The following is a 57,671-nucleotide window of genomic DNA, read 5'->3' on the forward strand; positions in this document are numbered from 1 at the left end:
AAAGTTCGAGATCTTGCAAACACCTGGCTATCACATACCCAATTTGCTGAAGCGAGGCCAGTTGGCCACGACTCAGTACCCGAATTTCTTGACGACCATAGAGCATTGGAACCACCTGATCCCATCCCGAACTCAGCAGTGAAACGATGCATCGCCGATGGTAGTGTGGGGTTTCCCCATGTGAGAGTAGGTCATCGTCAAGATTAAATTCCAGAACCCCTGATTGCTAACGCAATCAGGGGTTTTGTTTTGGGCGGTCGGAAAACGGGGAGAGAGCTGTTGGCCGTAAAAAAGATCCAGCCTGGTTAAAAGCCTTGCTCCCTGATCAACTCAATCAGTGCCCTTAACCCGGCCGGCACATGGCGCCTACCTGGGTAATAGAGGCGCAAGCAGTCAAAAGACGGCGTCCATTCCTCCAGTACGCGCACTAACGTCCCGTTCGCTAAATCGGCAGCGGCATTCCATTCCGTAAGATAGGTCAAGCCTAGTCCCGCCCTGGCAGCCTCAAGCATCAGAGTCGGATTATCCAGGGTCAAAACCCCTTGCACCTCGACAGCAAGCGCTTCGCCATGTCGCTCAAACTCCCAATGATAGATCGCCCCGCTGGGCATCCGGCTGCGAATACACTGATGGGCCCGCAGATCCATGGGACTGACGGGAACTGGGTTGAGAGCAAAATAGTCCGGGCTGCCCAATACCGAAAAACGCTGGGCCGGACTGATATCGACTGCGATCATGTCTTGAGGAACCGTACCCCCGAGCCGAATCCCCGCATCAAACCCCTGCGCGACGATATCCACCAGCCGCCCCTCAGTGACGATATCCAATTTCATCCGTGGATAACGTCGCAGATACTCCAGCAGCAACGGCATCACCTGCTTTGCCGCCCCCGCCGAGGTATTCAGGCGCAAGGTACCGCTGGGTTCCGCGCTGCGATTTCCTGCCTGTTCCAAGGCCGTGCGAATGCTCAACAGTGCAGGGGTAATGGTTTCGACAAACTTCGCGCCCACTTCAGATAACGACACGCTGCGCGTGGTGCGATTGAACAGCCTCACCCCCATCCGCGCTTCAAGCCCCGCGATAGAGTGGCTCAACGCCGATGTCGACACATTCAACTCGGTCGCCGCTGCACGAAAACTGCGATGCCGAGCCACTGCCAGCACCGCTTCCAACTCATTCAGCCCGGATGTATTCATTGTCCTGAATCGCTCATCAACTCATGCCGATTTGTACGGCTTATCAGCTTAATCATAGTGACTTACCGTAGGACGCACTAGCTCAGCGTCCCGGAGGACCTATGCAATACATCAACCAGATTTACATCAACGGCGCCTTTGTGACGCCCCATGGCGAAGAGCTTTTTGACCTGTTCAACCCTGCAACAGGCCAGCGTATCGGCCAGGTTCGATTGGCAAATGAACAAGACGCCCTGGATGCCATCGCTGCCGCCAAGCGAGCTTTTACCGAGTTCTCCCATAGCTCTAAAGATGTGCGCATCGACTATCTCAAACGCCTTCACGCCGCAGTTGAATCCATTGAAGACGCACTTACCGACGCGATTATCGAGGAGTACGGCGCCCCAATATCCCGTGCGCGGTGGATGGCCAGGCATGCAGCCAGCGTCCTGCAAGATGCCGCTTCAGTACTGGAGAACTACAACTTCTCCCGACGCATTGGCATCGCCGAGGTGGTCATGCAGCCGCTGGGTGTGGCCGGCTTGATCACACCCTGGAACAGCAACGCCGGTTTTATCTGCGGCAAGCTCGCTGCGGCGTTGGCCGCCGGCTGTACCGCCGTGATCAAACCCAGTGAAATGAGCGCAATCCAGACCTCGCTAGTCACCCGCGCGCTTCATGAAGCTGGCTTGCCTCCCGGTGTATTCAACATCGTCACTGGCCGTGGCGAAACCGTAGGCGCCGTGTTGAGCGCCCATCCCGACATCGCAAAAGTGTCCTTCACCGGTTCAACCGCTGTCGGCAAAACAATCCTGCGGACCGGCGCCGAGACCCTGAAGCGCGTGACCCTAGAGCTGGGCGGCAAATCACCGGTGCTGATTCTCGATGATGCGGACCTCAAGACGGCCGTGCCCATGGCCCTTCAGGCCGGTTTCATGAACAGCGGCCAGGCCTGTATCGCCGGCACTCGAATCCTGGTACCCGAAAGTCGTTTGGAAGAAATCGAAGCGCTGATGATCGACGAGGTGGGCAACGTGCAAGCCGGCGACCCTCGTGACCCAGCCACTGCGGTCGGCCCCATGGTCAGCCAAAAACAGTGGGAGCGCGTACAGCGCTACATTCAGATCGGGATCGAGGAGGGCGCCCACCTATTGGCAGGAGGTCGCGGTTTGCCTGAGGGCATCAAAGCCGGGTGGTTCGTAAAACCAACCGTATTCAGCCGGGCGACCAACCAAATGGCCATCGCCCGCGAGGAGATTTTCGGCCCAGTGCTCTCGATCATTACCTACGCAACCGAGGAAGAGGCCCTGACCATCGCCAACGACACACCCTACGGCCTCCAGGCATACATCCTGTCTTCAAATCCCGAACGCGCCCGCAGGCTGGCCAGCCGTATAGACGCTGGCCGAGTGCTGATCAATACCCTGGCCCATGAACCTCTTGCGCCGTTTGGTGGCTTCAAGCAATCGGGTATCGGCCGCGAGTACGGCACATTCGGCCTCGAAGCCTTCCTGGAGCCCAAGTCGATCCTGAGCTGATCGTCAGCATAAAAACGCATGAATAAGGTCAACGGCTCAAACCAAAGTGCATGAACAGGCTCCATTAGCACACCGTTCAGGGAAATCGATGCAAAGTGTTTCTGCATTTTTGGTATGGTGCAGCACATTTTCACAAGGACTGATTTTTCCTCCGCAGGAAGCGGCGTCGACCTTATTCAACGAGATGCTGTAGAAATGCCTGAACCAATACCGATCAAGGATCACGAAAAAGAAAACCGCCTGGTCAACAAGCGGCTGCTGGCCTGCGCGCTGCTGGTAATCGGCATTACCTGCGCCCTGGTAGGTCGGATGTACTTCCTGCAGGTGGTGCAGTACGACTACCACTCCACCATTTCCGAAAACAATCGCGTCCACGTCCTGCCGATCACACCGACCCGCGGCCTGATCTATGACCGCAACGGCGTAGTACTTGCCGACAACCGTCCCAGCTACAACCTGACCATCACCCGCGAGCGCACCACCGATCTCAAAGGAGAGCTGGACGCTATCGTCAGCCTCCTGCATTTGCCCGCCGAGGACCGTGGCGTATTTGATAAGGCGCTCAAGCAAGCCCGTCATCCCTTCGTGCCCGTCACCCTGTTCTACGAGCTGACCGAAGAGCAGATCGCCGTGCTGGCCGTCAACGAATTCCGCCTGCCGGGCGTGGATGTCGAGCCGCAATTCGTCCGCCATTATCCGCTGGGTGCGCACTTTGCCCACTCCATTGGCTACGTAGGCCGGATCAACGAAAAAGAATCCAAAGCCCTCGACTCAGTGGAGTACCGGGGCACCCAGTCCATTGGTAAAACCGGGATCGAGCGTTTCTACGAGTCCGAGTTGCATGGCCACGTCGGCTATGAAGAGGTTGAAACCAACGCCCAGGGCCGCGTCCTGCGGGTGCTCAAGCACACCGACCCGATCCCCGGCAAAAACATCGTGCTGAGCCTGGACGTCAAACTCCAGGAAGCTGCCGAAGAAGCCCTCGGCGACCGCCGTGGTTCGGTAGTTGCTCTCGACCCGGCAACTGGCGAAGTGCTTGCGATGGTCAGCAAGCCAAGTTTCGACCCGAACCTGTTTGTCACCGGCATCAGCTTCAAGGAATACGCCGCGCTGCACGACTCCCTCGACCGTCCGCTGTTCAACCGCGTGCTGCGCGGGCTCTACGCGCCGGGTTCGACGATCAAGCCGGAAGTCGCCATCGCTGGCCTCGACAGCGGCGTGGTTACCGCCCAGACCCGGGTGTTCGACCCGGGCTATTACCAACTCCCGGATTTCGACCACAAATACCGCAACTGGAACCACAGCGGCGATGGTTGGGTGGACATGGACGCAGCGATCATGCGCTCCAACGACACCTACTTCTACGACCTGGCCCACAAGCTGGGTATCGACCGCCTGCACGACTACCTGGCCGAGTTCGGCCTTGGCCAGAAAGTCTCCCTCGACATGTTCGAAGAGTCAGCCGGCCTGATGCCGTCCCAAGCCTGGAAGCGCGCTACCCGGCGCCAGCCTTGGTTCCCGGGTGAAACCGTGATCCTCGGCATCGGCCAGGGTTACATGCAGGTCACCCCGTTGCAGCTGGCCCAGGCCACTGCGCTGATCGCCAACAAGGGCGTGTGGAACCGACCGCACCTGGCCAAGACCATCAATGGCGTGCCGCCGGTGGATGAAAACCCGATGCCCAACGTGGTGCTCAAAGACCCACGCGACTGGGAGCAGGTCAACCACGGCATGCAATTGGTAATGCACGATCCACGCGGTATCGCCCGGGCGGCTGCAGCCGGTGCGCAGTACCGGATTGCTGGCAAGTCTGGTACTGCGCAGGTAGTGGCGATCAAGCAGGGCGAGCGTTACAACCGTCTCAAGACCCTGGAGCGCAACCGCGACAACGCCTTGTTCGTCGGCTTTGCCCCGGCGGAGCACCCGCGGATCGTGATTTCGGTGATGATCGAAAACGGCGAGGCCGGTGGCCGAGTGGCGGGGCCGGTGGTGCGCCAGATCATGGACGCCTGGCTGCTCGATCAGGAAGGCCACTTGAAGCCGCAATACGCGACCCCCAGCAAGGCACCGGGTGATCCCCACGTTTGACGCCACAAGGGCATGACACCGTCATGCCCTATCCCTTTTCAAAGGTTGCGCATTGGTCGATGTCGCCTACTGTCAATACAGGAGGTGTCTCATGCACGAATCAAATGAAATCAAACGTAAAGTCCTGCTCAACGCTCCACGCCAACGGGTCTGGGAAGCACTGACCGACGCCGAGCAATTCGGCAGCTGGTTTGGCATCGCCCTCAAGGGCAAACAGTTTGCCCAGGGCCGGGCCATTGAAGCCCCGATCACCTATCCCGGTTACGAGCACGTGGTGTGGAAGGCAAGGATCGAGCGGCTTGAACCACAGACACGGTTCTCTTTCAGCTGGCATCCCTACGCCGTAGACAAGGATGTGGATTACGACGCGGAAACCCCAACGCTGGTGGAGTTCACCCTCGAGGATCACGCCGAAGGCATCTTGTTGCGCGTGATGGAGTCAGGTTTTGACGGGATCCCGGACGTTCGCCGCCAGAAGGCCTACAAGAAGAACTCCCGAGGCTGGGATGATCAGATGAACAACATCGAAGACTATCTGGCGAAATCCCATCAGCCGTGAGCTGATGGGGCGCCGCATTCATCACCCTTCGTGGGCGGTGCTGATTTCCAGGGTATCGGTGTAGGTCACCAACACGCTTTGGCCGACCTTGAGGTCTTTGAGGCCGGCGCGAATTTCCGGTTTCTCCACGGTCAGCACTTTGCTCTGGCCCGCCGGGTTTTCCAGGGTTACCTGGTTTTTCGCCAGGTCAATGTGGGTGATCTTCAACTGCACCTGTACCTGGCGGAAGGCCGCACCGCCCGGGTTCGGGTTATCCGCGGTGGCGCGCAAGACGCCAGTCTTCTCGGTGGCGTCCGGTGCGCTCTTGTCGATGTCGGTGTCCAGCACGGCGGCGACCGAATGGGTCACCAGCACCTTGACCTGATCACCTGCCTTGAGATTGCCCAGGTCCTTGGCCTGGTCGCTGAGCTGCACATGCACCTTGCGGCCTTCGGCACCTTCGAGCACCACCTGATGGTTGGCGGCATCCACCTCCAGCACCTTGGTGGTCACCTCATCGGCTTCCAGCGACTTGGACAACGGGATATCGGCAGCATGTGCCGTCAGGGCACCAGCAGACAGCAGGGTTGCCAGGGCAATTGCCTGGCGAAGAGGGCGCAATACATTCATTGAGTGGACTTCCATGTGAGAGGAGCCTTGAGTCTAGTGGCGCGTTCGCGATTCGCAAATTCGCCACTGAGACGGAACGGCTACTTGATCACCACCGGATTCACCGGTGCGCCACTGCCCCCGACAATCTTCAGCGGGGCGGCGGTGTAGAGGAATTTCCACTGGCCGTCGTCCGCACAATCGGCGGCCAGTTCCTCCAGCAACACGATTTCGGTGAAGGCGATCCCCAGGTTGCGCATCAGCGCGCAATGCAGCGGAATCTGCACCCCGGACACCGGGTCGGTGATCACTTCGTTGGCGATGGTGTCGGTCACCAGGTTGGGGATTTCCATCTCGTGGAACCACTCCACCAGCTCCCGGCTGTAGGTCAGCCCCGGCTCCATCAGGTCCTTGAAGAACTCGGTCTTGCCCAGCTCATAAAACGCCCCCATGGACCCGGTGCGGATGATCAGGATGTCACGTTTTTCAATGGTCACGCCCTGGGCTTTGGCGGCGTCGAGCAGGTCCAGGTGGTTGAAGGTTTCGCCCCGGCCCAGGCACTTCTTGCCGCGATGGCGGGCCATGTCGATCAGCACCGCACGGCCCACCACGCCGCGTTCGGCAATCGCCAGCACGCTGGCCTTGGCGATGCCGCCAACGGTGGTCTGGGCGTCGTAGCCGTTCCACAGTTGATTGTCGTACCAGGCGTGGCCGAGGGCGTCGTATTGGGTCGAGCCTTGCAGCTGCATGAAGATCACGTCGTCGGAATACGCCGCACCACCGGTCATGTGCGGTTGTTTGCCGAAGTGGTAATGGCTGTGGTCGAGGGTATTGAAGCGCATCGACGGGTTGCGCGCCGGCCACATCGGGTCGCCGTCGGGGTGGCCGATCTGCACTTGCAGGGTAAAGGTCTTGCCCTGGCGCACCGAGGCCACGCCCCGCAGTACTTCGGCTTCAGTCAGGTAATTGAGGGCGCCGACTTCGTCGTCCGGGCCCCATTTACCCCAGTTCTTTGGCAGGCCTTCAAGCAATTCGCGGGTGTTCGGCTCGTTCTTATTATGAAGATCACACATAGCAATTCCGGTCCCTGTGAAAGTGAGTTACACGCAGCGCCCGCCATCGACTTCAAGGCAAGTGCCGGTGATGAACGCCGCTTCGTCCGACGCCAGGTACAGGCAGGCGTTGGCCACATCTTGCGGGGTGGAAAAGCGCCCCAGGGGAATGGTCGCCATGAATTTCTGGCGGTTTTCCGGGGTGTCCGGCACGCCCATGAATTCGCTGAGCAACGCCGTGGCACCCACTACCGGGTTCACGCAGTTGACGCGGATATTGTCCGGCCCCAGCTCCGCCGCCATGGTCTTGCTCATGACCACCACTGCGCCCTTGCTGCCGTTATACCAGACCAGACCAGTCCCGGACGCGGGCGGATCGCCGCCGTCGAGGCAATATTGACGAACACGCCGCCGCCCTGGCCGCGAAAATGCGGCACAAAATGCTTGGCGCTCAAGAAGATGCTTTTGACGTTGACCGCAAACACCCGGTCGAATTCGGCTTCGTCGACTTCCAGCATCGGCCGGTTGCGGTGGGTGGTACCGGCGTTGTTGATGACGATATCCAGGCCGCCGAACTGCTCCAAAGTGCCACGCAGCAGGGCGCCCATGCTTTCATCGTTGGCCACGTTGACCTCGATGAAATGCGCATGGCCGCCGCTTTCGGCGATTTCATTGACCACCCGCTGACCGCCCACGGCGTTCATGTCCGCAACGATGACCTTGGCGCCCTGGCGGGCAAATGTCTTGGCGATGCCCTCGCCAAACCCCGAGCCGGCGCCGGTGACGATCGCGACTTTATTGGCTAAACGCATGGTGTGTTCTCCGTTCTTGTTGTTGTGAGGAATCAACCGTGTTTGATCGCAATGGTCTTCAAGGTGGTAAAGCCCAGCAGCGCCTCGAAGCCTTTTTCCCGTCCATACCCGCTGGCCTTCACGCCGCCGAATGGCAATTCAACTCCGCCACCGGCGCCGTAGTTATTGATGAACACCTGGCCACAACGCAGGGTGCGCGCCAGGCGCATTTGCCGTGCGCCATCGCGGGTCCACACGCCGGCCACCAGGCCGAACTCGGTGCCGTTGGCCAGGCGAATCGCTTCGGCTTCATCGTCGAAGGGCATCACGGCCAGCACCGGGCCGAACACTTCCTGTTGCGCCAGGCGACTGTCAGGCGGCACATCGCGAAACAGCACCGCCTCCTGGAAATACCCGCCGCTGCCGGCCTCGGCCACCACCGTTCCGCGCGCGGCGACGGTGATCCCTTCCTGTTCGGCTTGACGAATAAACTCGCGCACCAGGCGCAGCTGCTTCTGATTGATCAGCGGGCCCATGTCCAGGTCCAGCGCCGAAGGCCCGGCGCGCAGTTCGCTGAAACGTTGGCTGAGGCGTGCGAGCAGGGTTTCGTAAATGCTGCGTTCCACCAGCAAACGGCTGCCGGCGGAGCAGGTTTGCCCGCAGTTCTGAATGATGGCGTTGACCAGCACCGGCAACGCTTCATCCAGGTCGGCATCGGCGAACACCAGTTGCGGCGACTTGCCGCCCAACTCCAGGGTGACCGGGCAGTGGCGTTCGGCAGCGGCTTTCGACACGGCAGTACCGGTGGCGGTGGAGCCGGTGAACGAAATGTGATCGATGCCCGGGTGTGCACACAACGCCGCGCCGGCTTCGTAGCCGTAACCGGTGACTACGTTGATCGCGCCGGCTGGAAAACCAACCTCGGCAGCGATTTCCGCCAGGCGCAGCAACGACAGGCTGGCATCTTCCGCCGGCTTGACCACGCACGCATTGCCCGCCGCCAACGAGGCGCCGACGCTGCGCCCGAAAATCTGCATCGGGTAATTCCACGGGATGATATGCCCGGTCACCCCGTGGGGTTCGCGCACCGTCAACACCGTGTAGCCCGCCTGGTACGGTAGGGTTTCGCCGTGCAGTTTGTCGGCGGCACCCGCGTAGTATTCGAAATAGCGGGCAAGGGCGGTGGCATCGGCGCGGGCGACTTTCAGCGCCTTGCCGGTGTCCCGCGCCTCGATCTGCGCCAGCTCTTCATGATGTTCCAGCACCGCCACGCCGAGCTTGGCCAGCAAACGGCTGCGCTCCACGGCAGACAACCTGCCCCACGGGCCGTCGAAGGTTTCGCCGAGTGCCAGGCGCGCCGCGCTGATCGCCGCCTCGATATCGGCGGCCGTGCCACGGGCGATGCTCGAATAGGTATCGCCGGTGCTGGGGTCGATCACCGGAATGTCTTCCAGCGAGGTCGACGCCAGCCATTGGTTGGCGATGTAATGTGCGTTGGTCATGTTCAGCTCCTGTTCCCTGCGACGCATTCGGCGATGGCGCGACCCACTTCGACAGTGCTGGCGCTGCCGCCCATTTCCCGGGTGCGCGGGCCTTCGGCAAGCACCGTTTCGATGGCGGACACGATGGCTGCCGCCGCTTCCTGATAAAACGGATCACCGTCGCCCAGGTGCTCGATCATCAGCGCGGCCGACCAGATCTGCCCGATGGGATTGGCGACACCGAGCCCGGCAATATCCGGCGCGGAACCGTGCACCGGCTCGAACAGCGACGGGTAGCGCCGCTCGGGATTGAGGTTGGCCGACGGCGCGATGCCGATGGTGCCGGTGCACGCCGGGCCGAGGTCGGAAAGGATGTCGCCGAACAGGTTGGAGGCCACCACCACATCGAACCAGTCGGGATGCTGCACGAAGTGCGCGCACAGAATGTCGATGTGGAACTTGGCGGTCTTCACGTCCGGGTAGCGCCGGGCAATTTCGTTAACCCGCTCGTCCCAGAACGGCATGGTGATCGAGATACCATTGGATTTGGTCGCCGCCACCAGGTTTTTCCGCGGCCGCTGTTGCGCCAGTTTGAAGGCGTAGTCCACCACGCGGTCCACGCCTTCGCGGGAGAAGATCGACTCCTGCACTGCGATTTCCCGCGCCGTGCCTTCCCACATGCGGCCGCCAACGCTGGAGTATTCGCCCTCGGTATTTTCCCGCACCACGATAAAGTCGATGTCCCCCGGCACGCGGCCGGCCAGCGGGCAGGGCACGCCGGGCATCAGGCGCACCGGGCGGATATTCACGTATTGATCGAACTGGCGGCGGATCTTCAGCAGCGACTCCCACACCGCAGTGTGGTCGGCAATGATGTCGGGCGCACCCACCGCGCCGAAGAAGATCGCGTCATGGCTGCCGATCTGTTCGGCCCAGTCGTCGGGCATCATCGTGCCGTGGGCCAGGTAGTGTTCGCTGCACCAGGCAAAGTGGTCGAAGTGAAAGTGAATACCGAAGCGCCGGCTGACAGCGTCCAGTACCCGCAGGCCTTCGGGCACCACTTCGCGGCCGATGCCGTCGCCGGGAATCACGGCGATGCGGTGGGTGGGGCGGGTGTGGGATTGGGACACGCCGTGTCTCCTGTCTTGTTTTTATAGGAAGGTCTGGCGGGGGCATTCTTGGCACAGCTGTGACAACAGGGGAATTGCTAATTGTGGAATCGGCCTTCGCAAAATTCGAAGGCCAAAGGTTTACGCAGGGTTGGCGCTCAGGTAGTCGAACAGTGCCAGGCTCGTCAGTGACGGCTGTTCCTTGCGCATGCACAGGTACATCTGCCGGTCGGCCCAGCTGTCGTCGATTTCGATAAAGCGCAAGGCCATCTCCTTGCGGAAGATCTGCACCGCGCCCTGTGGCAACACGCCCACACCCTGGCCGGCGGCGATCAAGCGGCACACTGCTTCGAAACTGCGCACCTGCACCCGCAGCCGCAACGGCATGCCGATCGCCGCGGCGGCCTCGGTAATCAACGGGGTGATGGCGGCGTTGTCTTCCAGGCCGACGAAGTCGTAGCCGAGCAAATCCTCGAAGCGCGCATGGCGCATTTTCAGTGGGTGGTCATTGGGCACGAGCAGGCACAGGCGGTCCTGGCAGTAGGGCTCGAACCGCAGCTCTTCGCTGGGGCGGGTGGTGACGATACCGACATCCGCCACGCCCTCGCGCACGGCCTGGAGGATCTCCCGGCTGCGCTCCTCGCGAATATCCAGGCGGATGCCCGGGTGCAAGGTGTTCCACTGGGTCAGTTGGCGCGGCAGTTCCTGGCTCATTGCCGAACTGTTGGCGTACAGGCAAACCCGGCCGGTGGCGCCCTTGGCGTAATCGGCGAGATCGGCGTGCATGCCGTCCACGGCCCGCAGGATCGATTGTGCATGCTGGGCCAATACTTCCCCGGCTGCCGTCGGTGAAACGCCGGTGGAGGTGCGGGTCAGCAGGGCGACCTTGAAGTGCTGCTCCAGCAGCGACAGGCGTCGGCTGGCGGCAGAGAGGGAGAGATGGGATTGCTCGGCCGCCCGGGACAGGTTGCCCAGCTTGACCGCCTTGAGGAACAGCTCGATGGAAGTGAGGTCGGGGGACATGCCGGGGTCCTTGTGCGCAGTGGTTGGGAAACTACGCAGTTGGCGTTCGGCTGTCCAATGTCCGGCAAACAACCCGGGTGCAGGCAGATCTGCTTTCTGTAGGAGCTGGCTTGCCTGCGATAGCATCACCGGGATGCATCTGATACACCCCGGTGCTTCCATCGCAAGCAAGCCAGCTCCCCGATTTACTGGGTTAGAAGTCGATACTGGCCGACAGCTTGGCCACGCGCGGGTCACCTTGGGTCAGGTAGCCGCCGAGTGCCGATTCCCAGTACTTGGTATTGGCGACGTTCTCCACAGTGGCGCCGAGGGTGACGTCACGCTGTTCCACCTTGAAGGTGTAGCGGGCGCCCACGTCGAAGCGGTTCCAGGCGGGCAGGCTGAGGTTGTTGGCCGCGTCGGCATATTGGCCGCCGGTGCGCAGCATCCGGCCGTTGACTGTCACGCCTTGCAGGCCTGGTACATCCCAGTCCACGCCGGCATTCAGTTGGAAGGTCGGTACGCCGATGGCGCGGTTGCCGTCGTTGGCGCCGTTCTGGGTGCCGTGGACTTCGGTGTGGATGATGGTTGCGCCGCCCAGCAGGCGCAGGCCGGCGATCGGTTCACCGAACACGTTGAGCTCAACGCCTTTGTTGACTTGCTCGCCCTGGCGAACATAGGTGGCGCTCAAGCCGTCGGCGCTGAGTTGTGAGTAACCGTCGGTTGGTTGCTCGATGCGATACACACCCAGGGTTGCGCCATAGGTACCCATGTCGAGCTTGACCCCGGCTTCGGTCTGTTTCGAGCGCGCCGGGGCATAGGCCTGGCCGGCGTTAGTAATGGGTGCGGTGCCGGCGTTCTGAGGTGCGGTCGGGCCCTGGGCCAAGCCTTCGATATGGTTGGCATAGAACGACACGTGGTCCCACGGCTTGAACACCAGGCCGTACACCGGTGTGGTGATCGACTTGTCGTAATCGGCGTTACGTGGGCCCGACCCGTAGGCATACCCTTGGACCACCAGTTCCTGGCGGCGCAACCCGGCGGTCACCAGCAAGCGATCATCCATAAAGCCCAGGGTGTCCGAGACCGCTGCACTGCGGGCGAAGGTCTTGGCGGTGATGCCCGGATCGTTCAGGTCGCCGCCGACGAAACTGCCCTTGACCGGTTCGGCAACGTCCACCGGGTTATAGATATTGCTGGCGTGGCCGTTGAGGTCGAAGTCATAGGCGTTGCGCGTCTGGGCCCAGATTCCGGTCAACCCGAAGTTCAGTTTGTGGCTGACAGCGCCGGTCTGGAACTTGCCATTCAAGCCCGCCATCAGGCTGGTGTTGTCTTCCTGGTGGGCGATGCGCGAGCCGCTGACGGTGGCATTGCCCAGGGTGTCATTCAACGTGACCGAGGAGTAACGGCCAATCTCGTTGGTGTGCTTGGCGCCGCCCGCGATGTAGGCGGTCCAGTTGTCATTCAGATCGTACTCGGCGCGCAACATGCCGAAAGTGTCTTCCAGGCTGCTGGTGCCCCAGCTCGGCGCGTAGTTGGTGTCGGCCGAAGGCGCGTTGGGGATATGGGTCAGGTTCTGGCCGAGCAACACGGTGTTGCGCCCGCCATTGATCTGCTGTTTCGAGTAGACAAAGTCTCCCGACAAACGCAGCGCATCACCGCGATAGTCCAGACCAACCGCAAACAGCTTCGAACGCTGGCTTTCGTCATCGATCCCGGTGTCGCCTTCACGCTGGGAAATATTCACCCGTGCGCCAAAACGATTGTCCTCGCCAAAACGTTGCCCGATATCCAGGTGCTCGCCGACCCGGCCATCGCTGCTGATGTCGGTGCTGAAACGCCGCAACGGCACATCATCGGCGCGCTTGGGTTGCAGGTTCACACCGCCGCCAATCCCGGAGCCGCCGGGCGTCACGCCGTTGATAAAGGCGTTGGGGCCCTTGAACACTTCAACCCGCTCCAGGGCGTCGGTGGACATGATCTGGCGCGGCAGGATGCCGTACAGACCGTTGAACGAAATGTCATCGCCGTTCAGCGGCAGGCCACGGATCACAAAGGCCTGGGCCTGGTTCGCGTACCCCGACGCCTGGCGCACGGACGAATCGTTGAGCAGCACATCGCCGACGTTCTCGGCCTGCTGGTCACGGATCAATTTTTCGGTGTAGGAAGACATGCTGAAGGGCACGTCCATGATGTCCTGGTTGCCCAGTACCCCCAGTTGCCCGCCGCGGGCGACCTGGCCGCCGGCGTACACCGGGGGCAGGGCGTTGGGCGTGGCCGCGTCGGCGCTGATGGTGGTAGCACCCAGTTCCAGAGCCTTGCCGTCCTGACTGTTGTTCGCATCCTGCGGGGTTTCTGGAGTGGCGGCGTGAGCGGCGAGGCTCAGGGAGCAGCAAAGGGCGAGCAGGGTAGGGCGAAACGGCACAGCCAAACGGGTGGAAGTGGGCATGGTCGATCCTGACGGCGAACCGTCAATGTGAGGAAAAGGGCAACAACGTTGCGCGTCCTCGCTGCGCGGATACGACTCCGGTGCGAATGATAGTAATTGTCATTAATGTTCTGCAACAAGTTTGTGAGATTACTCTCTCCGTATACGTAGGCCATTTCGGTTAAATCGCCGCGCCGTGGCACAGGCCGAGTAGAATCACGCCCTGAAAGTGATTCTTGAGGTGTGGCAAGGTGGATTTACAGCAGGGGTTTGTCCTGACCCGGCATTGGCGCGACACCCCGGCGGGCACGGAGGTCAGCTTTTGGCTGGCTACCGATCAAGGCCCCAGGTTCGTGCGCTTGCCGGTGCAGACCTCCGTGATGTTCATCCCGCAAGCCCATCGCAAGCCCGCCGAGCTGCAGCTCAAGGGCGAGCGCGGTATCGAGTTGCGTGACCTGGCGCTCTGCGACTTCCACCATCGCCCGGTGCTGGGCCTCTACACCAAACAGCATCGCCAATTGATGGACCTGGAAAAGCGCCTGCGTCGAGCCGGCATCGACGTCTACGAAGGCGATGTGCGCCCGCCCGATCGCTACATGATGGAGCGCTTCATCACCGCGCCGGTGTTGTTCGGCGGCAAAGCGGGCGAGGGCGGCATGCTGGTGGAGGCGCAGATGAAACCCGCGCCGGATTACCGCCCGCCCCTCAAGCTGGTGTCGCTGGACATCGAGACCACCGCCCAGGGCGACCTGTATTCCATCGCTCTGGAAGGTTGCGGCGAGCGCCAGGTGTACATGCTCGGCCCGCCCAACAACACCGATGCGGTGGACTTCAAGCTCGACTACTGCGACACCCGCGCCGAACTCCTCGAACGCCTGAATGTGTGGCTCGCCACCCATGACCCCGACGCGATCATCGGCTGGAACCTGGTGCAGTTCGACCTGCGCGTGCTGCACGAACATGCGCAACGCCTGAACGTGCCGCTGCTGCTTGGCCGTGGCGGTGATGCCATGGGCTGGCGCGAGCACGGCAGCCGCAATCACTACTTCGCGGCAGCGGCCGGGCGGTTGATCATCGATGGCATCGAAGCCTTGCGCTCGGCCACCTGGAGTTTCGAATCCTTCAGCCTGGAAAACGTCGCCCAGACCTTGCTCGGTGAAGGTAAATCGATCTCCACGCCGTACCAGCGCATGGACGAAATCAACCGCATGTTCGCCGAGGACAAGCCCGCGCTGGCACGCTACAACCTCAAGGACTGCGAGCTGGTCACGCGGATTTTCGAGAAGACTGAGCTGCTGAAATTCCTCCTCGAACGAGCCAGCGTCACCGGCTTGCCGGCAGACCGCAACGGCGGTTCGGTGGCAGCGTTCACGCACCTGTACATGCCGCTGATGCACCGCCAGGGTTTCGTCGCGCCGAACCTGGGAGACAAACCACCCCAGGCCAGCCCCGGCGGGTTTGTCATGGATTCGCGCCCGGGCCTCTACGAGTCGGTGCTGGTGCTTGACTACAAAAGCCTCTACCCGTCGATCATCCGCAGCTTTCTGATCGACCCGGTGGGCCTGATCGAAGGCCTGCGTCACCCCGAAGACAGCGAGTCGGTGGAAGGCTTTCGCGGTGCGCGGTTTTCCCGCACCCGGCATTGCCTGCCGTCGATTGTCGCGCGGGTTTCCGAGGGCCGCGAAGTGGCCAAGCGCGAACACAACGCGCCGCTGTCACAGGCGCTGAAGATCATCATGAACGCCTTCTACGGCGTACTCGGATCCAGTGGTTGCCGCTTCTTCGACACGCGACTTGCATCGTCCATCACCCTGCGCGGCCACCAGATCATGCGCCAGACCCGCGAGCTGGTCGAAGCCCGGGGTTATGAGGTGATCTACGGCGATACCGACTCGACTTTTGTCTGGCTCGGCAGCCCCCATTCCCAGGAAGACGCGACGCGCATCGGCCTGGACCTGGTGCAGCACGTCAACACCTGGTGGCGCGAGCGCCTGCAGAATGAGTTCGGCCTGCAAAGCGCCCTGGAACTGCAATACGAAACCCACTTCAGCCGCTTCCTGATGCCGACCATTCGTGGTGCGGAAGAGGGCAGCAAAAAGCGCTACGCCGGGCTGGTCACCCGTGCCGACGGCAGCGAAGAAATGGTCTACAAGGGCCTGGAAACCGTACGCAGCGACTGGTCGCCCCTGGCCCGGCAATTCCAGCAGGAACTCTACCAGCGCATCTTCCACCGCCAGCCCCACCAGGATTATGTGCGCGACTACGTACGTCGCACCTTGAGCGGCGAGCTCGACGACCTGCTGATCTACCGCAAGCGCCTGCGCCGGCAACTGGGTGACTACGAGCGCAACGTACCGCCCCACGTGCGCGCCGCGCGGCTGGCCGACGAATACAACGACCGCCAGGGCCGCCCGCGCCAGTACCAGAACGGTGGCTGGATCAGCTACGTGATCAGCGTCAACGGCCCCGAACCGCTGGAAGTGCGCCAGGCACCGATCGACTACGACCACTACGTCACCCGGCAACTGCAACCGGTGGCGGACGCGATCCTGCCGTTTGTAAACGATGACTTCGGCACCCTGGTGGGCGGCCAGATGGGCTTGTTCTGAAACGGCTTGCCTTGAGGTGGCGAGAGCCTGCAATCTTGGCCACTGACGACCACCAGACAGCGCAGCCCTCCCATGACTGAAATCACCCTGACCGGCACCACGGTCGAACTCCGGCCCCTGCAACGCGAACACGCCACCGCCCTGGTACAGGCTGCTGCCGACGGGCAGTTGTGGAACCTCAAGGTGACCAACGTGCCGGGGCCCGACACCGTCGAAAAGTACGTGGACATTGCCCTGGCCGGGCGTGAGGCAGGCACCGTGATGCCGTTTGTCATCGTGCGCCGCGACACCGGTGAAGTGGTGGGCAGCACCCGGTTCTGGAAGGTCGACCGGGTCAATCGCAAGCTGGAGATCGGCCACACGTTTATCAGCCAGTCGGTGCAGAAATCCGGGGTCAACACCGAGGCCAAGCTGTTGCTGCTGACCCACGCGTTTGAAGTGATGGAGTGCGTGCGGGTGCAGTTCACCACCGATGAACTCAACGAAAAATCCCGGGCCGCGATCCTGCGCCTCGGCGCGGTACAGGAAGGGATCGTGCGCCACGAGCGCATCATGCCCGATGGCCGCAAGCGCAACTCGGTGCGCTTCAGCATCATTGATCCGGAATGGCCACAGGTGAAGGCGGGGTTGCAAGCCAGGCTGGCTCGCTAGGGCTTATGGCTCAGCTCTTCCACCAACTCATCCATCCGGTCGGCAATTTTCGGCGTGGTCGACAGCACAAAGCCTTTTTGCGTGCCCACATAGGTCTCGACGATGTACAGCGTGTCGCCCACATCCAGCCCCAGTTCCTGCAAGGCTTCGTCTGGCAGGCGGATGGCGCCGTCGCCGTCCCAGTCTTCGATCGTGACGCGTTTGCTGTGCATGATGGCTTCCCGTTGAACGAATGAACGGCCTAGCCTAACACCTCAATCCACTGTCAGGAGGCTTGGCACTGTGTACACCCTTTACGGAACCCAAGGCACCGGCTCGTGCATCATCGAAATTGCCCTGCAGCGTTGCGGTGTCGAGTGGTGCCAGGTCGACGCCTGCTCCTGGGAAGACCGCGTGGGCAACGAGGCGTTGGCGCGGATCAACCCGCTCAAGCAAATCCCTACCCTGCAACTGCCCAATGGCAGCGTGTTGACGGAAAGCGCGGCGATCCTGATTCACCTGGGCCTGCAGTTTCCCGCCTCAGGGCTGCTGCCCGAGGAGCCCGCCCAAGTCATTCGCGGCCTGGTGTACATCGCCGCCAACTGTTACTCGGCGATTGGCATCATCGACTATCCGGAACGCTGGACCGACAGCCCCGATGCGCAGCAGCATGAACAGCTGATCAGCGGCACCCGTCGCCGCCTGCATGGGGCCTGGGAAGTGTTTGCCGATCAATTTGCCGAGCAACTGTCCACCCCGGCGCAGGTTCCGAATGCACTGGCGATCATGGCTGCGGCGGTGTCGCGTTGGGCAGGCGGGCGGGACGCGCTGCACCAGTCGCGGCCTGAGTTTGCCCGGGTGCTGGCGCAGGTGGATGCCCACCCAAACGTAGCGCCGGTATTTGCCCGGCATTGGCCGTCGTGAGCATCCGCAATCAAAAGAAACAATGAGGCGTAAGGTGGCTAAACGCCTTGCGTCGCGGGCGTCCTGACCTACGCTTTCTGAAGTTGTTGTAGGAATCATCCTTGAATTTGACTGTCGCAGACATGAAACTCAAGAACCCTGCATGGAATTCAAAGGAGGTGTGCATGCTCATCCGGTCGCTGACCCTGGCTACCCTGATGGCTTTTACGGGGCCGCTGTTGGCCGCGGATGATCTCAATCCGCTCAAGCAGGACCTGGGCAAGTCCCGTCCGTTGGTGGTGGTGGAGCTCGACTCCGGCAACCCGACGTTGGCCACCCTCAAGAAACAGCTGGACGAGCCTGCCAACAAGCAGTCCTTTGAAGAGCGCAACATGGTGTTGTACACCGTGTCCTTTGGCAGCATCGGCGCTGAAGGCGAGAAGTTCGCCAAGGACGCGAAGGACAACAAGAAGCTCGCGCCGCCGGAAACCAACGCGCTGATCCGCGCACTCAAGCTGGGCGCCGGCAGTGGTACCAAGGTGATCCTGGTGGGCAAGGACGGCGAGAAAAAACTCGAGAAGACCGTGCCACCCGACACCCTCAGCCTGGCGGATTTCTTCAGCGCGATTGATCAGATGCCCCAGGCTGAAAAGGACCTTGCCGCCCCGGCCGAACCTGAGCCCGCTGCCCCTGCAGCAGGCAAGCCTGGAGCCAAGGCGGGCAAAAACACCAAGCATCCAGCGCCACAACCGGCACTGGATGATTGAGCGTTTTTCTGTGGGAGCTGGCTTGCCTGCGATAGCATCACCTCGGTAATTCAGGCACACCGCGGTGATGCCATCGCAGCCTCGCTAAAGCTCGACAGCTCCCACATCACGCCTCAAACTCCAGGCTTTTCACCGGCCACCGCCGGTGCCTTGCGTATCGGGAAGGGGAAGTAGAAAAACCGCAGGAACGCTACCCGCTTGATCACTTCGCCGATCATCAACGGCACCACCACCGCCACCACCAGCCCGATGCTCGCCGACAGCAGCGGATGCAGCCCGAACCGTTCCATCAAGTCCACCGTCTTGTGTTGAATTTCCCCGTGGAAGATCAACAGAATCAACGTCGACTGCCCGATGTACGTCATCGCCCGCGTCAGCAGCCCCGAGACCATCATCACCCCGGCCAGGGCCCAGCATACATATACGCCGATCACCGCCAGCAAACTGGTCCACAGCCAGTGGTCGTAACGCCGCTGTGCCAGGTCCATGGTGTCCCAGCTGTAGATGAACACCACCGCAAACAACGCCATGGCGCCCAGTAGCGTCAGCAACGAACTCTGGTGGCGACGCAGCACGTCCCGCAGCAAGTAACCAAAGATAAAATAGGTACTGCTGATCAACGTCACATCAATGCTGAACGGCAGCCCCGGCATCGTCCAGGTCTGCCCGCCGACGGTTACCGGTACCTGCCAGAACCACGGCAGGGTCCAGATCCCGAGCATCAATTGCAGGGTGATCACCACGCAGCTCATGGCCAGCGACAAGCCCAGGCGCTGCATCAGCCGCAACATCACCCAGCCGAACAGAATCGCCACCCAGAAGTGCGGCAGGAACCACAGCGCCTGCCATGGAATGGTGTCCACCGAGGCATACAGCACGCCGCCGATGTCCGGCAGCAGTGCCTGGCCGCGCAGCAGGTCGCGGATCAGGATGTACACCAGCATGGTGAAGAAGAACGGCTTGAGCAGTGCATCGGCCTTGCGCACCGCCATCTCGACAAAGGGTTGTTCAGGCTTGAAGAACACCCCGGAGAGAAAGAAGAACAACGGCAGGATAAATACCGCCAGCAGCGGGTACAGCAAGTCCAGGGAACTGGCGACAAACCAGCTGTGCCCGAACACGATGATCAGGATGCCAATGCCCTTGGCAATATCCATTTGAATCCAGCGTTTTTTCACCTGACTGCTCCCACTCTATAAATCTGCCTTGCGCCACGGCTTGAGCCACAGGCCCATGCCCAGCAACACCACGGCCCCCGCCAGGGTGCTCAACCCCAGCTGAAGCCAGATACCTTGAACCCGAAACAACACCAACGCCGCCAAGCTCATCACCAGCCCACTCAGCAACCAGTGCCCCTTCCAGGGCAGGGCGCCGAGCAAGGCCTGGCGTTGCATCAGCAGCAACGCCGTGCACAGCACGCCGGCGAGGGCGGCCAGCGGGATACCCGCCAGGCCAAACACAAACGGCAGCACACCCAGCAGCAACACGTTCACCAGGCTGCCCAGCAACTCGCAACGCAGCGGCTGGCGGGTGTCGCCGGCGGCATAGGCATAACGCGCCAGCAGGGCGTTCCAGGCGCCGAACACCAGCGGCACGGCAAACCAGGCCAGCAGCAGCGGCAACGGCGAATCCACCGACTGCTTCGGCAGCAGCAACGCCACCAGGCTCGGCGCCGCCGCCACCAGGCCGACGCCTGCGGGCAGGGTCAGCAGGCTGGCGGTTTCCAGGCCGCGCTTGAGCAGGGCCAGGCGCTCGTCGCCCTGGCGCCGGCTCATCATGCCCAGCAGCACCTGGTTGAGGCTCATCAGGGCAATCAACGGCAAGTTCATCAGCTTGCGGGCCAGGTTGACCCAGGTCACCGCACCTTCACCCAGCAAGGACGCCACCAGCCGTTCAATCAGCGCCAAACCCTGGCTGGCACCGTTGCTTAAAAGCAGCGGGCCTATGCGTGCGCCCAGCTCGCGCAATTCCAATGTCGAAGCCCGCAGCCGCCACGGCCGCCAGCCCAGGCGCAGCATCGACGGCAACAGCGCCAGGGGCATCAGCAGGCTGCCGGTGAGGCAGGCCAACGCCAGCGAGTGCGGTTGCGTGGCGGTGCCGGCGAGGGCGAGGTAGGTCACCGGCGGCAGGTTGAACAGCAACGAGCCGAGCCCCGCGACCACAAAGCGCTCGCTGGCCTGCAGCGGAATACTGAACAGCGCATGCAGCATCAGCCCCGGCACACTCCAGGCGAGAATCTGCAAGTTGCTGCTGGCGAGGCTGGTGGCCGTCGCCGCCAGCCCCGGGCCGAGCAGCTGCACCAGCCATGGCGCCAGCAACGTCAGCAGCAGGCTGGTCACCAGGGCGATTAGCAACAGCGCCGGGAACAACACCGCCAGCCAGTCCAGGCGCTCGCCGTCCTTGCGTTGCAGGTACAGCGGCAGGGCGGCGGCACTCAGCACACCGCCGGCCAGGGACATGCGCAACGCTTCGGGCAAGAACAGCGCGATCAGGAACGCATCGCTGCGCTCGCCCGCACCCCACGCCGCCACCAGCAACCACTCACGGGCAAACCCGAGGCACAGCCCCAGCAAGGTTGCCAGGGTCAACCAGAACGCCGATCCGAGCATGCCTAGGGCCCGACGCTATCGAGCACAGGCTTGCGATGCGCCACGGTCTTGACCTTTGGCAGACGCGCCGGAAACAGCCGCCGCGCCTCCAGCACGTTGATCCCCACCATCAGCCAGAACAGCGCAATCATCACCAGGGCGAAGCTGAAGTAGTGGTCAAAAAAGCCGCTGACCAGCGCCGACAGAATCCCCGCCGTGCTGCCCAGCCAGATCGCATTGTCCTTGGTCAGGCGGATCGGGCCGATTTCCGGACGGGACTCGCGCCACCAGCGCCAGGTCACCGCGATAAACAGCAGCATGCTGATCACCCCGGTCTTGTAGACGAAATTCAGCCACAGGTTGGAAATCCCCAGCAGGTGCGTACCCGGCACCGGAGGGTCAACCTTGAAGCCAATGCCCAGCGGGTAACTGGCCACGGCCTGGGGGAACATGCGGTATTCGTCAAAGCGCACTTCCGTACTCGCGTTCTGCGCCGAAAAGATCGTCGCCAGGCGTTCCTGCAGCGGTGGATACGACACTACCAGCGCCGCCGCCAACGCCACGCCGATCATCAGCAAACGCCCGGTGTACGGCACCCGCCGCGACGCCATCCAGATCAGCACCAGCGCCAGGCTGACCATCGCCCCCCGGCTACTGGCCAACAGCAGGGCCGCCGCACCCAGGCAGGCAACGCCCAGGCCGAGACCGCGTTTCCAGCCGGTGTTGGTGATGCCGTAGCAGAACGCCAATGGCAGCAGCAGCGCCATGATCCCGCCGGTGGCATTCGGGTGCATCCATGGCGAACCCATCCGCGAGGCCATGGCACCCAGGCCCAGGGACAGGGTGTCGAGGCTGCCGTAGTTCATCAGGGTCAGGATCGGCAACATGCCCGAGGCCGAGCGCGAGCGGATAAATACACCGATGGACATCACCAGCATCGCCAGTGTGCCCAGCAACAAGGCGATCACCAGGGCTTCGCGGTTCTTCTGTTCAACCAGCAGCTTGGCGGCGAGGAACAGCACCGACAGGTTCAGCAGCCAACGCAACCAGTTCGCCACGCCGCTGGCCTCGGCGGTGATGCTGACCTGGCCGACGATAAATGGCACCACTGTGAAGATCATCAGCCACATCAACATGCGGTCGGTAGGGCGCCGCGACAGCGGTGGGGCGGCCGGCAGGCGCGAGAGGAAACCGTGCCAGATCACCGCCGCCCAGGTCAGGGCGATCAGCGCCTCACTGACCGTACTGCGAATCCCCAGGTTGAGGGTGGAGTAGGGCATGAACGTCGCCACCAGGGCGAACAGCAGCAGTCCCCAGAACGGGAACCGCAGAATCGTCACGGCAGCGGCCAGGCCGATCACTGCCAGCACGGCCTTGACCGGGGAAAGAAACAGGATCAACCCACCAAACAGCAGGCCGAAGACGATGGCGACGAGGCTACCCAGTGAGATTCTCAATTCAATTCCTCGATCAGTTCGGCCAGGCGCCGACGGTAGGCCTGGTGGTTGAAGCGTTCGGCCCAGCTGCGTAACTGTTCAGGTGGTTGTTCGACGGGTTGGTCGGCCAGGTGCAGCATCAATTGCACCAGCGCCGCGCCGTCCGTGGGTGAAAACCGCGGTGCCAGCGGCGGGGTGATTTCGTCCAGCGAGGTACCGCTGGCCACCGCCACCGGAGTGCCGACGCTCAGGGCTTCGATCACCGGCAAGCCAAAGCCTTCCGCGTAGGAAGGCTGCCACAGGCGCAAGGCCTTGCGGTAGAGCCCGTGCAATTCAGCGTCGGATACGCCGCTCAAGGCGCGTATCCCCGGGTAGTTGCGTTGTGCTTCGGGCAAATGCTCCAGGCTGCCCACCAGCACCAGTTCCGGCACGCTCGGCGACTGGCTGCGCGCTTGCTGCCAGGCGTCCACCAGGAACGGCACGTTCTTGCGCAATTCCCGGGTACCCACCAGCAGCCAGTAGCGCTCGGGCAGTTGCCGGGCCGAGAGGTCCGCCGGCAGTCCGACAAAACCCACCACCTGGTTGGGCAACACGCGAATCTTGCCTGCCGCCTTGGGAAACAGCCGCGCGGTTTCGTCGGCACTGTACTGCGAAGGCGTCCACACCCGGTCTGCCGTGTGCACCGCATAGGTGATCGACAGCCGATCACTGGCCTTGTAGATCAGCGCCTTCAGGCGGTTGGCGTGATAGTTGTCCAGGGTGATCTGAAACAGGTCATGCAGCAGCACCACGGTGCGCAGGCCCTGGGGTTTGGGCGGCAGCGGCAGGCCCATATTGAAGGTGCTTATGTACACATCGATGTGCTCATTGCGCAGCGCCTTGGGCAGGTAGCCCGCCTCGAAACGCAGGCGCTGGTGCGGCTGGTGCATGGCGGTCTTGGCGCAGCCCCAGTCCGGGCAATGCACGTTCAGGCGCAGCTCATCCCCCAGCGGCGCGACGCTGAAGCGTTCGAGCTCGATACCGGGCAGGGTGCGCAGGGCATCTTCCAGGGCGTACACCTGGCGACTGATGCCTGATTGCGGCGAGGTGCCGACGGTGCGGTAATCGAGGCCTATGCGCATGCCGGCTCCTTTTGGCTCTGGGGCGACAGTTGCGCGTACACCTGCTCCAGCTGGCTGGCGGCGACGCTCCAGTCATGGGCACGGCGCACATAGGCGCGACCGGCTTCGCCCATGGGAGCAGCGACTTCAGGCTGTTGCAGCAGGCGCACCACGGCGTCGGCCAGGCTTTCAGCGGTCTGGCCGCCGAGGTAATCCAGGCCTTCCACCAGGTCCAGGCCGGACACGCCCTGGTCGGTACTCGCCAGCGGCAGGCCGGCGGCCAGGGCTTCAAGCACCTTGAGCTTGGAGCCGCCGCCATGGCGCAACGGCGCCAGAAACACCGAGCAACTCGATTGCAGGGCCAGCAGGTTGGGGACAAAACCCTGCCATTCGATGCGTCCGTCCTTCCAGCGTTCGCGCCAGCTTTCCGGCATGCCGAAACCGCAGACGCTCATGCGTGCGTCGGGGCAGCGGGCCCACACTTTCGGCAGGATCTCATCCAGTGCCCACTCGATGGCATCGACGTTGGGCGCGTATTCGTAGTTGCCCAGAAACAGCACGCGGCGGGTCGTCGGGTCGGGTCGGGCAGCAGCGAAGTGCGCGCAATCCACCCCGTTGACCACCACCGGTACCGGCTTGCCGGCAATCTGCGCCAGGGTCTGGGCGTCGGCGTCGGTCACGGCGACCACTTGCGCGGCCTGGCGCATCACCCGGTGTTCCCAGCGGCCGTAGCGCCATTGATCGTAGCGTATGAACGGCAACGCCCAGCCGGGCAGGCGGTCGTAAGTCGCGGCGCCGAGGGACGATTCGACATTGTGTTCGGTCAGCACAAACGGCTGGGAGCGACGGGCCAATGCATCTTCGTAAGGCTGGAAGGTGTAGGTATGTTCGATCTGCACCACGTCCCAATGCTCGGTCAGCAAGCGCTCGAAGGTGTCCTGCAGTTCACCCGACAGGCCATTCACACTGGCCAGCAACGGGTACGGCGCAAACAGCCCGGCCAGCAGGGTCTTCAGGCTGCGCAGCGGGCGGCGGGGGAGGATGATCACCTGTTCCAGAAAGGCTTCCAGCACCTGGCGATCCGTCAGCGATACCGCATGTTTGTCATGCAGCAGCAAGGTGATCCGGTGCCCGCGCGCAGCCAAGCTGCGCAGCAAATGAAACTGGCGCGTCTTGCCGCCGCTGGTAGCGGGCCAAGGCGAGTAGGGCAGGATCCAGAGGATGCGCATGGGTGGCTTCAATCCCATAACAGAATTTGCAGGTTCGGCTTGACCGGTACGTCCAGTCCATTGGTGCCACTCAAGGGTGTTTCGGTGCCGCGCAACGGGTCATACAAGGTGGCGGTGGTCATGCCCGGCAAGTGCGCGCTGCCGCCACGGGCCGACCAGAAAAACCACACCTTGCGCCCGTCGGCACGGGACCAGCCGATGCTGAACAGGCCATCGGGCAACTGATCGGCGGTGGGTGGGTCGCCGGGGGTCAATTTGGGCCCGCTCACCTGCAGGAAATTCTGCAGCGCGGTGTACGACGGCTTGGGGTTGGCGTCGATGTCGAGCAAGCCATAACTCTGGTCGCGCACGCTGGCGCGCTGGTCCAGGTCGCTCAGGGTGAACAGGAAGATCTTGTCGAAATCCAGCGCGCTCATCAGCGCGACGCGGCGCACGATGTAGTCGGCCTGGCCCTGGGTGGTGATGAAGTCCTGCACCTCTTTCGGGCCTTTGTAGGTCGACCAGCCCCACTCGGTGCTCCACAGGGTATTCACCCCGGCCGCCCGCAGTTTCTGGTTGAGGGCGCTGGTTTTTTCGACAAAGTCGAGGTTCGACGGCGTGTTGCCTTCGGGCAATTGGGTGTAGGGGTGATAGGACATGACGGTATTCAGGCTCGGCACGCCCAGTTGCAGCAGCCCGTCGAGCATGTTCTGGCCGTTGGGCATTTCGCTGAAGAATGCCATGCCGGCGGCCACCACCGGTTTGTTCGGGTTCACCACCCGCAACGCGGCGGCGGTGACTTGCAACAGGTTCGCATAGCCGGCCGGGTCGGCGGCGGGGCGCCAGAACCCCAGCAGGTTCGGTTCGTTCCACACCTGCCACGCATCTACGCTGGGGTAACGCTGTTCCAGCAATGCCATGCGGTTGGCGAAGATATTCGGGTCCTTGGGCGGGAACTGGTCCTGGTACGGCGAGGAGGCGGGCGCGGTGGTGGCGAACTTCGCCGAGCCCACCAGGTAGAACACCGACTTGATCTGGTTCTGCTGCAGCTTGTTCACCAGTTCGTCGAGGGTCGCGACGTTGTACTGGTTCTCGGCGGTTTCCAGCTGGTCCCAGTGCAGGTCCAGGCGCACCCACTCCAGGCCCAGGGCCTTGAGGCGGTCGATCTGCTTCTGATAACGCTCGGGGCTGAACCACAGGAACTGCGCGTTCACCCCCAGGAAGTCCTTCCACACGACCTCTTTGCTGCCCTTGAGCACATGGCTCTCGGCATCGGCCGGGCGGCCCCAGAGAAAGGCGGTCAAACCCAGCGCAGCGACGACTGCGAGGGTAGCGAGGTAAGTCCGTTTACGCGCCATGGTTGCCTCCTGCAACGGTTTGCTCAAACAGGCTCGCGAACTTCTGCGCGGTCACTGGCCACAACCGTTCACGGCCTATGGCGGCGGCGCGTGCGGCCCAGTCCGTGGCCATGTGCGGGTTGCGTGCGAGCCGCAGCAGTTGTTCGCTCAAGGCGGCTACATCGCCTTGTGGATAGATGGCGCCATTGCCGCTGGCGACTTCCTCGGCAAACGCCCTGGCATCGGAGGTGATCGCGCCGCGCCCGCAGGCGGCAGCCCAGGACAATGCGCCGCTGGTGCCGCGCTGGCGGCCCAGCAGGCCGAGCTTTTTCGATTCGCGATACGGCAGCACCATCACATGGTGCGCCTGGATCGTCTGCGGGATCTCGCTGGCCGGCAAATTCAGCCGCCAGTCGATGGAGCCTGCCAGGCCGAGTTCGGCAATCTGGCTGTTCAACTGCTCCAGGTAATTGCCGCCTGTGCCAAACGCCATTTCGGCGGCAGTGCCACCGGCCAGGGTCAGGCGCACACGGTCACGCAATTCGGGGGCTTTTTCGAAGGCGGCGGCCAGGGCCTGCAACAGGTCTTCGATGCCTTTGCCACGGTAGATAAAACCGAAATACAACAGGTGCAGCGTGTCCAGCGGCGGCAAGGCCACCGGCGGGATATCCAGGTTGGCGTGGTTGATCACCGCCACCTTGCCGGCGGGCAATTGCATGCGCGCCGTCAGGCAGTCGGCGCCCAGGCGGGTGAGGGTCACCAGCCGGGTCAGGCCCTGGGCGACGTGACGTTCTTCGCGCAGGGTCAAGGGATCGGCCAGCACCACTGCCGCCTGGGGCAATGGGCTGGGCAAGGATTCCAGCAGGTTCAGCGGAAAGGGCAATTGCTCGCGCCGCCAGACCATGCGTTCCGGGTCATGCACCGTGGCGGTCAACGGCAGGGCGGGGTAGGCCTTGCGCAATTCGCGCAGGGCCAGGAACTCCCCCAGCCGCCCACCGCCCAGCTCGGCGTGGACCAGGTCAACACCCTGCCAGTCGAAACCGGCAATGGCTTGCTTGATCGCCGCCGTGCTGCCGACCACGCCCGTCAAGGGCGTAGCCACCTCGAGGCCCAGTTGCTCCAGTGCCGTCTTGAAGTGGTTCGCGTAGTCGGCGATCCCGTTCTTTTCCGGCGGCAGGGGAGCGAGCAGGGCGATGCGCATCAGAACGAACCCCGGTATTTGGCAATGGTTTTCAGCACCTTGACCGGTACCTCGAACTTGCGGCGGTTGATGATAATGCCATCGACCTTGCCGAACGCCGTGGTGAGGATCGACAGTGCGTGTTCCACCACCGGTACCGTGCTTTTTTGCGCTTCCACTACCAGCGCAATCAGGTCGGCACGGCGCAGGTTGATGAACGCATCACGATTGTCCAGTAGCGCCGAAGCATCCAGCAGTACCACCTGGCCCGGAATCGCCGGCTCAACCCCGCCGATCCGCACCCGCACGCCGTTCTCTTCCAGCAACTGGCGCAACTGCTCGACGATAAAGCTCACGCCTTCACCGTGCCGTGCCGAGGTCAGCCCCAGGGTCAGGCCCTGTTCGGCAATACGCTCCAGCGGCAGCAACCCATACAGGCGATAGATGCTCGCGTTGAAGGCGTTGGTGCTTTGCGCGGTGCTGGTGTCCAACTCCGGCAACGTGGTCCACAGCGGCAGGCCGAATTTGCCTTCCACCAGGCCGCCGTCGTGGATCCGTTGATCCAGCAGGTAGCACAGGTAGATCACCAGCAGGCCGACCACGATGGAGAACGGGATCGCCAGCAGCAGCATCAGCAGGGTTTTCGGGAAGACGCGCCCAGGGTTCAGGGTAGCTTCTTCGATCACCGCGATGTTACTGATCTGGCTCTTGTCCAGTTCGCGGTCGATCCGCGATTTTTCCAGGCTGTCGACATACAGCGCGTAGTTTTTCTCGGTGCCGTTCAACTCACGGGCCAGGCGCGCCAGTTCCGGCTCGATGGCCAGGGCGTCCTTGCGCTGGGCTTCCAGTTCAGTCAGTTGCTTCTGCTGTTGCACCAACTGTGTACGCAGCGACTGGTTGCGGCTGGTCTCATCCAGCAGTACCCGTTGCAGGTGGATTTCCAGGGTGTTCGGCGCGCGGTTCTCGGAGCTTTGCACCGTGTCGCTTTCACCGGCGACCTGGGCCTGCATGGCACGGATCGAAGCGTCCAGGGCTTTGACCGGCGGCGCGTTATCCGTATAGGTACGCATCATGTCGGCTTTTTCCAGGAGCTTCTGGTTCAGCAGGCGACGCAAGTCTTGTTGCTGCGGGTTCAACGCGATCTGGCGAACCGTGGTCACCTCTTTGGGCTGGCCCTTGAGTTGGTCACGGGTGCTCTGCAACGCCACGTCGGAGGAAGCGATCAGCCGAGTGGAGTTGAACACCTCGCCACGCAGCACGTTGATCCGCTCGGACAAGTCTTCCAGGCGATCGGTGATGCTCGAGGCGCCGATGTCGTTCAAGTGCGCGAGGATCTGCTCCTTGTAGCTCTTGATCTGCGCAGCGCTGGAAGACACCTGGCCTTCATAGAACGCATACAGGCTCTTGCGGCCCAACGCCTGGGTGCGCTCGTCGATGTAGGTCTCGACCCAATCCTTGACCACCGCCTGGGCGATTTGCGGGTCATCCCAGCGGAAGCTGATGTCCATCACCGTAGAGCCGATGGCGTGGGTCACTTCGAAGTTTTTCTCCAGGCTTTTCGCCAGGCGTTCCACCGGGGTGGTTTCTTCGACGATGCCAACGGTTTCCAGCACCACTCGCACACCGTCAAATACGGCACTGATGCCTTTCTTGACGTACCACTTGGTGCGCTTCCACACGCCTTCCGGCGGCTGCATCTTGTCCATCACGTCGAGGTAATGCTCGGCCACTGCACGCACGATAGGGCGGCCGGTCAGCAGGCGCTCTTCGTCGACAATCGGGTCGCGCTGGGTGCTCGGCATGACGATTGGCTGACGGTTGTCGACCTCGATCGGCATCGTCGAGTCACGCCCTGGTTTTACCAGCAATCGCGCGGTGGATTCATACTTGGCCGGCAGCAGGAACGCCCCCAGCAAAATGATCACCAGCGCGGCAATCGCCGCCAGTTTGAACTCGTGCTTGAAGATGAAGAACAGACGCAGAAGATCACGAAAAGAACGGATCTCGATCATGGGATGTCGCTCCTTTAGTGGTTCGTGGTGTAGCTGTAGCCCACACCAATGGATTTGGTGAAGGGAATCAGCTGGTTCAGGTAAGTGTCCACGCCTTGGATCCGTTCGCCGACGTTGGACTTGGGTACAAACACCACGTCACCGCGTTGCAGCGCCACGGGCTTGCGGCCCAGTGCGCCGTTCTTCAGGTACTGGCTGAAATCGAGGAAGTAGGCGTGGTAGACGCCTTGGCCATCTTCACGCAGCAGGGCGACCATGCTCGCGTTGCCCACCGAGCTCACGCCGCCGGCACCGAGAATCGCCTGCTCCATGGTCGGGGCCGTGGCGATGGAGACAGCCGACGGGTTTAATACCGCGCCGCCGACGATCACCGTGTTGCCCGGCGCCTGGTTGATGTTCACCGTCACCCGAGGCTCGCGATACACCGGTGCGAGTTTCTGGCTCAGCTCGGCGGCGACTTCCGCCGGCGTGCGCCGCGCCACCTGGATCGGCCCCAGGAAGGGATAGTTGATCTTGCCGTCGTTCTGCACGGTGTACAGCGTCAGCTCGTAAATCGTGCTGACGTTGAACGCCGACAGGGTTGGCATTTCCCCGGCATCGCGGACAATCCGCAACTGGTCGCCGATGCGGATCCGCTCCACCGCCGGCGGCAGTTGGGCCATGCGATCGAGGGCCTGCTTGCCCTCGTCCACCGTCTTGCCATCGGGCGCGACGATCCGCGCGGGCGTATTGCAGGCGGCCAATGCCATCATGGCCAGGACGAGCAAGGTTCGTTTCATCAAAGGGGTCTTCCTGTAGGTCATGATGCTCACCTCCAATAACCGGGGAACATGCTGATGCGCCGCTTGAGGGCGAGGGGGAGCTGGCGCTCCAGATGGCCCAGCCGGTAGCCGAGCAATTTGAACGCGCTGCGCACCAGTACTTCGGGTACGCGGTGCAATGCACCGGCTTCGCGTAACGCTCGAAGCTCGGCCAGTACATAGCGTTTACCTTCACCGCCGGCATCGCCAAAAGCCTGGCGGATCCACGGCTCGCGGCCGTAGAAAACGCCAATGTCGAAGTAGCGGTGAAACTCATCCATGAGACGGTAATCGTGGGAGTGATAGACCAGGGCGGTGGCGGCGTAGCGCACCTTGTAGCCTTCCAGCAGCATGCGGGCGGCGACGTAGGCGTCCTCGCTGCCGATCACATCCGCGGGGAAGCCACCGACGGCTTGCAGGGCGTTGCGCCGGTACACCGAAAACGAATCCGAGCTGAAGCAGGTCTTGATCCCCAGCTCCGGCGCATCCGCCAGGCTTTTGCTGCGGCTTTGCGGCGGGTAATTGAAGTGGCGTGACTGGGCGCCCAGCACGCCGGCATCCGGGTGCGGCAACTGGCGGCCGTAAGCGACGCCGTTGAGCGGGTCCAGTTCCAGTTCGCCCACCAGGTTGGCGAACGTCTCGGGTTCGGCGGGGATCGCGTCCTGGGTCATCACGATCAGCGCGTCGCCGTCGACTTGCTCGCTGGCCCAGCGGCGGGTGCCGCCATGGTTGAAGTCCTTGGCATCGATCACTTCGACCCGTACGCCGAACTCGCGAAAACGCGCCACGGTGTCATCGCTGGAAGCGCTGTCGACCACCAGGGTTTCGTCCGGTTGCAGGGTTTGCATGCGCAGCGCCGGCAGCAGCCGGTCGAGGTGGCTGGAAGCGTTGCGGGTCGGGATGATCAGGGCGGTACGCATCACTTCTTCACTTCGGCCGGAGCCCGGCCGTAGATGTCGTCAAAACGCACAATGTCGTCTTCGCCCAGGTACTCGCCGCTCTGCACCTCGATCATCACCAGGTCGATGATGCCGGGGTTGGTCAGGCGGTGCTTGTGCCCGGCCGGAATGTAGGTGGACTCGTTGGCGTTGATCAGGAATTCACGGTCGCCGTTGGTAATCATCGCCGCGCCGCTGACTACTACCCAGTGCTCGCTGCGGTGATGGTGCATTTGCAGGGACAAGGAGGCCTGGGGCTTGACCACGATGCGCTTGATCTTGAAGCGGCTGCTTTCTTCCAGCACGGTGTAGGTGCCCCACGGCCGGGTGACGGTGCGGTGCAGGCTGAATGCCGGATGGTCCTGGCGCTTGAGCTCGGCGACGATGTAGCGCACGTCCTGGCTGCGCTTGGCGTCGGCAATCAGGATCGCATCCGGGGTGTCGACGACGATCAGGTCGCGCACGCCCACTGCGCCCAGCACGCGCTTGGGCGAGTCGATGTAGCAGTTGTGCACGTCATGCAGGATCGCCTGGCCATTGACCTGGTTGCCGTTGGCGTCGCTGGGGGTGAGTTGGCGCACCGCGTCCCAGGAACCGATATCACTCCAGCCGATGTCGCAGGGCACCACCGCCACTTGCGCGGATTTTTCCATCAGCGCCACGTCGATCGAGATGTCGGGCGCCGCGCCGAAACCTTCAGCGTTCAGCTCGCGCTGACGGCAACTGTTGTTGTTCAGGCTGTGGCCGTGCTCGAGGGCGGCCTTGGCGGCGTCCAGCACGGCGGGGGCGTGCAGCGCCAGTTCCTCCAGCAATGTACCGGCCTTGAAGCAGAACATCCCGGCATTCCACAGGTGCTTGCCGCCGTCCAGGTAGCCCTGGGCGGTGGCCAGGTCGGGCTTCTCGACGAAGCGCTTGACCCGGAACCCCTGGCCCAGCGCCTCGCCTTGTTCGATATAGCCGAAGCCGGTTTCCGGGTGGTCGGGCTGGATGCCGAACGTCACCAGGTAGCCGGCTTCCGCCAGTTCGCGGGCCTGGGTGACGGCATCGGCGAAGGCGCTTTCATCAAGAATCAGATGGTCGGCAGGCAGGATCAGCAACTGCGCCTCGCTGCCGAAGTTTTCCTGTACATGCAGGGCGGCCACGGCGATGGCGGCGGCGGTGTTGCGCCCGAACGGCTCCAGCAACAGGTCAAGGGCCAGATGGGCCTTGTTGACCACGCGGTAGTCATCGAGGGTGCGAAACAGCAGGTCGCGGTTGGTCACCGTCAGCACGCTTTCCACACCCGGCAGGTGACTGGCCCGCAGGAACGTCTTCTGCAGCAGGCTCTGGTCATCACGCATGCGCATGAAAGGCTTGGGCATGTTTTGCCGCGACACCGGCCACAGCCGGGTGCCCGAACCACCGGAAATGATGCAGGGAATCAAGCCGTTGAGGGTGTTCATCAATAGACTTCCTTGGTCGAAAGGACGGCCGGGACCGTCATGAAAACGATGTACAAGTCGAACCACACCGACCACTTCGAGATGTACTCCAGGTCGTACTCAACGCGTTTCTGGATTTTGAACAGGGTGTCGGTTTCACCACGATAGCCGTTGATTTGCGCCCAGCCAGTGATGCCCGGTTTTACCCGGTGGCGCGAGCTGTACTCGCTCACGGCAACTTCGTAGGGCACGCCGGCGGCTTTGGTCGCGGTGGCATGGGGCCGCGGGCCGACCATCGACATGTTGCCCAGCAGCACGTTGAACAGCTGCGGCAGCTCATCGATGCTGGTCTTGCGAATGACCCGGCCCACGCGGGTGATGCGCGGGTCGCCGCGGGTGGTCTGGCGGTCGGCGTTGAAGTCGCTCATCTCGGCGTACATCGAGCGGAACTTGAACACCCGGATCACGTTGTCGTTGTAGCCAAACCGGTTCTGGCGAAACAGCACCGGGCCCTTGGAGTCGAGCTTGATGGCAATCGCCGTGATCAGCATGATCGGCGAGAGTGCCACCAGGCCCAGGGTTGCCAGGATCAGGTCTTCACAGCGCTTGATAAACGGCGACCAGCCCCGCAGCGGCACGTGGGAGGTGTTGAACATCAGGATGCCGCCCACATCGGTGATACGGCTGTGGCCATAGCGCAGGGCCGCCATGTCAGGCACCAGCATGACGTTGACCGACATCTGCCGCAGGCGCTTTACCAGCCCGTTGATCCGCTGTTCGGCGGCCCAGGGCAGGGTAATCATCACCTGGTTGACCTGCTCGGAGCGGATCAGTTTTTCCAGGTCGCGCGTGTTGCCCAGCAGCGGCAGGTTGCTCAGTTCCTTGGGGATGCGCTCGGTGCGGTCGTCGATAAAACCGATCAGTCCGGAACGGATATCGCCGTTGCGCTGCAAGTGGTCGGCCACGTGCACGGCGGTGTCGGTGAAGCCGAGGATCACCGTGCGTTGCAGGTATTTGCCGCTGGCCATCAGGTTGCGGAACAGGCGCAGCATCACGATCCGCTCCAGCCCGAACAACGCAAGGCTGGTGATAAACCAGAACGCCAGGTTGCGCGGGCTCAACTGCGGGAACATCAGCAGAATCTGGTACATGAACAGCAGGATGCAAAAGGCCGCGGACCAGGCCACCAGCATGGTGCGAAACCGCAGGCGGTTGCTGAACAGCTCCTCGGAGTAAACCCCCATGGCCTGGAACAGAATGATCGTCAGGATCGCGAAAAACAGCAGCAAGCCGAGAAAGTGCGCGCGCAGTTCGGGGGCCATCGGGTCTGGATAAAACAGCAGGATCAGTGCTGGAAAAACGGCGGTGAGGCCGTGCATCAATTTTACGAAAACAACAAAGAACTCAATGAAACCGGCCCGGGTCAAAAACAGGCTGTCGACTGACGACTTCTCGCGCATAAAAACATCCCTCATTGCACACCAGGGCTTCCTTGTTCGGCTGCTCATCCATAAAGGCAGGGCTTGCTTTATAAGTGGCGCCAGACGAACGGTTACTTCGCTGGGTAATACGCAATTACCTATCTATCTGCAGGGAATTTGCGGGGTAATGGCTAAATGATGGTTCCCTTTTCGTCGCTCGTCAAGGTTTTGACTTTTTTATAAGACCTTCGGTCTAGACACGTCAGGTACTCTCCCGCGTGACAGTTTGTTGACTGTCTTGGTCGGATTTCCGGGTTTTCCCGGAACAAAATGCTGGCGTTTTGGAGTGTAGGAACAAATTTAGGAAATTTCCTGCGGCTGAGGAAAACCTTTTTTTGACGGAGGTCGGATGCGGGGTTTTTCGGGGACAAGCGACGAGTGGTGAGGACGTGAGTCCGTCACCACATTGAGGCGGTACTAACCTTAAAAATTGCCTTTCAAACTGACAGTGAAGTTGCGCGGTTCGCCGTAGAAATTACCCCAGTCGGCCGTTCCCACCGTCTGATAGTAATTTTTGTCGAAGAGATTGTTACCGTTCAGCGCCACCGTCCATGTGTCATCAACCCGGTACGCCAACCGCGCATTCCATACCGCATAACCGGCTTGTTCCAGTTTGATGCCTTGAATTCGGTAGTTGCTGCTCTGGGCGTTGACGCCGGTGCCGACGCTCCATTTCGACAGTGTGCCGTCCAACTGATAATCGCCCCACAAGCGCAGCATGTGTCGCGGCACGTAGCTGTTTGCGACCGCGCCAATGGCGGCGCTGTTGATGTTGTTGAGATTCTTGGTCTGGGTGTAGGTGTAGCCGCCCGCCACTTGCAAGCGTTCCAGCAACTCGCCACTCAACTCGGCTTCGACACCTTGTGCGCGAACCTTGCCAGTGTCGGTGTAGCAATAGCCGTCTGCCGAGGTACCGCATTGGGTGGTGTAGTCGGTTTCGGCGGCGTTTTTCTCGATAGCGCGGAACAATGCCAGCGAGCTGTTGAGGCGCCCCTCAAACCATTCGCCCTTGATGCCCAGCTCGTAGTTTTCGCCGATTTTGGGCTTGAGGGCAGCCCCGGTCACCGTGGCGTTGGAGCTTTGTGGCTGGAAAATATCGGCGTAGCTGGCGTACACCGAAAGGTTGTCGTCGAGGTCATAGATCACCGCGGCGAACGGCGTGACTTCACCGGTTTCCTTGGTGCGTGCATCCTGCAGGGCCCATTCGCCCCAGGCGAGGTTATTCGACTGGCGGCGGTTTTCGAACCAACTGACGCGACTGCCGAGCACCACCATCAATGGCTCGGCCAGCCTCAGGCGCAAAGTGGCGTAGGTACCGTACTGGGTGGCGGTTTCCTTGACGGTGCCGCCCCGGTACATGTTGGGCCAGAAGGTATCGTTGGCGGGCTGCGGGAAGTGGTGGTTGGGCAGGAAGATACTTTGCCGGTCGGGCAGGCTGCGGATCGCGTAGACATCGTCCTGGGTGCCACGGCTGCCATTGGCGCCGATGATGAGTTCATGCTGCAAACCGAACGCTTCGAACTTACCGTCCAGGTAGGCATCCAGTCCGAAATCCCGGTGGTCGTAGTCAAACAGCGCGGCGTACATCTCGGCGGTTGGCGCCGGATCACCGTACTTCACGGTGCCTTGGCTGGCGGCGTATTTGATGTCTTGCAGGTTGCGGCTGTTCACCGCCGTGACCTTGAGTTGCCAGTCGTCGTTGAAGTGGTGGGTGAGGTCGGCAAACAGCGTAGTGCGTTGGCTCTGCCAGTCGTTCCAGGCCTGGCCCAGACAGGTGGAACGGCTCAGGCCGATGCTCTTGCCGTCGCTGTAGCGCGGCACACCGCCCCAGCAGGGCGTTGCATCGATATCTTCGTAGCTGGCACCGATGCCCAGGGTGGTGTCGGGCGAGAGGTCAACATCCAGTGCGAGGTAGACAGCTTGGTCCTGGCGCTTGGAGACGTCCATGTACGAGCCACGGTTCTGTTGGCTGACCACGGCGCGGCCGCGTACGGTGCCGCTGTCATTGAGCGGGCCGCCGGTATCGACGTCGGCGCGGTAGTTGTCCCAGGTGCCGGCAGACAGCGACAGGCTGGTGGTGGGTTTGTCTTGTGGCCGCTTGCGCACGAAGTTCACCGCACCACTGGCGGTGCCGGCGCCCTTGAGCATGCCGGCCGCGCCCTTGAGCACTTCCACCCGGTCATAGATCGCCATGTTGGCGGTGAAGCTGTCGGCCTGTACGTAGTCTTTGCCGATGTCCAACGGCACACCGTCGAACTGGTATTGGCCGAGCATCTTGAAACCACGGGAATAGAAATACTTGCCACCCATAGGTGAGTCGTAGGTGGTGATGCCCGGGGTGTGTTCCAGTAATTGATCGATGGTGGTGATGTTCTGGTCGTCGATCAGCTTGCGGGTCATAACGCTGACCGATTGCGGTGTTTCCCGCAGGCTGTGGGCGCCCTTGCCGATGGTCACGGCGCCAGTGGTGTAGGAACCGCTGCCGTCAGTGGTGACGCCGAGGTGTTCGCCGGTCACGGTGGTGGCACCCAGGTTCAGCGCGCCGGTGTCCGCGACTTGCGGCAACAGCAGCCAGGTGTTGTTGCTCTGGCGTTGGGCTTGCAAGCCCTGGCCCTGGATCAATTGGCTCAAGGCCTGTTGGCTGTCCAGCGCGCCGTTGAGGCCGGGGCTGGTCTTGCCGGCGACGCTGGTGGCGTCATAGGACAGGCTGATACTCGCCTGGCGCGCAAACTGGTCGAGCACGGTGGCCAATGGGCCGGGTGCAATGTTCCAGTCACGGGCCTGGGTGTCGCTGACAGGCGTTTGCGCCATGACCGCCAGGGGCAGGGCGCTGCCGTTCAGGCAGGCACCGAGCAGGGCGGCGTGCACCGCATGCTTGAGGGGAGAACGCTTGGAGGGGAACGCTTGCATGACCGCGGAATGCTCCTGAAGGAAGTGGACAGAATCGGCCTGTTGATCGGCCTTTCCTTACAGGTCGAGCGAAGATGAGAATTCACCTCATTTATTTTCGGAAGGTCATGCACGAGCGGCGACGGTCACCCAATAACGGCTGCGATAGGTGATGTTCACCGACAGTGCCTGTGCCACCAGGGTCAGGACCTGATCGGTATCGTCCAACTGGTAAGTCCCGGACACACGCAGGCCGGCGACCGCTTCGCTGCAGCGCACCAGCCCAGTGCGGTAACGGCTCAGCTCTGCGAGGAAATCGTCCAGACGCATGTTGTGAGCGCTGATCACACCGTCGCTCCAGGCCCAGGGATCCAGGCCCGTGGTGGCGGGTGGACGCAAGCCGTTTCGATCAAACAGCACCTGCTCGCCGGGCTGTATCACCCCACGTGCGCTGGCCTGATGGCTGTCGGCGAATACCGCGACGCTGCCTTTTTGCACGGCGAGCAAGGTGCCGTGGGGCTCCTCGCGCACCATGAACCGGGTGCCCAAGGCGCGCAGATAACCGTCGCGGGTTTGCACCCAGAAGGGCCGTGGCGCGCTACCGTCGGCGCCCATGTCGATCAGGATTTCACCCTGGCGCAACTGCACCAGACGCCTTTCGGTGTTGAAGACTGTGTCGATGGCGCTGGCACTGTTGAGCTGGATACGGCTGCCATCGTCGAGGGCGACCCAACGCCGCTCTCCGGTGGCGGTGCGGTAATCAGCCAGCAGGCCGGGCAATGGCGTGTAGTCGCGGCCGAACCATGTCAGCCCTGCGGCACCGGCGAACAGCCCGAGCAACTTCAACCCTTCACGGCGGCTGATGCGTTGGCGGGCACCTTGCAAGGCATGGCGGCCGACCTGTGCCGGCAACTGCGCAAACTCGTCACTCATCGACGAGACCCGTTGCCAGGCCTGCTGGTGATCGCCACTGGTTTCAAGCCAGCGTTCGAAGGCAGCGGTGGTGGCGTCATCGGCAATATTGAACCGCAGCTTGATCATCCACTGGATCGCCTGGTCCACCAATGGCGGATTAGCCTTCGGCATAACGCAACCGATAACAGGCATGCAGTGCCTTGGCCAGGTCGCGCTCCACGGTGGCCTTGGACACCCCCAGGCGCAGGGCGATCTGTTGGCAGGTCAGGCCGTCCAGTTGCGCCAGCAAAAACGCTTCGCGCACCCGTGGCTTGAGTTGGTCCAGCAGGCGGTCGATGCGCTCCAGGCTGTCGAGGATCAGCAGGCGGGTTTCTTCCGACGGCACCTCGACTTGCGGGAAATGCGCGAGACTCTCCAGATAGGCACGCTCCAGTTCGCGGCGGCGATACTGGTCGATCATCAGGCTGCGGGCGATGCTGCTCAGGTAGGCCCGGGGTTGCAGCAAGGCTTGCTGCTTGCGCGCATTGAGCAGGCGCACGAAGGTTTCCTGCGCCAGGTCGGCGGCGTGCTCACGGCAGCCCGTACGCCGGCTCAACCAGCCGCGCAGCCAGGAATGATGGGCATGGTAGAGCTGGCCGATGGTGGCATGATCCAGTGGGTGGTCGCTCGACATGGGCATCCTGGCGCGGGCGTCTTAATTGATAACGGTTCGCATTCTATGCGTTGGCCAGAGGATTGGGCAATCGTTGCCGTGTGGATTTGGCCGGATGCACAAACCCACACAGGCTTGACGGGGTTGCGGCTAAGCCTTGCGCAGGTGCAAACACTCAATCGAGCGGTCGACGGTGGTCTTGGCAATTTCCAGCAAATGCCACACCGCCAGCAACTTTGCCCGCTCGGGGCTTTGCAGCAGTTCGCCGCAGTCGAGAGCGGTGGCCGAGGCGCTGCTGAGCAGGCTGGCGGTGTAGAGAAGGGAGTCTTCGAAGCTCAGGTCTTCGTTGACGGTATGGAAGCCCTGGGAAGGCAGGTAGTGTTCGAGGGCGCGATTGAAGGCAGCGCGGTTTTTGAGCAGGTCGATGGGTGGGTCGGGGACGGGTTTATTCATGGTGTAACTCCTTTTCGGTTAAGGAGCCGACCCCTTCGCGACTAAACGTAGGGTGGCGGCTGTACGCAGGTTAGTCGACCGGCCGAAAAGGAAAAACCGGCGCACCCGAAGGTGCCCTGCGCACAGCCACCATAAAACCTCATGATGGGACATGCGCCTTTTCGGATCCGGGCGACTAAACCCGATCACTGATGAGCAGTGACGGGGCGAAGACTAGCCACCGGTTCCGGCAGGCACAAGGCCGAAAGATTGTCTCGGAAATGTCCCGCAAATCAAAGGGATTTACCCTGCTGGCCCTTTATTCATATCCGAATTGCCTCGCGAATTTTCCCCAAGGCTATTCTCAACGTCGCCAAATCAATCGACCCCAGCGCCACCCGCAACGCATGCGGCACATGGGCCGTACAGGCAAACGGCTCGGCACTGGTGACCCGCACACCCTGGCCCTCAAGCGCAGCCACCACTGCATCCGCCCGCAGACCTTCCGGCAACACCAGCCACAGGTAATACGACGCCGGATGCGCAATCACCTCACACCCTCGCAAGACCTCCCGGGCCAGCGCCTGGCGTTGGCGCGCATCCTGGCGCTTGTGCTCTTCCAGTGCATCCACTGCACCGGATTCTATCCAGCGGCACGCCAGGTTTACCGTGAGCGTCGGCGTGCTCCAGGTCGAGACACGGATCGCTTGCTCCAGCGCCGGCACCAACGCCTTGGGCGCGACGATAAACCCCACCCGCAACCCCGACGCCACACTCTTCGAAAGGCCAGACACATACACCGTGCGCAGCGGCGCATAAGTAAACAACGGCTTCGGTGCGGGCTCGGCGAGAAAGGCGTAGGCGCCGTCTTCGATCAGTAGAAAATCGTAGCGTTCAGCCAACGCTGCAAGGCGCTCGCGGTCGGCTTCACCCATCACCGTGCCCAGCGGATTGTGCAACGTGGGCATGCAATAAAAAGCCCGCACCGGGCGCCGTTTGCACAAAGCCTCCAGCGCATCCAGATCCGTATGCCCAGCCGGTTGCGGCAGCGGCTCCAGGTCGATTCGCTGGGACTGGGCCAGGGTTTTCAACCCGGGATACGTCAGCGCATCCACCGCCAATACATCCCCCGGTTGCAGCAGCGCCATCAGGCTGACGGCGAGGCCTTGTTGCGCACCGTTGACGATCAGCACTTGCTCGCCACTCACGCGAATCTGCCGATTGCGCAGGTGCCGCGCGGCGGTCTGTCGTTCATGGGCGCGGCCACCCTGCGGGGCGGAATGCAGCAGCGCATCGAGGTCGCCCGAGGCGGCAATGGCACGCAAACCGTCGCGCAGCATCTCGGCCTGGCCCGGCAACGAGGGGTAGTTGAGGCTCAGGTCCACGGTGCCCGGTTGGAGCGGTTGTTGCACCAGGCCCATGCCCCGCAGCAACGTGGTGTCGCGCACAAACGTCCCGCGTCCCGGTTCACCCACCACCAGGCCGCTGGCCTCCAGTTCGCTGTACACCCGCAAGGCAGTGGCGAGGGCGATGCGATGGCTGTTCATCAGGCTACGCAGGGTCGGCAACTGGGCGCCCGGCGGCAACTGTCCGGCGCGAATCCGCGTGGCCAGTTCATCGACGATCAGTTTGTAGCGGACCTGAGCCATGGTGCGTTCCTGTGCAAAGTGTATCTAGATCAATTTTTTGTTTGTATCAGGTGGGCTGATTAATCTACAGGCTTTCCCGGCGGATGGCTTGAGCATGATCGACCTCGCAACCCTGGCTGTGTTCTCTGGCGCAGTCCTGCTGCTGTTGTTATCCCCGGGTCCGAACATGGCCTTCGTCATCAGCCACGGTGTGACCTATGGCTGGCGTGGCGGGGTGGCATCCGGGTTGGGCATCAGCGTGGCGGACCTGCTGCTCACGGCACTGACCGCAACCGGCGTGACCGCTCTGGTCGCCAGCTGGCCGCCGGCCTTCGACCTGATTCGCTACGCCGGGGTGTTGTACCTGCTGTGGCTGGTGTTCAAGACCCTGCAGAAAACGCCCGCCCTGGACACGGCCCACGTCAGCCGCGTGCCGCTGGGCCGGGTGTTTGTGCGGGCAATGCTCAACAGTTTGCTCAACCCCAAGGCGCTGCTGTTTTTCATGGTGTTCCTGCCGCAATTCGTCAGCCCCGAGGCGGGCCCCATCGCGCTGCAACTGGTGCAACTGGGGATCATCCTGACGCTGATCAGCGGTGTGTTTCATGCCGTGCTGGGGATTTTTGGCGGGGCGGTGAGCCGGTTTTTTGCCGGCAAACCGGGGAGCGCAGGCTTACAGAAATGGGGCCTGGCAACCGTGCTGATGGTGCTGGCCGTGCGCTTGGCATTGATGTCTCGCCCGACGTGAAACATCACTCATAAAAGGACGTTACCCATGTACATCGCAGCCTTTATCTACAAGCCCGGCGAACGGGATGACGAGTTCCAGCGCCTCACGAATCTGATCGACGCACTGGCAGCAAGGTTGCCGGGATACGTGGGGGCCGAGTCGTGGCGTTCGGCGGATGGCGGGTTGATCAACGCCAGTTATTACTGGCGTGACGAGGCCTCCATTCGCGCCTTTGCCAGCCACCCGACCCACCTGGAAGCCAAGCGTCTATACCGCCGCTGGTACGGCGGTTATCACGTGGTGATTTCCAAAGTGGAACGGGCGTATGGGGACGGCACGATCGGGCATCTGGTGCCCGCCGACCGCCACGGACGGGCGAACGCTTAACCCAACCTGGCCGCCGCCCGTGCCACGATTTCACCCCGGGTCTTGCGCGACTCGGCGGTGCGCTTGCGGGCTTCTTCCAGTACATGCGACGGTGCGGTTTCCGGCCGGCCAGCATTGAACGGCGGCGCCGGGGCGTACTCAATCTGCAACTGCACCAGTTGCGCTGCCGCCTCGCTGTACAGCTCGGCGGCCAGGGTCAGGGCAAAGTCGATCCCGGCGGTAATCCCGCCACCGGTCAACAGGTTGCCGTCACGCACCACGCGCTCCTGCACCGGGATCGCACCGAGCGGTGCGAGCAGGTCGTGGTAGGCCCAGTGAGTGGTCGCGCGACGCCCGCGCAGCAAGCCCGCGGCACCCAGCACCAGGGAGCCGGTGCACACCGATGTCACATAGCGCGCGGTCTGGGCCTGTGTCTTGAGAAACGCCAGGGTCTGCTCATCCTCCATCAATGCCCCGACGCCAGAACCGCCGGGCACGCAAATCACATCCAGCGTCGGGCACTCGTCATAAGTGGTGCTGGGGGTAAACACCAAGCCGGTGCTGGAGGTGACCGGCGCGAGGTCCTTCCACACCAGATGCAGCTTCACATCCGGCAGCGATCCCAACACGTCGTAGGGCCCGGTGAGGTCCAGTTGCTGGATGCCGGGGAACAACAAAAAGCCGATCTGCAAGGTCATTGGGACTGCTCCTGATAAAGGGATGGACGGCTTCACTCTAGTCACCTAGGCTTTGGCGCATACGCCATTGAGCCCACGAATTACGCCAACATGCCCAGAATCATCAACGTACTCGCCTTTCCCAATGTGCAGGTGCTCGACGTCACCGGGCCCTTGCAAGTATTTGCCTCGGCCAATGACCTGGCGCGCCAGCAGGGCTTGCCGTTGCCCTATGCGGTCAGTGTGATTGCCGCGCAGGCCGAGCCGGTGACGACCTCGGCGGGCCTGGCCCTGGTGGCCGAGCCACTGCCGCCTGCCGATGCTCCGTGCGACACACTGGTGATTGCCGGCGGCTGGGGGGTGTACGGCGCCGCCGAAGACCCGGCGCTGGTGGACTGGGTTCGGCAAAAAGCCACCCAGGCCCGGCGCATGACCTCGGTGTGCACTGGCGCCTTTCTGCTGGCCGCCAGCGGTTTGCTCGACGGCCGCCGCGTGGTGACCCACTGGACGCGCTGCGAAGAACTCGCGCGCAAGTACCCACAGCTGACGGTGGAGGCCAATCCGATTTTCATCCAGCAGGGCAACCTGTGGACCTCCGCCGGCGTGACCGCCGGTATCGACTTGTGCCTGGCGCTGGTGGAGGAGGACCTGGGTCGCGCCGTGGCCCTGGAAGTGGCGCGGCACCTGGTGGTGTTTCTCAAGCGCCCCGGTGGGCAATCGCAGTTCAGCGTGACGTTGTCGCTGCAAAAGGGCGGTAGCCGTTTTGCGGAGCTGCACGCCTGGATCGCCGAACACCTGACCCTCGATTTGAACGTTGCCACACTGGCCGCCCAGGCGGGCATGAGCGAGCGCAGCTTCGTGCGCCACTACCGCAGCGAGACCGGCCAGACACCCGCGCGGGCGGTCGAGTTGATTCGCGTGGAGACCGCCCGCCGGCAACTGGCGGACAGCAGCGTGTCGATCAAGCGCATTGCCGTGCACTGCGGCTTTGGCTGCGAAGAAACCATGCGCCGCAGCTTCCTGCGAGCGGTATCGATCACGCCCCAGGCCTATCGTGAACGGTTTTCCTCACCCGGTTGAAGCGAAGCCTGTTTGAACGAATAGGTACGTTTTTGTATCAAGGTGCTATGTTACTCACAGTCCATTGCGCAGTGTCTTGATCCCAGGCCTCTACGTCGCGGTTTTGAACCTTCCCGGCGTGCGCACAGCTCATGAATTCACTACCTCCTGTCCTTGTCGAACTACGTGCGGCGACCGCTGCGCTGCACCGACGCCTCGATACCCGTCTGCCGTTTTCCCGCATGGACCTGGCGTTGTACCGCGAGTTGATGAGCGCCTACTACGGCTTCTATCAACCGCTGGAGCGCGCCCTGGCGCCGTGGGGCGAGATCATCCCGGACCTGGAGTGGGGGCGGCGCAGCAAAACTCCGTACTTGCAGGCGGATTTGCGGGCGCTGGGCCTGGAAAACCTGCAGATCGATGCCTTGCCGATATGCCCCGAACTGCCCGCCATCACCAACGTGGCCCAGGCCTTGGGCGCCCTCTATGTGCTGGAAGGCGCCACCCTCGGCGGCCAGGTGTTGCGCGACCTGATCGAGATCAAGATTGGCGTGGGCTCCACCAATGGCGGCGCGTTCATGAATGTGTACGGGGCCGAGACCAGCGCCCTGTGGCAGCGCTTTATGGCGTGCCTTGACCCGCTGCGAACCGCGTACGAGCGCGTGGAGGCGGTGAAGGTCGCCGAGTCGACCTTCCTGTGTTTCGAGCAGTGGCTGGACCGCTGCGGAGTGCTGCGATGACCACGGTCGATACGCTGATCGACGATTGCGCCAGCGAACCCATCCATATCCCCGGCTCGATCCAGCCTCACGGGTTGTTGTTGACGCTGAGCGAACCGGCGCTTGAGGTGCTGCAAGCCAGCAGCAACCTGAGCGGCGCGCTGGGCCTGGACGCGCAACGCCTGTCGGGCCAGGCGCTGGCCAGTGTGCTGGGCAGCGAAGCGGCAGTACAGGTGAGTCGTGCCCTGGCAGACCTGGACGCCTTTGAGGAGGATGTGCATCAACTGACGCTGGATGGCTACGCCTACGACATCCTGCTGCATCGTCATCAAGGCCTGCTGTTTCTCGAACTGGAGCGGAGCCTCACGCTTGAGCACAGCGCTGTGAAGCAGCTGTCCCGAACGCTGCGCCGCTTGCAGTCGGCGAAGACGCTCGACGGCTTGTACCAGATCAGCGTGACCGAGATTCGTAGCCTCACCGGTTATGACCGGGTCACCTTGTACCGCTTCGAGCAGGAAGGCCACGGCAAAGTGATTGGCGAGGCCCTCAGTGACGGCATGCAGCCGTACCTGGGATTATGTTTTCCCGCGTCGGACATCCCGCCCCAGGCCCGCGAGCTGTACCGGCTGAACTGGATCCGCGCGATTCCCGACGCTGAGTACCAGCCGGTGCCGATCCTGCCGGCCCTGCGCCCCGACAACGGCCAGCCCCTGGACCTCAGCTTCGCCGTGTTGCGCAGCGTGTCCCCGGTGCACTGCCATTATTTGAAGAACATGGGCGTGCGTTCCTCCATGAGCATTTCGCTGCTCAAGGACGACCAGCTCTGGGGCCTGATCACCTGTGGTCACCGTGAGCCGTTGCGCGTGCCCCATGAACTGCGCACGGCGTGCACCAGCATCGGCCAGTTGTTGTCGATGCAGATCACGTTGCTCCAGGAGCAGCAGGAGCGCCGCCAACAACGTGACAAGGCCGCCATGGTCGAAGAGTTGGTCGCCGCCATGACCGCGGACCAGTGCGATGTGATGGAAAGCCTGTTGCCCTATGCGCAAACGCTGCTGAACCTGACCGCCGCCGGTGGCCTGGCGATACGGGTGGAAGAGCGCCTGCATGTGTTCGGCGTTTGCCCTGCACGTGCTGAAATCCACGCCTTGTACCAGTGGGTGCGCGGGCAGGGCAAAGGCGTGGTGCACAGCCATCAATTGTCGGTGGACTTTCCCCCGGCGGCGGCCTACCAGGCCCATGCCAGCGGCCTGTTGGCGTTCTGCCTGCCCAAGCCGGTGGACAACGCGGTGATGTGGTTTCGCCCGGAGGTCCAGTCCTCGGTGGAGTGGAGCGGCCAGCCGGTCAAACATCAGGAACCGGGCAGCACGACCTTGAGCCCGCGCCTGTCGTTTGAGTTGTGGAAGCAGCAGGTCGACGGCAAGGCGCTGTATTGGTCGCTGTCGGAGCTACAGGCGGTGGAGAGCCTGCGGCGCAATGCCCTGGAGCATGACCTGGCGCGCCAGGTGCAACGCGAACATGCTGCGGTGCGGGCGCGTGACGAGCTGGTGGCGGTGGTCTCCCATGACCTGCGCAGCCCGCTGACCATCTTGCTGATGCAATGCGGCATGATGCGCAGCATGGTGCCCGCCGAGGACAACAAGGCGAACCGGCGCCTCTCCACCGCGATTGAAACCATGCAAAACGCCACCGCCCGCATGAACACGCTGCTGGAAGACCTGATCGATATTTCGCGCATCGAGGCCGGGCGCTACAGCGTTTCGCTGCAACGGCTCGATGTGGCGGCAACCCTGGACCAGATCTGTTCGATGTGGCAACCGCTGGCGGCGGCCAAGGGTTTGGACCTGACTTGGCGCTCAGTGGACGGGCTGAGTGCCCAGGCCGACCCGGAGCGCTTGTTCCAGGTGTTTTCCAACCTGCTGGGCAACGCCCTGAAATTCACCCCGCTGGGCGGAGTGATCGAGGTGATTGCCGAGGCGGCGGGGGACGAAGTGCTGTTTCGGGTATGCGACAACGGCATCGGCATCGACCCGGCGCAACTGCCGTATATCTTCGACCGCTACTGGACCTCACGCGAGGGCAACCCCACCGGCAGCGGGCTGGGGTTGTACATCTCCCACGGCATCGTCGAAGCCCACGGCGGCACCCTGTGGGCTGAAAGCGTGGTGGGGCAGGGCAGCGTGTTCAGCTTCAGGATTTCGGCCGGGGGCTGAGGCTCAGCAGCTCGAAGATCGCCTCAAGGGTTGCCTGGGGCGCCTCCTGGGGAATGTTGTGGCCCACGCCGGCCAACACTTCGCGCCGATAAAACCCGCTGAAATTTTCCAGGTCGTCATCTTCGACCGGGGCCGGACCTACGCCGTCATCGGCGCCGCACAACGAGATGCTCGGTACTGAAATCGGCGGTGGCTGCACCAGCGCCTGCTCGATGCTTTCCAGCGCCGGATCACCCGGTGCGTACATGAAGCGGTGCCGGTAGGAATGGACCACCACCTCGACAAAATCCGGGTTATCAAACGAGGGCGCTGTCTTGCCATACAGGCTCGGCCCTTCGGCCCAGGACGGCGACCAGAGCGCCCACAGCAACTGGCAGAACTCACGCCGGTTGGCGGTCAGTCCGTCGACACCCCGTTGGGTATGAAGGTAAAACTGATACCACAGCCGATGTTCTGTTTCCGGCGCCCGAGGCTTGGTCGACGCAGCGATATCCTGAATGTTGTAGCCATCGCCCGTCACCAGGCCGCGCACCCGTTCAGGCCAAAGCGCCGCAACGATACACGCCGCGCGTCCGCCCCAGTCATAGCCCACCAGCGTGGCTTTTTCGATGGACAGGGCATCCATGAAATCCAGCAAATCCTTGGCCAGCGCTGCTTGTTGGCCGGAGCGCATCACCTGTTCGTTGATAAAGCGCGTCGGGCCATAGCCGCGCAGGTATGGCACCAATACCCGGTAGCCACGTGCGGCGACCACCGGGGCGATCTCGTCATAGCCACGAGGGTCGTAGGGGAAGCCATGCAGCAGGATCACCACCTCGCCGCCTTCCGGGCCATGGGCTTCGTAGGCGATATCGAGCATGGGCGTGCGGATTTGGAGGGTGGGCATGGAGGCTCCGAGGGTGGAGGGAACGTGTTGGAACTGTAGACCAAGCGGGTTACCGAGTGTGGTTCGAAAGGCTGCAATTGCTTGACTTGTCTAGACCGGCCTGGCGCAAGCCGATGCAATTACCCCAAGGGTCGCGCACCTGGCACATCCACTCGCCGCCCTCGACTTCCATTGGCCCGCGATACAACGTGGCGCCTAACGTGACCAGTCGCTGTACCTCGTGAAGCAGGTCCGTCACCCGCCAATACACCACCGACCCGGCCGCGCCGCTGGCGACCTTGTTGTCTGCATTCACGATTTCGAGGGCAACGCCGTCCACGTCCAAGTGACCGAAATCGTCGGGCTCATGGTAGATGCGCGTGGCGGTAGGGAAGGCCGCGGCGTACCACTCCGTGGCGGCACGCCAGTCGGGGACGTGAATCAGGATGGAGATAATGGGCATCAACCGAACAACACCTGCTGCCAATGGGTTTCACTGATGATAGCGATCGGAATACCGCTATTTCTTAACTCGACGGCTTTTTTGATCTTCGTTCCATATGAGCTATGGAGCCATTGTTCATTACCAACGCTCCCGACCACGAGAAAATGAACCTGCTTGCTCACCGAGTTACCGATAAGGCCGCCGCGTTCTACGACAAGTAACTCACATTCTTTGCGAGGCCCGTACGCCATGACACCGGTAAACAAAAAAGTCCGGTCCTGCCACTCCAGTGTCGGAGCCGGATTGTTCAGCGGCAGGCTGCTGACAGCAGAGGGGCGTTGAGGTGACCCCACCGAGATACCGGAAAACTGATGCAGCATTTCCAACAGTTCTGCGGACTCTTCCGCGTCGAGAACACCGTCACTCAACATGCTGGCAAGGCGCTGATAAAGAATGTTTACCACCGGGTCTTCCAACTGGAGCAGATGGGTTTCTATCCAGGTCTTTAGAAACGCTGCTTCCATCTGATTGATGTTTCCGTCGGCGACCAGGCCGGCAGTGACGCCGAGTAATGCGTCGGCAGAGCGCCGATCAATACGCGCCTTGTGGAAGAGGTGACTGCGTTCGAATTCCTGATGAAGATCGGTCATGCGTCCATGCTCCTTAAGTCAGTGCTTTGCCAGGTCTCGGTCCAGCTCAGCATGGGCCGAAGGTTTCGCGTTGATGGTGAAACCGATATACACACATGTTGTGATGTTTGCCAAATAACCTGTGGCGAGGGAGCTTGCTCCCGTTGGGCTGCGCAGCAGCCCCAGGTTTTGTTGAATGTGTTCTTTGAGTTAGATGGCGTTGAGCTTTTGGGGCCGCTTCGCGCCCCAGCGGGAGCAAGCTCCCTCGCCACAGTGAGGGGCTGACTTAAATCTCTACGTGGGTGATGACGTGTTTGAAGTGGTGTCGCCACAAATCCGCGCCCAGTTTCCCCGAGCGATCCAGCGATGAACCCACAGTCAAATCGCTGATCAGCGTTGGCTGCAAGCCCGCGTCAAACAACGCAAACCCGGCCGCCAGCACACAGGTGTCAGTCTGGATGCCACACACCAACACCCGGTCTGGCGCGAGGCTTTTCAGGTGGCTGATGGTCTCGGGCGTGGGCGCGTAGCCGTGTTTGATGAAGATATGGTCAGCGGCGATCAGGCTGTCGTCGTCGGGCGCCGGTTGCCAGCCGAGTTGGCGAGCGAAGGGGGTTATGTTTTCGTCGTGGCGCTCTACGGTGGCCACTGACGGCATGCGACCCAGCAGGGCGTTGATGCCGATTACCAGCCAGTCGGGCGGGGCGAAGGAGGGTTGTACATCGATGATCAGTAGGACTTGGCGCATTGGCATCCTGGTATAGATCGAAGGACCACGCATTGTGCACCGGGTACACCTCGTCTCCAAGTCTGGCGCGGTCTATGTGGGAGCAGGCAAGCCAGCTCCCACAAGGTTACTCAATTGCCTTCAGATTGTGCTCGGGCTCAAGGCTGCCAAACCGTCTTCACCCCGCTCAACTTCCGGTCCAGGAACGTCGCTGCGCTGATCAGCGCCAAATGGCTCAACGCCTGCGGTGTATTGCCCAAATGCCGTGCCTGGTTATCAAACTCTTCGGCATACAAACCCAGCGGGTTGGCATAGCGCAGCAACTGTTCAAACTCCAGATGCGCCTTCTCCACTTGCCCGGCCCGGGCCAGGCATTCCACGTACCAGAACGAGCACGCTGCAAACGCGCCCTCGGTGCCTTGTAGCCCATCAATCTGGCTGTCGTCGTTGCGATAGCGATAAACCATCCCATCGCGCACCAGGCTTTTCTGGATCGCTTCCAGTGTCGACAACCAGCGCGGGTCGGTCGCCGCAACGAAGCGCACCAGTGGCATCAACAGCATCGAGCCATCCAGCGCGGTGCTGCCGATATGCTGCACAAAGTGCCCGCGTTCTTCGTTCCAGAAGTTGCTCCAGATATCGGCGTAAATCGCCTGGCGGGTCTGGTCCCAACGGGCAAACGGCGCCGGTAGCGAGCGCTTGGACGCCAGGCGGATCGCCCGGTCCAGGGCCACCCAGCACATCAGCCTTGAGTGCAGGAAGTGATGCTGTTCACCGCGCATTTCCCAGATGCCGACGTCTTTGTGGTTCCAGGTTTCGCAGACCTGGTCGGCCACTTCCACCGTGTGTTTCCAGCCCTCGTGGGAGATGGCCTCACCGTATTTGTTGACCAGGTATACCGCGTCCATCAACTCGCCGTAGATATCCAGTTGCACCTGGTCGTACGCCTCGTTGCCGATGCGCACCGGTTGCGCGCCGCCGTGGCCGCTGAGGTGGCTCAGCTCGGTTTCTGGCAGTTCCTGGCGGCCGTCGATGCCGTACAGGATGTTGATTTTCATCGGCTGATCGCAGCAGTCACCCACCCGGCCTTTCAACCAGCGCATGTAGCCGTTGGCTTCCTCGATAAACCCCAGGCGCATAAAGGCGTAGACGGTAAACGAGGCGTCGCGGATCCAGGTGTAGCGGTAGTCCCAGTTGCGCTCGCCGCCGGGTGTTTCCGGCAGGCCGAAGGTGGCGGCGGCGAGGATTGCACCGTGTTTGCGCGAGGTCAAAAGCTTCAAGGCCAGGGCCGAACGATTGACCATCTCGCGCCAGCGCCCACGGTAGTTGGATTGGGAAATCCAGCCGCGCCAGAACTTAAGGGTGCGCTCCAGGCACAGGTCGGTGCAGTCGTTTTTGACTCGGGCATCGTCCAGCCCGCCGAGGACAAACTCGGCGCCTTCTTCCTGGCCGAGTTCAAAGGATGCTACGGCAGCGTCGCCATCCAACTGCAGGGTGTGGCTGCTGGTCAGGCGCAGGCCGGGTTGGTCTGCGGCCTCAAACAACACGTCGCCGTCATCTTGAGTGGCCCGGGTCTGGGCGCGGGCGTAGTCATGACGCACTGCGCAGCGCATATGGATGCTCGCTTTGCCGCTGACCACCCGCACCCGCCGAATCAGGATCGGCAGGTCGTCAACTTCTTCACTGACGGTCAAGAAGTCGGTAATTTCCACCACCGCATCATTACTCAACCAGCGGGTTTGCAGCACGTTGGTGTCGGGCAGGTAGATCTGCTCGCGGCGGGCGTCGGGCAGGTCCGGCGTGAGCTGGAAGATGCCGGCGGCGGGGGAGTCCAGCAATGAGCAAAAGATGGAGGGGCTGTCGAACTCCGGCCAGCAGAAAAAATCGATGCTGCCTTTGTCGTTCACCAGCGCTGCACTGCGCATGTCGCCGATGATGCCGTGGGCATCAATGGCACTTTGTGGTTCGTTTTTCAGATCAACCATTGCCACGAAACTCCGGATAAAGGCTCATGCCGCCATCAATGAACAGGGTGCTGCCCACCACGTAGTCGGAGGCATCACTGGCCAGCCACACCACCGCGTTGGCCACGTCTTCGACGTCACCCACGCGGCCATAGGGAATCAACTTGAGCAGTTCCACTTCGGCCGCGCCTTCGGTGGCGGCGCGGTTGATGGCCGTGCGGATCGCTCCCGGCGCAACGCCGTTAATGCGGATGCGCTGCTGGCTGACTTCCTGGGCCAGGGTGCGCATCAGCATTTCCACGCCGCCCTTGGACGCGGCGTAGTTCACGTGCCCGGCCCAGGGAATCACCTGGTGCACCGAACTCATGTGGATAATCTTCCCGGCGGCCCGGGAAACACCTTCGCGGATGCCCTGGCGGTTGAAGATGCGCAACGCGGCGCGGGCGCAGAGGAACTGGCCGGTGAGGTTGACGCCGATCACGGTGTTCCAGTCGTCGAGGGTCATGTCCACGGCAGCCGCGTCTTTCTGCATGCCCGAGTTGGCCACCAGGATGTCCAGGTGCCCAAACGCCTCAAGGGTTTGCGCAAACAGGCGTTCGACATCCGCCTCTTTCGACACATCGGCGCCAATTGCAATCGCCCGGCCGCCGTTGGCATTGATCTGCGCCGCCAGTGCTTCAGCCGGCGCCGCCTGGGCGTTGTAGTTCAACACCACGGCAGCTCCAGCCTCCGCCAGGGCCTTGGCAGCCCCCGCGCCGATCCCGGAACTCGCGCCGGTGACTAGCGCCACTTGTTGCTCCAACGAAATGCGCATTGCCCCACCCAACCTTTTTTCAGAGTGCCCAATTAGCTGACTGATGGCGTGGGCCACAAGTTCACCGGCTGTCTGGAATGCGACGATGGCTGTCTATATCTATCGTTTTTGCCACAGGGCTTTTCGCTAGAATCAACGCCTGATTGATGCGAGACCTGAGCCGATGAACCGCCAACCCCGCCCCTGGCTTGAAGCCTACGCCGACAACTACCGCAACGACGACGTGGTGCACCCCCATTGCCATGCCCAGGCGCAGCTGATCCATGGCGTGTCCGGGGTGATGGTGGTCAGCACCGCCCAGGGCAGTTGGCTGGTGCCCTCCGGGCATGCGCTGTGGGTGCCGGCCGGAACCCCGCACGAAATCCGCATGGCCGGCGAGGTGCATATGCGCACGCTGTTCCTGATGCCCGAGGCCGAGCCGGGGCTGGGGCGCACCTGCCAGGTGATTGAAGTGTCGGCATTGCTGCGGGAGCTGATCGTCGCCGCCACGCAGATTGCCGGGCACCACAGCCCGCGTCTGCAGGCCATGATCGAGTTGATCCGCATGGAACTGCTCACCGCGCCGGTGGTGGCGATGCACGTGCCGGTGCCTGGCGAAGCACGGCTCGCCAGGCTTTGCACGCATTTCATCCGCAACCCCTCTGACGACAGCAGCCTGGAATCCTGGGCCGACAGCCTGAACATGAGCGCCCGCACCCTGAGCCGAGTGTTCCAGCGGGAGTTGGGCATGAGTTTCGGTGAATGGCGCAAGCGCGCGCGGTTGGCCTTGAGCTTGAAGCTGTTGGCCCAGGGCGTATCAATTCTGGAGGTGGCGCTGGAGCACGGGTATCAGAGCCCGAGTGCGTTCAGTGCGATGTTTCGCAAGTCGTTGGGTTATCCGCCGAGTCATTTTCGGCCGGCTGGGTAAGTTTTCCTGCCGTGGTGGAAAGGCAACCTACCTGTGAATTCTGACAGTAGACACCCATGCTCCAATGCTCAACGCTGCAGGCAGTCACTGATGTGTCCAAAGGATGGGCCTCATGGGAAAGATCCTGCTGCTGTTGCTGCTTGTCAGCCTGTCTGGCAGCCACGTCATGGCGCGGGCGCCGCTCGACAAGGCTGCGTTCATTGAGCATTTGCTCGGGCAGATGACCGTTGCCGAGAAAGTCGGCCAGCTGGAGCTGATTGGCATTGACCGGGAGCGGACCGGAGCCAGCATTCGGGAGGGGATTGCCAGTGGTTTGGTGGGTGGAATTAGTGGCACGCCTTCGCCACCTTATGGATGGGCGTTGCAGCAAGTGGCGATGGAGCGAAGCCGGTTGAAAATCCCGCTGTTCTTTGCGGCGGATGTGATTCATGGCTTGCATACGATATTCCCGGTGAGCCTGGCGCTCGCGGCCAGTTGGGACATGTCGGCGATTGCCCTTGCGGGACGCATCAGCGCCCAGGAGGCAAGCGCCGAGGGTGTTTATTTGACGTTTGGCCCATCGGTGGACATTACCCGCGACCCTCGCTGGGGCAGAGTCTCGGAAGGTTACGGGGAGGATCCCTTCCTGGCCTCTCGTATCGCGGGTGTCATGGTCAAGGCGTATCGAGGGGATGATCCTCGCACAACCGACAGCCTCATGGCCGGCATCAAGCACTTCGCGTTGTACGGTGCGGTCGAGGGTGGCAAGGACTACAACAGCGTCGATATGAGTAAGGCGAACATGTACCAGTTTTACTTTGCGCCGTATCGCGCCGCGGTCGAAGCCGGAGCAGGCATGGCAATGATTGCGTTCAATACCATCGATGGTGTTCCGGCTGCCGCCAATCGGTGGCTGATCAAGGATGTACTGCGGCAGGCGTGGGGGTTTGACGGCGTGACATTGGGTGATTGCCGGGCAATTGAGGGCTGGTTTTGCATGGTGTTGCCCGTGATGTCAGGCAGGCTGCGGCGTTGGCGGTGCGCTCAGGTGTCGACATGGAACTCTGCGATGACGCGTATGCCAGGTATTTGCCTGGATTGGTTGCATCGGGGGAAGTTGATGTCGGGGTGCTGGATGAGGCTGTCCGGAATGTGCTGGGCCTGAAGTATGACTTGGGGCTGTTCGACAACCCGTATCGAAATCTCAACCGCACAGAGTTGCCTCCCATTGCAACGCGCCTGCAGCGAGACGCCGCCCGGGACATTGCTCGCAAGACCTTCGTGCTATTGAAAAATGCCCATCAGACGCTGCCGTTGAACAAGCAGGACAGCATTGCGCTGATCGGTCCCTTTGCCAAAAGCCGGCGCGACCTGCTGGGCAGTTATTGCGGTGATTGTGACGAGCGAAACGTGGTCAGTATCTACGAAGGCTTGGCTCGTGCAGTTGAAGGCAAGGCACCGCTGCTCTATGCCAAGGGCGCGAATTTCACCACGGACACCCAGTTGTCCGAACGCCTGAAACACTACAACACGCCGTTGGATCTGGACCCGCGTTCGCCTGAGGCGCTACTGGACGAGGCGCTGGAGGTGGCGCGTCGGGCCAAGGTCATCGTGGCGGTTGTCGGCGAACCCTGGAGCGTCAACGATGAGTCCATCAGTCGCGCGCGTATCAACCTGCCCGCCAGTCAGCGGCGATTGCTCAGTGCGCTGAAGTCGTTGGATAAGCCGTTGGTGATCGTGCTGGTGAATGGCCGTCCCCTGGATTTGACCCGGGAGCAGGCACAGGCCGACGCCCTGCTGGAAACGTGGTTCAGTGGTACGGAGGGCGGCAATGCGGTCGCTGATGTGCTGTTCGGCGACTACAACCCGTCAGGCAAGTTGCCGATGACATTTCCTCGGTCGGTCGGGCAAATCCCCCTCTATTACAACCACCTGAATACAGGGCGCCCGTTTGATTCTGCTGCGCCCTGGAAATACATGAGCCAATACATCGATGAACCCGACGGCCCGCTTTATCCCTTCGGCTATGGGTTGAGCTACACCCGGTTCGAGCTTTCCGACTTGCAGTTGTCAACGTCGGTATTGCGCGTGGGAGAGCAACTCAAGGCGCGTATCACGCTGGCCAATACCGGCCCGCGTGACGGTGAAACGGTTGTCCAGTTGTATATCCGTGATCTGGTCGCCTCGGTCAGCCGGCCGGTCAAGGAGCTCAAGGGTTTCGAGAAAATCATGCTCAAGGCCGGTGAGCGCAGGATCATTGAATTCACCTTGGATGAGAACGACCTGAAGTTCTACAACGCCCAGCTGGACTACGTTGCCGAGCCCGGCGAGTTCAAGGTGCAGATCGGCTTGGACTCCCAGGACGTACAGGAGCAAAGCTTCGAGTTGCGTTAAGCAAACATATTGTCCGGTTAGCGACGACACATGGCCCTGACGCGGGCGAATCGGACAGACCACCTGCCTAATCTGCAAAGCTCCTTCTTGAGCGAGCCTTGTGATGCACAGCCCTTCTTTTCATCCATGGATGCCCATCGCCCTGTTGAGTGTGCTGGCCGGGTGCAGTGGCGTGTCCGGCCAGCCGTCGACCGTCACCGCGCAGCCCTCGCCGCGGCTATCCGTCGAGTCGGCCGAGCCATTACCCGCCCGCTGGTGGCAGCTGTACCGCGACCCGCAACTGGACGCCCTGGTGGCGCGGGCCTTGCGCCAGAATAAAGACCTTGAAGCCGCTGCCGCCCACGTCGACGCCTTGCTGGCGCGGCTGGAACAGGTCGACGGCGAGCGCCTGCCGTCTACCTCTCTGGACTATGGCCTGGCCTACGGTCGCAGCCGGGATGACCAGACCCTGGCCCAGGCCACCAACGGTCATGCCGGTGCGGAATGGAGCCACACGCCTGAGTTTTCCCTGAGCTACACCCTCGACCTGTGGGGCGAGGTGCGTTATCGCATTGCCGCCGCACGGGCGGATGCCCAGGTGGCGCGGGCGCTGGAAGACGAGTTACGGGTGACAGTCGCCGCGCAGACGGCCCGCGCGTATGCCCAGGCCTGTGTGTATGGAGTGCAGGAGCAGGTGCAGGCGCACTCGGTGCAGTTGCTGGAGCAGAGCGTCGCGGTCACGCAAAAGCTGCAGAAGGCTGGCGCGGCGACGGACCTGGACCTGACTCGCTTGCAAGGCCTGCTGGAAGAAACCCGTGCACCGCTGCCGATGTTCAAGGCCCGGCGCAGCAGTGCGTTGTATGAGTTGGCCGTGCTCAGCGGTTTGTCGCCGGAGCAGGTCACACCGCGCAGCTGTGCCCACAGCCCGCAGTTGCAGGCTGCGTTGCCGGTGGGCGAGGGGTGGGCGCTGGTGCAACGGCGGCCGGATATCCGCCGCGCCGAAGGGCAATTGCGCGCAGCCACCTTGACGGTGGGCCTGTCCCGCGCCGAGCTATACCCGCGGATCACCTTCGGCGCGATGCTCGGTTCGTCCGCCAGCAGCCTGGGCAAACTCGGGGACCGCTACGCCACGGTGTATTCCGTCGGGCCGCTGGTGTCCTGGCGCTTTCCCAACCGGCAGGTCGCCCAGGCGCGGGTCAGGCAGAGCCAGGCCGAAGCGCGCCAGGCCCTGGCACGGTTTGACGGTACGGTGCTCAACGCACTGAAGCAGGTGGAGCAGGCCATGGCCCTGTACCAGGGCGAACAGCAGCGTGGGCAGGCCCTGGCCGCCGCCCTGGACAACAACCGCCGCGCCTTCGACCTGGCCTCCCGCGGCTACCATTCCGGCGCGCTGGATGCCCTGCAACTGCTGGACAGCGAACGCAGCCTGGTGGGCCTTGAAGCCCGCGTGGCCGAGTCCGACCTGCGCCTGATCAATCGCCAGATCGACCTGTTCCAGGCCCTCGGTGGCGGCTGGCAGCATGACGATCCAACCGCCCCCTTATCTGTCGCTGTCAATGGAGCCACACCATGAACCAGGCTGTTGAACCCATTCGCCTGACCGTTATGCAACGCCATCGTCGCGCCCTGGTGACCACGGCTTCCCTCGCGACGCTGGTGGGGCTGGCAACCTTTGCCGGGTACTGGTGGCAATGGGGGCGTTTTCTTGAAGAAACCGACGATGCCTATGTGCGCGCTGATTGGGTCGCTATCAGCCCGCGAATTGCCGGGTATGTAGCCCAGGTGCTGGTGGAAGATAACCAGCCGGTCAAGGCCGGGGATGTGCTGGTGCGTATCGATGAGCGGGATTTCACCGAGCGTCTGAACAGCGCCCAGGCGCAACTGCAACAGGCGCAAGCAGCAGCGAGCGCACAGCAGGCATCGGTGCAAACCCTCGACGCGCAAATGGGCGAGCAACAGCAACGCATCGCCCAGGCCCGGGCGGAACTGAGCAGTGGCGAGGCCGAAGCCCGGCGCGCGCGGCTCGATTACCAGCGTTATCGTGAATTGGTCGCGCAACAGGTGGCCAGCGCCCAGCACCTGGAAACCGTCAGCGCCAGCCAGGCCAAGGCCCAGGCGGCCCTGGCCCAGGCGAGCGCCCAGGTCGCGCGGCAGCAGGCGCAGTTGCAGGTCTTGCAGGCACGCCGGCAACAGGCGCAGGCGCAAATCGTCGAGCATCAGGCACGCATCGGCGAGGCCCAGGCCAACCTCGCGCTGGCCCGCAATGCGTTGAAGGACACCGAGATCCGCGCGCCTTTTGATGGCGTGGTGGGCCAGCGCAAGGTCCGGCGCCAGCAATACGTGATGCCCGGCCTGCCGCTGTTGGCGGTGGTGCCGGTGGAGCAGGCCTATGTGATTGCCAACTACAAGGAAACCCAGTTGCAGCACATGGCGCCGGGGCAGTCGGTGGAAATCGCGGTGGACAGTTTTG

The 57,671-nt window shown here is 62.3% G+C and carries 49 protein-coding genes, 1 rRNA gene and 1 pseudogene (1 of these 51 running past the window's edge); 17 read left to right on the plus strand and 34 right to left on the minus strand.

What is annotated here, in order from left to right; all coding sequences use genetic code 11:
- Positions 1 to 87 precede the first annotated feature (87 nt).
- Positions 88 to 203 (plus strand): 5S ribosomal RNA (gene rrf / locus HX786_RS15020).
- Positions 204 to 305: 102 nt separating this feature from the next.
- Here rrf and HX786_RS15025 read toward each other — a convergent pair.
- Positions 306 to 1,196, minus strand: coding sequence for a LysR family transcriptional regulator (locus HX786_RS15025; RefSeq protein WP_178912278.1), 891 nt, complete (start codon positions 1,194 to 1,196; stop codon positions 306 to 308).
- Positions 1,197 to 1,297: 101 nt separating this feature from the next.
- Here HX786_RS15025 and HX786_RS15030 point away from each other — a divergent pair, with 101 nt between their 5' ends.
- From HX786_RS15030 to HX786_RS15040, 3 genes are all read left to right on the plus strand, one after another.
- Complete coding sequence (locus HX786_RS15030) at positions 1,298 to 2,713, plus strand: aldehyde dehydrogenase family protein (protein WP_178912279.1); 1,416 nt, start codon at positions 1,298 to 1,300, stop codon at positions 2,711 to 2,713.
- A gap of 195 nt (positions 2,714 to 2,908) precedes the next feature.
- Positions 2,909 to 4,801 carry a penicillin-binding protein 2 gene (mrdA, locus tag HX786_RS15035; protein WP_134327049.1) on the plus strand — a complete coding sequence of 631 codons (1,893 nt, stop codon included), beginning with the start codon at positions 2,909 to 2,911 and terminating at the stop codon, positions 4,799 to 4,801.
- A gap of 91 nt (positions 4,802 to 4,892) precedes the next feature.
- Positions 4,893 to 5,360 carry an SRPBCC family protein gene (locus HX786_RS15040; protein ID WP_178912280.1) on the plus strand — a complete coding sequence of 156 codons (468 nt, stop codon included), beginning with the start codon at positions 4,893 to 4,895 and terminating at the stop codon, positions 5,358 to 5,360.
- Positions 5,361 to 5,381: 21 nt separating this feature from the next.
- On the opposite strand, the gene HX786_RS15045 is transcribed toward HX786_RS15040, so the two are convergent.
- The 8 genes from HX786_RS15045 to HX786_RS15075 all read right to left on the minus strand — a co-directional run bounded on the left by HX786_RS15045 (position 5,382) and on the right by HX786_RS15075 (position 13,832).
- Complete coding sequence (locus HX786_RS15045; protein WP_102369595.1) at positions 5,382 to 5,969, minus strand: hypothetical protein; 588 nt, start codon at positions 5,967 to 5,969, stop codon at positions 5,382 to 5,384.
- A gap of 80 nt (positions 5,970 to 6,049) precedes the next feature.
- Positions 6,050 to 7,021: a cyclase family protein gene (locus tag HX786_RS15050; RefSeq protein ID WP_178912281.1), complete on the minus strand. Its 972-nt coding sequence runs from the start codon at positions 7,019 to 7,021 to the stop codon at positions 6,050 to 6,052.
- A 27-nt stretch (positions 7,022 to 7,048) separates the two neighbouring features.
- Complete coding sequence (locus HX786_RS31920; RefSeq protein ID WP_256735300.1) at positions 7,049 to 7,315, minus strand: SDR family oxidoreductase; 267 nt, start codon at positions 7,313 to 7,315, stop codon at positions 7,049 to 7,051.
- Entirely contained in the window at positions 7,312 to 7,812 is a 501-nt protein-coding gene (locus tag HX786_RS15055; RefSeq protein ID WP_256735301.1) for an SDR family NAD(P)-dependent oxidoreductase, read from the minus strand. The genes HX786_RS31920 and HX786_RS15055 overlap by 4 nt, the downstream gene beginning before the upstream one ends.
- Positions 7,813 to 7,844: 32 nt before the next feature.
- On the minus strand, positions 7,845 to 9,293 hold the full coding sequence (locus HX786_RS15060; protein WP_177054828.1) for an aldehyde dehydrogenase family protein: 1,449 nt from the start codon (positions 9,291 to 9,293) through the stop codon (positions 7,845 to 7,847).
- 2 nt (positions 9,294 to 9,295) lie between these two features.
- Complete coding sequence (locus HX786_RS15065; RefSeq protein WP_087695327.1) at positions 9,296 to 10,402, minus strand: tartrate dehydrogenase; 1,107 nt, start codon at positions 10,400 to 10,402, stop codon at positions 9,296 to 9,298.
- Positions 10,403 to 10,522: 120 nt separating this feature from the next.
- Entirely contained in the window at positions 10,523 to 11,404 is an 882-nt protein-coding gene (locus HX786_RS15070) for a LysR family transcriptional regulator (RefSeq protein ID WP_003208237.1), read from the minus strand.
- Positions 11,405 to 11,597: 193 nt separating this feature from the next.
- Entirely contained in the window at positions 11,598 to 13,832 is a 2,235-nt protein-coding gene (locus HX786_RS15075; RefSeq protein WP_177009201.1) for a TonB-dependent siderophore receptor, read from the minus strand.
- Positions 13,833 to 14,062: 230 nt separating this feature from the next.
- Between HX786_RS15075 and HX786_RS15080 the strand changes: the two genes are divergently transcribed.
- Positions 14,063 to 16,420 carry a DNA polymerase II gene (locus tag HX786_RS15080; RefSeq protein ID WP_102605361.1) on the plus strand — a complete coding sequence of 786 codons (2,358 nt, stop codon included), beginning with the start codon at positions 14,063 to 14,065 and terminating at the stop codon, positions 16,418 to 16,420.
- A gap of 72 nt (positions 16,421 to 16,492) precedes the next feature.
- The gene (locus HX786_RS15085; RefSeq protein ID WP_008434573.1) at positions 16,493 to 17,071 is read left to right on the plus strand and encodes a GNAT family N-acetyltransferase; all 579 of its coding nucleotides are present in this window, start codon (positions 16,493 to 16,495) and stop codon (positions 17,069 to 17,071) included.
- Here HX786_RS15085 and HX786_RS15090 read toward each other — a convergent pair.
- Entirely contained in the window at positions 17,068 to 17,283 is a 216-nt protein-coding gene (locus HX786_RS15090; protein WP_003208231.1) for an AbrB/MazE/SpoVT family DNA-binding domain-containing protein, read from the minus strand. The two genes, HX786_RS15085 and HX786_RS15090, sit on opposite strands and share 4 nt — an antisense overlap.
- A 70-nt stretch (positions 17,284 to 17,353) precedes the next feature.
- On the opposite strand from HX786_RS15090, the gene HX786_RS15095 reads away from it, so the two are divergent.
- Entirely contained in the window at positions 17,354 to 17,974 is a 621-nt protein-coding gene (locus HX786_RS15095; protein WP_178912282.1) for a glutathione S-transferase, read from the plus strand.
- Between the two features lie 164 nt (positions 17,975 to 18,138).
- Positions 18,139 to 18,720 carry a DUF4174 domain-containing protein gene (locus HX786_RS15100; RefSeq protein ID WP_003208227.1) on the plus strand — a complete coding sequence of 194 codons (582 nt, stop codon included), beginning with the start codon at positions 18,139 to 18,141 and terminating at the stop codon, positions 18,718 to 18,720.
- Between the two features lie 113 nt (positions 18,721 to 18,833).
- On the opposite strand, the gene HX786_RS15105 is transcribed toward HX786_RS15100, so the two are convergent.
- The 17 genes from HX786_RS15105 to HX786_RS15185 form a co-directional block, all read right to left on the minus strand.
- Positions 18,834 to 19,877: an acyltransferase family protein gene (locus HX786_RS15105; RefSeq protein ID WP_178912283.1), complete on the minus strand. Its 1,044-nt coding sequence runs from the start codon at positions 19,875 to 19,877 to the stop codon at positions 18,834 to 18,836.
- A gap of 36 nt (positions 19,878 to 19,913) precedes the next feature.
- Positions 19,914 to 21,329, minus strand: coding sequence for a murein biosynthesis integral membrane protein MurJ (gene murJ, locus HX786_RS15110; RefSeq protein ID WP_178912284.1), 1,416 nt, complete (start codon positions 21,327 to 21,329; stop codon positions 19,914 to 19,916).
- 2 nt (positions 21,330 to 21,331) lie between these two features.
- Positions 21,332 to 22,759 (minus strand): O-antigen ligase, encoded by a 1,428-nt coding sequence (locus HX786_RS15115; protein ID WP_102605378.1) that lies wholly within the window; start codon positions 22,757 to 22,759, stop codon positions 21,332 to 21,334.
- Positions 22,760 to 22,761: 2 nt separating this feature from the next.
- Positions 22,762 to 23,865, minus strand: a complete 1,104-nt coding sequence (locus HX786_RS15120) for a glycosyltransferase family 1 protein (RefSeq protein ID WP_008434566.1) — start codon at positions 23,863 to 23,865, stop codon at positions 22,762 to 22,764.
- Positions 23,856 to 25,073, minus strand: coding sequence for a glycosyltransferase family 4 protein (locus tag HX786_RS15125; RefSeq protein WP_134327042.1), 1,218 nt, complete (start codon positions 25,071 to 25,073; stop codon positions 23,856 to 23,858). Before HX786_RS15125 ends, HX786_RS15120 begins: the two co-directional genes overlap by 10 nt.
- 8 nt (positions 25,074 to 25,081) lie before the next feature.
- Complete coding sequence (locus tag HX786_RS15130; RefSeq protein ID WP_003208216.1) at positions 25,082 to 26,410, minus strand: cellulase family glycosylhydrolase; 1,329 nt, start codon at positions 26,408 to 26,410, stop codon at positions 25,082 to 25,084.
- A complete protein-coding gene (locus HX786_RS15135; RefSeq protein WP_178912285.1) occupies positions 26,400 to 27,590 on the minus strand; it encodes a glycosyltransferase in 1,191 nt (396 codons plus the stop codon). Before HX786_RS15135 ends, HX786_RS15130 begins: the two co-directional genes overlap by 11 nt.
- Entirely contained in the window at positions 27,590 to 29,581 is a 1,992-nt protein-coding gene (locus HX786_RS15140; protein ID WP_003208213.1) for an exopolysaccharide transport family protein, read from the minus strand. Before HX786_RS15140 ends, HX786_RS15135 begins: the two co-directional genes overlap by 1 nt.
- 14 nt (positions 29,582 to 29,595) lie before the next feature.
- Positions 29,596 to 30,360, minus strand: coding sequence for a polysaccharide biosynthesis/export family protein (locus tag HX786_RS15145; RefSeq protein WP_008434559.1), 765 nt, complete (start codon positions 30,358 to 30,360; stop codon positions 29,596 to 29,598).
- 29 nt (positions 30,361 to 30,389) lie between these two features.
- Positions 30,390 to 31,301, minus strand: coding sequence for a glycosyltransferase family 2 protein (locus HX786_RS15150; protein ID WP_178912286.1), 912 nt, complete (start codon positions 31,299 to 31,301; stop codon positions 30,390 to 30,392).
- Positions 31,301 to 32,761, minus strand: coding sequence for a mannose-1-phosphate guanylyltransferase/mannose-6-phosphate isomerase (locus tag HX786_RS15155; protein WP_003208208.1), 1,461 nt, complete (start codon positions 32,759 to 32,761; stop codon positions 31,301 to 31,303). The genes HX786_RS15150 and HX786_RS15155 overlap by 1 nt, the downstream gene beginning before the upstream one ends.
- Complete coding sequence (locus tag HX786_RS15160; RefSeq protein WP_178912287.1) at positions 32,761 to 34,200, minus strand: undecaprenyl-phosphate glucose phosphotransferase; 1,440 nt, start codon at positions 34,198 to 34,200, stop codon at positions 32,761 to 32,763. Before HX786_RS15160 ends, HX786_RS15155 begins: the two co-directional genes overlap by 1 nt.
- 444 nt (positions 34,201 to 34,644) lie before the next feature.
- Positions 34,645 to 37,131, minus strand: a complete 2,487-nt coding sequence (locus HX786_RS15165; protein ID WP_178912288.1) for a TonB-dependent receptor — start codon at positions 37,129 to 37,131, stop codon at positions 34,645 to 34,647.
- A 105-nt stretch (positions 37,132 to 37,236) separates the two neighbouring features.
- A complete protein-coding gene (locus HX786_RS15170; RefSeq protein WP_177040819.1) occupies positions 37,237 to 38,196 on the minus strand; it encodes a FecR domain-containing protein in 960 nt (319 codons plus the stop codon).
- Positions 38,183 to 38,698: a sigma-70 family RNA polymerase sigma factor gene (locus HX786_RS15175; protein ID WP_177023039.1), complete on the minus strand. Its 516-nt coding sequence runs from the start codon at positions 38,696 to 38,698 to the stop codon at positions 38,183 to 38,185. The genes HX786_RS15170 and HX786_RS15175 overlap by 14 nt, the downstream gene beginning before the upstream one ends.
- Before the next feature lie 129 nt (positions 38,699 to 38,827).
- Positions 38,828 to 39,130, minus strand: coding sequence for a DUF6124 family protein (locus HX786_RS15180; RefSeq protein WP_003208197.1), 303 nt, complete (start codon positions 39,128 to 39,130; stop codon positions 38,828 to 38,830).
- A gap of 302 nt (positions 39,131 to 39,432) precedes the next feature.
- On the minus strand, positions 39,433 to 40,758 hold the full coding sequence (locus HX786_RS15185; RefSeq protein WP_178912289.1) for a PLP-dependent aminotransferase family protein: 1,326 nt from the start codon (positions 40,756 to 40,758) through the stop codon (positions 39,433 to 39,435).
- Between the two features lie 94 nt (positions 40,759 to 40,852).
- Between HX786_RS15185 and HX786_RS15190 the strand changes: the two genes are divergently transcribed.
- A complete protein-coding gene (locus HX786_RS15190) occupies positions 40,853 to 41,482 on the plus strand; it encodes a LysE family translocator (protein WP_087695340.1) in 630 nt (209 codons plus the stop codon).
- Positions 41,483 to 41,509: 27 nt separating this feature from the next.
- A complete protein-coding gene (locus tag HX786_RS15195) occupies positions 41,510 to 41,851 on the plus strand; it encodes an antibiotic biosynthesis monooxygenase (RefSeq protein WP_003208192.1) in 342 nt (113 codons plus the stop codon).
- Here the strand turns inward: HX786_RS15195 and inhA are convergent.
- Positions 41,848 to 42,528 carry an isonitrile hydratase gene (gene inhA, locus HX786_RS15200; protein WP_177023037.1) on the minus strand — a complete coding sequence of 227 codons (681 nt, stop codon included), beginning with the start codon at positions 42,526 to 42,528 and terminating at the stop codon, positions 41,848 to 41,850. The genes HX786_RS15195 and inhA overlap by 4 nt on opposite strands.
- A 90-nt stretch (positions 42,529 to 42,618) precedes the next feature.
- Between inhA and HX786_RS15205 the strand changes: the two genes are divergently transcribed.
- The 3 genes from HX786_RS15205 (at position 42,619) to HX786_RS15215 (ending at position 46,498) form a co-directional block, all read left to right on the plus strand.
- On the plus strand, positions 42,619 to 43,587 hold the full coding sequence (locus HX786_RS15205) for a GlxA family transcriptional regulator (protein WP_178912290.1): 969 nt from the start codon (positions 42,619 to 42,621) through the stop codon (positions 43,585 to 43,587).
- Positions 43,588 to 43,718: 131 nt separating this feature from the next.
- On the plus strand, positions 43,719 to 44,306 hold the full coding sequence (locus HX786_RS15210; protein ID WP_032899296.1) for a biliverdin-producing heme oxygenase: 588 nt from the start codon (positions 43,719 to 43,721) through the stop codon (positions 44,304 to 44,306).
- A complete protein-coding gene (locus HX786_RS15215) occupies positions 44,303 to 46,498 on the plus strand; it encodes an ATP-binding protein (RefSeq protein WP_178912291.1) in 2,196 nt (731 codons plus the stop codon). Before HX786_RS15210 ends, HX786_RS15215 begins: the two co-directional genes overlap by 4 nt.
- On the opposite strand, the gene HX786_RS15220 is transcribed toward HX786_RS15215, so the two are convergent.
- From HX786_RS15220 to HX786_RS15245, 6 genes are all read right to left on the minus strand, one after another.
- A complete protein-coding gene (locus tag HX786_RS15220) occupies positions 46,476 to 47,384 on the minus strand; it encodes an alpha/beta fold hydrolase (protein WP_178912292.1) in 909 nt (302 codons plus the stop codon). The two genes, HX786_RS15215 and HX786_RS15220, sit on opposite strands and share 23 nt — an antisense overlap.
- A gap of 49 nt (positions 47,385 to 47,433) precedes the next feature.
- Positions 47,434 to 47,826 (minus strand): VOC family protein, encoded by a 393-nt coding sequence (locus HX786_RS15225; protein WP_003208182.1) that lies wholly within the window; start codon positions 47,824 to 47,826, stop codon positions 47,434 to 47,436.
- Positions 47,826 to 48,458: a BRCT domain-containing protein gene (locus tag HX786_RS15230; RefSeq protein ID WP_178912293.1), complete on the minus strand. Its 633-nt coding sequence runs from the start codon at positions 48,456 to 48,458 to the stop codon at positions 47,826 to 47,828. The genes HX786_RS15225 and HX786_RS15230 overlap by 1 nt, the downstream gene beginning before the upstream one ends.
- Positions 48,459 to 48,723: 265 nt before the next feature.
- Positions 48,724 to 49,185, minus strand: a complete 462-nt coding sequence (locus HX786_RS15235; RefSeq protein ID WP_178912294.1) for a cysteine hydrolase family protein — start codon at positions 49,183 to 49,185, stop codon at positions 48,724 to 48,726.
- A gap of 137 nt (positions 49,186 to 49,322) precedes the next feature.
- Entirely contained in the window at positions 49,323 to 51,149 is a 1,827-nt protein-coding gene (locus tag HX786_RS15240; protein WP_008434531.1) for a glycoside hydrolase family 15 protein, read from the minus strand.
- Entirely contained in the window at positions 51,142 to 51,942 is an 801-nt protein-coding gene (locus HX786_RS15245) for an SDR family oxidoreductase (RefSeq protein ID WP_178912295.1), read from the minus strand. The genes HX786_RS15240 and HX786_RS15245 overlap by 8 nt, the downstream gene beginning before the upstream one ends.
- Before the next feature lie 163 nt (positions 51,943 to 52,105).
- On the opposite strand from HX786_RS15245, the gene HX786_RS15250 reads away from it, so the two are divergent.
- From HX786_RS15250 to HX786_RS15265, 4 genes and pseudogenes are all read left to right on the plus strand, one after another.
- On the plus strand, positions 52,106 to 52,849 hold the full coding sequence (locus HX786_RS15250; RefSeq protein WP_178912296.1) for a helix-turn-helix domain-containing protein: 744 nt from the start codon (positions 52,106 to 52,108) through the stop codon (positions 52,847 to 52,849).
- A 112-nt stretch (positions 52,850 to 52,961) separates the two neighbouring features.
- Positions 52,962 to 55,222, plus strand: a pseudogene (gene bglX, locus HX786_RS15255) (beta-glucosidase BglX).
- 103 nt (positions 55,223 to 55,325) lie between these two features.
- Complete coding sequence (locus HX786_RS15260) at positions 55,326 to 56,774, plus strand: efflux transporter outer membrane subunit (protein WP_178912297.1); 1,449 nt, start codon at positions 55,326 to 55,328, stop codon at positions 56,772 to 56,774.
- Positions 56,771 to 57,671: the 5' portion of an HlyD family secretion protein gene (locus HX786_RS15265; protein WP_003208172.1), read on the plus strand. The gene runs 230 nt beyond the window's last position; the window shows 901 of its 1,131 coding nt (coding positions 1-901); its start codon is at positions 56,771 to 56,773; its stop codon lies off the right edge, out of view. Before HX786_RS15260 ends, HX786_RS15265 begins: the two co-directional genes overlap by 4 nt.

The organism is Pseudomonas sp. 21615526 (assembly GCF_013386245.1).
Taxonomy (GTDB): Bacteria; Pseudomonadota; Gammaproteobacteria; order Pseudomonadales; family Pseudomonadaceae; genus Aquipseudomonas.

What these genes read in the sequence shown, in the direction of transcription:
- HX786_RS15025 (WP_178912278.1), bottom strand. Translation starts at nt 1,196, where the DNA reads ATGAATACATCCGGGCTGAATGAGTTGGAAGCGGTGCTGGCAGTGGCT.
- HX786_RS15030 (WP_178912279.1), top strand. Translation starts at nt 1,298, where the DNA reads ATGCAATACATCAACCAGATTTACATCAACGGCGCCTTTGTGACGCCC.
- mrdA (WP_134327049.1), top strand. Translation starts at nt 2,909, where the DNA reads ATGCCTGAACCAATACCGATCAAGGATCACGAAAAAGAAAACCGCCTG.
- HX786_RS15040 (WP_178912280.1), top strand. Translation starts at nt 4,893, where the DNA reads ATGCACGAATCAAATGAAATCAAACGTAAAGTCCTGCTCAACGCTCCA.
- HX786_RS15045 (WP_102369595.1), bottom strand. Translation starts at nt 5,969, where the DNA reads ATGAATGTATTGCGCCCTCTTCGCCAGGCAATTGCCCTGGCAACCCTG.
- HX786_RS15050 (WP_178912281.1), bottom strand. Translation starts at nt 7,021, where the DNA reads ATGTGTGATCTTCATAATAAGAACGAGCCGAACACCCGCGAATTGCTT.
- HX786_RS31920 (WP_256735300.1), bottom strand. Translation starts at nt 7,315, where the DNA reads ATGAGCAAGACCATGGCGGCGGAGCTGGGGCCGGACAATATCCGCGTC.
- HX786_RS15055 (WP_256735301.1), bottom strand. Translation starts at nt 7,812, where the DNA reads ATGCGTTTAGCCAATAAAGTCGCGATCGTCACCGGCGCCGGCTCGGGG.
- HX786_RS15060 (WP_177054828.1), bottom strand. Translation starts at nt 9,293, where the DNA reads ATGACCAACGCACATTACATCGCCAACCAATGGCTGGCGTCGACCTCG.
- HX786_RS15070 (WP_003208237.1), bottom strand. Translation starts at nt 11,404, where the DNA reads ATGTCCCCCGACCTCACTTCCATCGAGCTGTTCCTCAAGGCGGTCAAG.
- HX786_RS15075 (WP_177009201.1), bottom strand. Translation starts at nt 13,832, where the DNA reads ATGCCCACTTCCACCCGTTTGGCTGTGCCGTTTCGCCCTACCCTGCTC.
- HX786_RS15085 (WP_008434573.1), top strand. Translation starts at nt 16,493, where the DNA reads ATGACTGAAATCACCCTGACCGGCACCACGGTCGAACTCCGGCCCCTG.
- HX786_RS15090 (WP_003208231.1), bottom strand. Translation starts at nt 17,283, where the DNA reads ATGCACAGCAAACGCGTCACGATCGAAGACTGGGACGGCGACGGCGCC.
- HX786_RS15100 (WP_003208227.1), top strand. Translation starts at nt 18,139, where the DNA reads ATGCTCATCCGGTCGCTGACCCTGGCTACCCTGATGGCTTTTACGGGG.
- HX786_RS15105 (WP_178912283.1), bottom strand. Translation starts at nt 19,877, where the DNA reads ATGGATATTGCCAAGGGCATTGGCATCCTGATCATCGTGTTCGGGCAC.
- murJ (WP_178912284.1), bottom strand. Translation starts at nt 21,329, where the DNA reads ATGCTCGGATCGGCGTTCTGGTTGACCCTGGCAACCTTGCTGGGGCTG.
- HX786_RS15120 (WP_008434566.1), bottom strand. Translation starts at nt 23,865, where the DNA reads ATGCGCATAGGCCTCGATTACCGCACCGTCGGCACCTCGCCGCAATCA.
- HX786_RS15125 (WP_134327042.1), bottom strand. Translation starts at nt 25,073, where the DNA reads ATGCGCATCCTCTGGATCCTGCCCTACTCGCCTTGGCCCGCTACCAGC.
- HX786_RS15130 (WP_003208216.1), bottom strand. Translation starts at nt 26,410, where the DNA reads ATGGCGCGTAAACGGACTTACCTCGCTACCCTCGCAGTCGTCGCTGCG.
- HX786_RS15135 (WP_178912285.1), bottom strand. Translation starts at nt 27,590, where the DNA reads ATGCGCATCGCCCTGCTCGCTCCCCTGCCGCCGGAAAAGAACGGGATC.
- HX786_RS15140 (WP_003208213.1), bottom strand. Translation starts at nt 29,581, where the DNA reads ATGATCGAGATCCGTTCTTTTCGTGATCTTCTGCGTCTGTTCTTCATC.
- HX786_RS15145 (WP_008434559.1), bottom strand. Translation starts at nt 30,360, where the DNA reads ATGAAACGAACCTTGCTCGTCCTGGCCATGATGGCATTGGCCGCCTGC.
- HX786_RS15150 (WP_178912286.1), bottom strand. Translation starts at nt 31,301, where the DNA reads ATGCGTACCGCCCTGATCATCCCGACCCGCAACGCTTCCAGCCACCTC.
- HX786_RS15155 (WP_003208208.1), bottom strand. Translation starts at nt 32,761, where the DNA reads ATGAACACCCTCAACGGCTTGATTCCCTGCATCATTTCCGGTGGTTCG.
- HX786_RS15160 (WP_178912287.1), bottom strand. Translation starts at nt 34,200, where the DNA reads ATGCGCGAGAAGTCGTCAGTCGACAGCCTGTTTTTGACCCGGGCCGGT.
- HX786_RS15165 (WP_178912288.1), bottom strand. Translation starts at nt 37,131, where the DNA reads ATGCAAGCGTTCCCCTCCAAGCGTTCTCCCCTCAAGCATGCGGTGCAC.
- HX786_RS15170 (WP_177040819.1), bottom strand. Translation starts at nt 38,196, where the DNA reads ATGCCGAAGGCTAATCCGCCATTGGTGGACCAGGCGATCCAGTGGATG.
- HX786_RS15175 (WP_177023039.1), bottom strand. Translation starts at nt 38,698, where the DNA reads ATGTCGAGCGACCACCCACTGGATCATGCCACCATCGGCCAGCTCTAC.
- HX786_RS15180 (WP_003208197.1), bottom strand. Translation starts at nt 39,130, where the DNA reads ATGAATAAACCCGTCCCCGACCCACCCATCGACCTGCTCAAAAACCGC.
- HX786_RS15185 (WP_178912289.1), bottom strand. Translation starts at nt 40,758, where the DNA reads ATGGCTCAGGTCCGCTACAAACTGATCGTCGATGAACTGGCCACGCGG.
- HX786_RS15190 (WP_087695340.1), top strand. Translation starts at nt 40,853, where the DNA reads ATGATCGACCTCGCAACCCTGGCTGTGTTCTCTGGCGCAGTCCTGCTG.
- HX786_RS15195 (WP_003208192.1), top strand. Translation starts at nt 41,510, where the DNA reads ATGTACATCGCAGCCTTTATCTACAAGCCCGGCGAACGGGATGACGAG.
- inhA (WP_177023037.1), bottom strand. Translation starts at nt 42,528, where the DNA reads ATGACCTTGCAGATCGGCTTTTTGTTGTTCCCCGGCATCCAGCAACTG.
- HX786_RS15205 (WP_178912290.1), top strand. Translation starts at nt 42,619, where the DNA reads ATGCCCAGAATCATCAACGTACTCGCCTTTCCCAATGTGCAGGTGCTC.
- HX786_RS15210 (WP_032899296.1), top strand. Translation starts at nt 43,719, where the DNA reads ATGAATTCACTACCTCCTGTCCTTGTCGAACTACGTGCGGCGACCGCT.
- HX786_RS15215 (WP_178912291.1), top strand. Translation starts at nt 44,303, where the DNA reads ATGACCACGGTCGATACGCTGATCGACGATTGCGCCAGCGAACCCATC.
- HX786_RS15220 (WP_178912292.1), bottom strand. Translation starts at nt 47,384, where the DNA reads ATGCCCACCCTCCAAATCCGCACGCCCATGCTCGATATCGCCTACGAA.
- HX786_RS15225 (WP_003208182.1), bottom strand. Translation starts at nt 47,826, where the DNA reads ATGCCCATTATCTCCATCCTGATTCACGTCCCCGACTGGCGTGCCGCC.
- HX786_RS15230 (WP_178912293.1), bottom strand. Translation starts at nt 48,458, where the DNA reads ATGACCGATCTTCATCAGGAATTCGAACGCAGTCACCTCTTCCACAAG.
- HX786_RS15235 (WP_178912294.1), bottom strand. Translation starts at nt 49,185, where the DNA reads ATGCGCCAAGTCCTACTGATCATCGATGTACAACCCTCCTTCGCCCCG.
- HX786_RS15240 (WP_008434531.1), bottom strand. Translation starts at nt 51,149, where the DNA reads ATGGTTGATCTGAAAAACGAACCACAAAGTGCCATTGATGCCCACGGC.
- HX786_RS15245 (WP_178912295.1), bottom strand. Translation starts at nt 51,942, where the DNA reads ATGCGCATTTCGTTGGAGCAACAAGTGGCGCTAGTCACCGGCGCGAGT.
- HX786_RS15250 (WP_178912296.1), top strand. Translation starts at nt 52,106, where the DNA reads ATGAACCGCCAACCCCGCCCCTGGCTTGAAGCCTACGCCGACAACTAC.
- HX786_RS15260 (WP_178912297.1), top strand. Translation starts at nt 55,326, where the DNA reads ATGCACAGCCCTTCTTTTCATCCATGGATGCCCATCGCCCTGTTGAGT.